Source organism: Actinacidiphila oryziradicis, assembly GCF_005047355.1.
Lineage (GTDB): Bacteria > Actinomycetota > Actinomycetes > Streptomycetales > Streptomycetaceae > Actinacidiphila > Actinacidiphila oryziradicis.
Genome location: NZ_SUMC01000002.1, coordinates 113,226 through 168,797 on the forward strand (window position 1 = coordinate 113,226; position 55,572 = coordinate 168,797).

Below are 55,572 nucleotides of genomic sequence, written 5' to 3' on the forward strand. Positions count from 1 at the left end.
CTTGCTACCGATGTAGGACTTCGTCTGCGTGACCTTGAGGCGAGCCATTACGCACCCACCCCGGCACGAGCACGCAGCAGAGCTGCGGGCGCGACGTCCTCCAGCGGCAGGCCGCGGCGGGCAGCGATCTCCTCGGGCCGCTGAAGGCCCTGGAGCGCGGCCACCGTGGCGTGCACGATGTTGATCGCGTTCGACGACCCGAGCGACTTCGACAGGATGTCGTGAACGCCGGCGCACTCCAGAACGGCGCGCACCGGGCCACCCGCGATCACGCCGGTACCGGGGGAAGCCGGCTTCAGCATGACCACGCCCGCGGCCTTCTCACCCTGGATCGGGTGCGGGATGGTGCCCTGGATACGGGGGACCTTGAAGAAGTGCTTCTTGGCCTCCTCAACACCCTTGGCGATGGCGGCCGGCACCTCCTTGGCCTTGCCGTAACCGACGCCGACGGTGCCGTCACCATCGCCCACCACGACCAGCGCGGTGAAGCTGAAGCGACGACCACCCTTCACAACCTTGGCGACGCGGTTGATCGCGACAACGCGCTCGACGTAGGCGGTCTTCTCGGCCTGCTGGCCACCGTCCCGCCGGTCCTTGCGTTCCCGCCGCTCGCCGCCACCGGCACCGCTTCCGCGGCGCTGGGGTCCAGGCATTGTAATTACCTCTCTTCGTTGCTTCCGCTAGCTACGAGCGGACTCAGAACTTGAGCCCGGCTTCGCGGGCGGCGTCCGCCAGGGCGGCAATGCGCCCGGCGTACTGGTTGCCGCCACGGTCGAATACGACAACCTCGACGCCTGCAGCCTTGGCACGCTCGGCCACGAGCTGGCCGACCTGCTTCGACAGCGCCGTCTTGTCGCCTTCGCCGCCGCGGATGGACGTGTCGAGAGTCGACGCCGACGCGAGCGTGTGGCCCGCGATGTCGTCGATGACCTGCGCCACGATGTTCCGGTTGGACCGGGTCACGACCAGACGCGGACGCTCGGGGGTACCCGAGATGCGCTTCCGGACGCGGATGTGGCGGCGCTTGAGAGCGGCGCCCTTGTAGGCCTTGCCCTTGGCAATCTTTACACCGTATGCCATGGCTACTTACCAGCCTTTCCGACCTTGCGGCGGATGACTTCGCCCGCGTACTTAACGCCCTTGGCCTTGTACGGGTCGGGCTTCCGCAGCTTGCGGATGTTCGCGGCGACCTCGCCGACCTTCTGCTTGTCGATGCCCTCGACGCTGAACTTCGTCGGGTTCTCGACCTTGAAGGAGATGCCCTCAGGGGCCTCGACGAGAACAGGGTGGCTGAAGCCCAGCGCGAACTCCAGGTTGGAACCCTTCGCCTGGACGCGGTAGCCGACACCGCTGATCTCGAGCGCCTTGCTGTAACCCGCGGTCACGCCGGTGATCATGTTCGCCACCAGAGTGCGCGACAGGCCGTGCAGGGCCTTCGAAACACGCTCGTCGTTCGGGCGGGTGACCAGCAGCGTGCCGTCCTCGCCCTTAGCGATGTCGATGGGTGCGGCAATGGTGTGGGAAAGGGAGCCCTTGGGACCCTTCACCGCGACCGTGCGGCCATCGATGGTGACGTCCACGCCGGCGGGAACCGGGATGGGCAGCTTGCCGATGCGCGACATTGCTTTACCTCCGTTTCCCGATTACCAGACGTAAGCGAGGACTTCCCCGCCTACACCCTTCTTGGCAGCCTGCTGGCCGGTGAGCAGCCCATGGGACGTGGAGATGATCGCCACGCCCAGGCCGCCGAGCACCTTCGGCAGGTTGGTGGACTTTGCGTAGACCCGCAGGCCCGGCTTGCTGATGCGCTTGATGCCGGCGATCGAACGCTCACGGTTCGGGCCGAACTTCAGCTCGAGGATGAGGTTCTTGCCGACCTCGGCGTCCTCGACCTTCCAGCCGGTGATGTAGCCCTCCTGCTGGAGGATCTCCGCGATGTGGGACTTGATCTTGCTGAACGGCATCGCGACATCGTCGTGGTACGCCGAGTTCGCGTTACGCAGACGGGTCAGCATGTCTGCGATGGGGTCTGTCATGGTCATGAGTTGGCCCTAGGCCTCTCTCGCCGGGGTTTCCTATCTGCGCCATCCCTCTCCCCGAACACCAATGGTGTCGGGACGGGTGCGGCACGGGGACCTACGGCGTAGTAAGCGACTTCTGGCGGGCTGTGTGTTGGACAGCCCGCGTGCGGTCATGGGCGACAGGCGCCCAACCCTTCCACCTTACGGGATGAAGAGCTGGGCCCCTGCCACCCAGATGCTTACCGAGAGCCCTGATAATCCCTGAAAAGAGATTTACCAGGAGCTCTTGGTCACGCCCGGCAGCTCGCCGCGGTGGGCCATCTCGCGAAGGCACACACGGCAGAGGCCGAACTTGCGGTAGACGGAGTGGGGACGACCGCAGCGCTGGCAGCGGTTGTAGGCACGGACCGCAAACTTGGGCTTGCGGGCGGCCTTGGCAATGAGAGCCTTCTTCGCCACGGCTCACGCCTCCTTGAACGGGAAGCCGAGGTGACGAAGGAGCGCACGGCCCTCAGCGTCATTGGTCGCCGTGGTAACCACGGTGATGTCCATACCCCGGACGCGGTCGATCTTGTCCTGGTCGATCTCGTGGAACATGACCTGCTCCGTGAGACCGAAGGTGTAGTTGCCACGGCCGTCGAACTGCTTCGGCGACAGACCGCGGAAGTCGCGGATGCGCGGAAGCGCCAGCGACAGCGTGCGGTCCAGGAACTCCCACATGCGGTCCCCGCGAAGGGTGACGTGGGCGCCGATCGGCTGGCCCTCGCGCAGCTTGAACTGCGCGATGGACTTACGGGCCTTGGTGACGGACGGCTTCTGACCGGTGATCGTGGAGAGGTCCTTGATGGCGCCCTCGATCAGCTTGGAGTCGCGGGCGGCGTCGCCCACACCCATGTTGACCACGATCTTGACGAGGCCGGGGATCTGCATGACGTTCTCGTAGGAGAACTCCTCACGCAGCTTGCCCGCGATTTCCTCGCGGTAGCGCTGCTTGAGGCGCGGCTGGGTGGTGGTAGTCATCAGATGTCCTCACCAGTCCGCTTGGCAACGCGGACCTTTTTGCCCTCGTCGTCGAAACGGAACCCGACGCGAGTGACGACCTTCTTGCCGTCCTTCTCCACCACCAGCTGAACGTTGCTGACGTGGATCGGGGCCTCGGTCGTGATGATGCCGCCGGTCTGGGAACCACGAGCCGTCTGACCGGCCTTGGTGTGCTTCTTGACCCGGTTGACACCCTCGACCAGGACGCGGTCGTCAGTGGGGTAGGCCACGATGACCTTGCCCTGCTTGCCCTTGTCCTTACCGGTGATGACCTGGACCAGGTCGCCCTTCTTGATCTTCATCGGTTACAGCACCTCCGGCGCGAGAGAAACGATCTTCATAAACTTCTTCTCGCGCAGCTCGCGGCCCACCGGGCCGAAGATGCGGGTACCGCGGGGGTCGCCGTCGTTCTTGAGGATCACGGCGGCGTTCTCGTCGAAGCGGATGTACGAGCCATCCGCGCGGCGGCGCTCCTTGACGGTCCGGACGATGACCGCCTTGACGACCTCGCCCTTCTTCACGTTGCCACCGGGGATCGCGTCCTTGACGGTGGCGACGATGACGTCACCGATTCCCGCGTAGCGGCGGCCCGAGCCACCGAGAACACGGATGCAAAGAATTTCCTTCGCACCGGTGTTGTCGGCGATCCGAAGCCGCGACTCCTGCTGGATCACGTCTATCTCCTGATTGTCGCGTCGGTTCCCGGCGGGGGTTCGGACCTAGATACGAACCCCACGCCGAGCCTGACGGAACGGTCCTGAGGGGAAAGCCCCTCAGGGATTACTTGGCCTTCTCGAGGATCTCGACGACGCGCCAGCGCTTCGTCGCGGACAGCGGCCGGGTCTCCATGAGGAGGACACGGTCGCCGATGCCCGCAGCGTTCTGCTCGTCGTGCGCCTTGAGCTTGTTGGTGCGGCGGATGACCTTGCCATAGAGGGCGTGCTTCACACGGTCCTCGACGGCGACCACTACGGTCTTGTCCATCTTGTCGCTGACGACAAGGCCCTCGCGGGTCTTGCGGTCGCCGCGCTGCTCGCTGGTCTCAGTCACAGTCTTCTCGCTCATCAGACGCTCTCGCTCTCCACCGTCTCGATGCCGAGCTCACGCTCACGCATCAGGGTGTAGATCCGGGCGATGTCCTTGCGGACGATCTTGAGCCGGGTGTTGTTCTCGAGCTGGCCGGTGGCCGCCTGGAAACGGAGGTTGAACAGCTCCTCCTTGGCCTCGCGCAGCTTGCCGAGGAGACCCTCGTCATCCAGCTCGCGCAGCTCTGCCGTCTTGGTGCCGGCCGCCATTACGACTCACCTGCCTCGCGCCGGATGATCCGGCACTTCATCGGAAGCTTGTGGGCGGCGCGGGTCAGCGCCTCCTTGGCTACCTTTTCGTTCGGGAAGGACAGCTCGAACATCACCCGGCCGGGGTGGACGTTCGCGATCCACCACTCCGGAGAACCTTTACCGGAACCCATGCGGGTTTCGGCCGGCTTCTTCGTCAGCGGACGGTCCGGGTAGATGTTGATCCAGACCTTGCCGCCACGGCGGATGTGACGGGTGATGGCGATACGAGCGGACTCGATCTGCCGGTTCGTCACATACGCCGGGGTGACGGCCTGAATGCCGTACTCGCCGAACGCCAGCTCGGTGCCACCCTTGGCCATACCGCGACGGCTCGGGTGGTGCTGCTTACGGTGCTTGACCCGACGGGGGATCAGCATGACTGTCAGGCCTCCGTTCCAGGGGTCTCCGGGCTCGCGGCCTCAGCGGTCACGGCCTCGGCCTTGGGGGCCTGAGGAGCGTCACCCTGGGGACGACGGGCACGGCCGCCGCGCTCGCCACCGCGGCGCTGCGGACGGTCGTTGCCGCCGCCGCCACCGCCGCCGCCACGGGCCGGGCGGTTGCCGGCGCGGGCAGCGGCGTTGTCGGCGCGGACCTCGGCGATGTTCTTGACATCGCCCTTGTAGATCCAGACCTTCACGCCGATCCGGCCGAAGGTGGTCTTGGCCTCGAAGAAGCCGTAGTCCACGTTGGCACGGAGCGTGTGCAGGGGCACACGGCCCTCGCGGTAGAACTCCGAGCGGGACATCTCCGCGCCGCCGAGACGGCCACCACACTGGATCTTGATGCCCTTGGCGCCGGCCTTCATGGTGCTCTGCATGCTCTTGCGCATCGCACGACGGAAGGAGACGCGGGAGGAGAGCTGCTCGGCGACGGCCTGGGCCACCAGCTGAGCGTCGACCTCGGGGTTCTTGACCTCGAGGATGTTCAGCTGCACCTGCTTGCCGGTGAGCTTCTCCAGCTCGCCGCGGATACGGTCGGCCTCCGCGCCGCGACGGCCGATGACGATGCCCGGCCGGGCGGTGTGGATGTCGACGCGGACGCGGTCACGGGTGCGCTCGATCTCAACCTTCGAGATGCCGGCCCGCTCCATGCCCTTCGTCATCATCCTGCGGATGGCGACGTCTTCCTTGACGTAGTCCTTGTACAGCTTGTCGGCGTACCACCGGGACTTGAAGTCCGTGGTGATGCCGAGCCGGAACCCATGCGGGTTAACCTTCTGGCCCATTACCGGGTCCCTTCCTTGCTGGAGACGACCACGGTGATGTGGCTGGTCCGCTTGCGGATCCGGTAGGCGCGGCCCTGGGCGCGCGGCCGGAACCGCTTCAGGGTCGGGCCCTCGTCCACGAACGCCTCGCTGATGAACAGCGACTGGGCGTCCGTGTGGTCGTAGTTGTGCGCGGCGTTGGCAATGGCGCTGTCCAGCACCTTGCCCACCGGCACGCTCGCGGCCTGCGGGGCGAAACGCAGGACCGCCTGAGCCTCCGTGGCGTCGAGGCCACGGATGAGGTCCACCACGCGGCGGGCCTTCATGGGCGTGACGCGGATGTACCGCGCCTGGGCCCTGGCTTCCATGGTTGTCCCTTCGGTGTCAGTCATAGTCTTCGCACTCCGCCGATCAGCGACGCCGCGTCTTGCGGTCGTCCTTCTCGTGGCCGCGGAAGGTGCGGGTCGGCGCGAACTCGCCGAGCTTGTGGCCGACCATCGACTCGGTGACAAACACCGGGACGTGCTTACGGCCGTCATGCACCGCGATCGTGTGGCCCAGCATCGCCGGGATGATCATCGAGCGGCGGGACCAGGTCTTGATGACGTTGTGGGTGCCTGCATCGTTCTGTACGTCCACCTTTTTGACCAGGTGGTCGTCGACGAAGGGCCCTTTCTTCAGACTGCGCGGCATCTAAACCTGCTCCTAGCGCTTCTTGTTCGTCTTGCGGCGGCGGACGATGTACTTGTTGCTGGCCTTCTTCGGCGAGCGAGTACGACCCTCCTTCTGGCCCCACGGGCTGACCGGGTGGCGGCCACCGGAGGTCTTGCCCTCACCACCACCGTGCGGGTGGTCAACAGGGTTCATCGCGACACCGCGGACGGTCGGGCGGACGCCCTTCCAGCGCATACGGCCGGCCTTACCCCAGTTGATGTTCGACTGCTCGGCGTTGCCGACCTCGCCAACAGTGGCGCGGCAGCGGACGTCGACCATGCGGACTTCACCGGACGGCATACGCAGGCTCGCGAACGAGCCCTCCTTCGCCAGCAGCTGGACGGAAGAACCCGCACTGCGGGCGATCTTCGCGCCGCCGCCGGGGCGCAGCTCGATGGCGTGGACGGTCGTACCCACCGGGATGTTGCGCAGCGGGAGGTTGTTGCCCGGCTTGATGTCGGCGCCAGGGCCGTTCTCAATCCGGTCGCCCTGGCCGAGCTTGGCCGGGGCAAGGATGTAGCGCTTCTCGCCGTCCGCGTAATGCAGCAGCGCGATGCGAGCGGTGCGGTTGGGGTCGTACTCGATGTGCGCGACCTTGGCCGGCACGCCGTCCTTGTCGTGACGACGGAAGTCGATCACTCGGAAGGCGCGCTTGTGGCCACCGCCCTGGTGACGAACGGTCACACGACCGGCGTTGTTACGGCCGCCCTTGCTGTGCAGAGGGCGGACCAGCGACTTCTCCGGCGTGGACCGCGTGATCTCGACGAAGTCGGCGACGCTGGAGCCACGACGGCCCGGCGTCGTCGGCTTGTACTTGCGGATACCCATTTCTCAGTCCTCGGAAAGTTCCGGACTTCTGAACGACTCCGGCCTCCGTTAGGAGACCGGGCCGCCGAAGATGTCGATGCGGTCGCCCTCGGCGAGGGTCACGATGGCGCGCTTGGTGTCCTTGCGCTTGCCGAAACCAGACTTGGTCCGCTTGCGCTTACCCTGCCGGTTGATCGTGTTGACCCCGGTGACCTTGACCGAGAAGACCGCCTCGACGGCCTGCTTGATCTGGGTCTTGTTGCTACCCGGCGCGACGATGAACGTGTACTTGTTCTCGTCGAGCAGCGCGTAGCTCTTCTCGGAAACCACCGGCTTGACCAGGATGTCACGGTGGTCCGTGTAGGTCTTGCTGGTGACGACCGCTGCAGTGGTCTCGCTCATCAGGCGTCGCTCCCTTCGAGCTCGGCCTCGGCGGCGGCACCGGTGAAGCGGTCGAAGGCGTCCTTCGTGAAGACCACGTCGTCGGAGACGAGCACGTCGTACGTGTTCAGCTGGCCGGCCTCCAGGATGTGCACCTGGGGCAGGTTGCGGGCGGACAGCCACGCGGCCTCGTCAGCACGCTCGACGACCAGGAGCACGTGCTTGCGCTCGCTGATCTTGCCGAGGAGGCTCTTGGCGGCCTTCGTCGACGGGGCATCGCCCTCGATGACGCCGGTCACGACGTGGATGCGGTTGTGACGCGCCCGGTCGGTCAGAGCGCCCTTGAGGGCGGCCTTGACCATCTTCTTCGGCGTCCGCTGCGAGTAGTCACGCGGCTTGGGACCGTGGACGACGCCACCGCCGACGAACTGCGGAGCGCGGGTCGAACCCTGACGGGCGCGGCCGGTGCCCTTCTGACGGTACGGCTTCTTGCCACCACCACGGACTTCGCCACGGCGCTTGGTGCTGTGCGTGCCCTGACGGGCCGCGGCAAGCTGCGCCACGACGACCTGGTGGATCAGCGGGATGCTGACCTTGGCGTCGAAGATCTCAGCCGGGAGCTCAAGGCTGCCGGTCGTGTCGCCGGCGGGCGACAGAATGTCAATGGTGCTCATATCCTCAGGCCCCCTTGGCCGCGGTGCGGACCAGGACGAGGCCGCCGTTCGGACCGGGGATGGCTCCCTTGATCAGGAGCAGTCCCTTCTCCGCGTCAACGGCGTGGACGGTCAGGTTCTGGGTGGTGACCCGCTCGTTGCCCATACGGCCCGCCATGCGCATGCCCTTGAACACACGACCCGGGGTGGCACAGCCACCGATGGAGCCGGGCGAACGGTGCTTGCGCTGGGTGCCGTGACCGGCGCCGAGGCCCTTGAAGTTGTGACGCTTCATGACACCGGCGAAGCCCTTGCCCTTGCTCTTGCCCGTGACGTCGACCTTGACGCCGGACTCGAACACCTCGGCAGTGATCTCCTGGCCGAGCGTGTACTCGCTGGCGTCGGAGGTGCGGAGCTCCACCAGGTGGCGGCGCGGGGTCACATCGGCCTTGGCGAAGTGGCCCTTGAGGGGCTTGTTCACCTTGCGGGGATCGATCTCGCCGAAGGCGATCTGGACCGCTTCGTAGCCGTCGACAACGTTCGTACGAACCTGGGTCACGACATTCGGGCCGGCCTTGACGACGGTCACCGGGACGACACGGTTGTTCTCGTCCCAGACCTGGGTCATGCCGAGCTTCTCGCCCAGGATGCCCTTGATCTGCTTTGCCATCTTGTCCGCGCCTCTCAGAGCTTGATCTCGATGTCAACGCCGGCCGGAAGGTCCAGGCGCATCAACGAGTCAACGGTCTTGGGCGTCGGGTCGAGGATGTCGATCAAGCGCTTGTGAGTGCGCATCTCGAAGTGCTCGCGCGAGTCCTTGTACTTGTGCGGCGACTTGATGACGCAGTACACGTTCTTCTCAGTGGGCAGCGGCACCGGGCCCGCGACCTGCGCACCAGTACGAGTCACCGTCTCGACGATCTTCTTCGCCGAAGAGTCGATGACCTCGTGGTCGTAGGCCTTGAGCCGGATGCGGATCTTCTGTCCCGCCATGGCTACTCCGTAGTCCTGTCTCTTCTTACGCTCTGGAACCCGGCGGACGACCGTCTTCTCCGACCCACGCGGTCGGGCGTGTCGCGCCCCTTCCCGTAATTCTCCGCATGCGGAAAATCCCTCGGGAGGGGGTTTGTGGGAGATGACACCCACCGGGTGCCTGGTCTGCACCGCGTTCACGCTTCCCGGAAGATTCCCGTACGTCCGTCCACAAGGGACGACGAGTACTGTGGGACTCGCTTCCGGTCCTCCCGACGGGAGGCGCGCAACATCGGCGCTCGACCGAGCAACTTGGCTAGTCTGCCATACGCGGGGCACCCCGCGCCAATCGAGCCGGGAAGCCTACCCCTGCGGGGGTGAGGGTCAAACCCGGGGCCCGCCGGAGGCGGCGGATCAGCCCTTTGCCGCGTACGAGACGAACTCGGCCCACGCCTGCGATGTGAACGCGAACTGCGGACCCTGGGGGTCCTTGGAGTCGCGGACGTGGACGGCGCCGGGGGCGGTTGCGATCTCGACGCAGGAAGGACCGTCGTCGGTGCTGTAACTGCTCTTGAACCACTCCAGCGCGGAACCGGCTCTGGCAGAGGGCTTGAGGGTCATGTCTCTCCCAGCACTTTCTGGATGACGGCCAGCGATTCACGCGGCGTATGAGCCTGCGCCCGGATCATGCCATACCGCATCTCAAGGATCTGGACCTCCCGGGGATCGGCGATCAGGCGACTGGTGAGCTGCACTTCATTCAGCCCGACCGCTGTGCCGTCCTTGAGTTTCAGGACGCGCAACGAGCCGCCGAGCCCGGAGTGCTCCTCGACCGCCGTGGGCATCACCTGGATCTCGACGTACCGCAACTGGCTGGCCTCCAGCAGGTGTTCGAGTTGGCGTCGCAACACCATTCTGCCCCCGATCGGCCGCCGGAGCGTCGCCTCTTCCTGGACGAAGGTCAGCAGTGGGGCGGGCCGCCGCTCGTAGATCTCCTGGCGAGCCATGCGAGCAGCCACCAGCCGCTCAAGTTCGTCCTCTCCGTACGCCGGGCGCCGCAGGCCAAGGAGCGCCCGTGCGTACTCCTCCGTCTGCAAGAGGCCATCCACGACGGTGCTTGCATAGGAGCCCAGCTCTCCCGCCTCATACTCCAGCTTCGCGACGTCCCGCACCTTCTTCGGGTACCGGGCCTCGGCCACGTCATCCTTCATCGCGGCGAGCTTGCCGCCGGCCCCCAGCACCTCGTCCGCCTTGTCCAGGAACTCCGGCTTGGGGACCCGCCGCCCCCGCTCGACGGACGAGACCATCTCCTCGCCATACCCGATGGCCGCCCCGAACTCGATCCGCCGCAGCCCCGCCGCTTCCCGCCAGAGCTTGATCTGCCGCCCGACCGCCTTCATCACGGCCCCGGAATCGTCGTCCTCCAGCCCGGCGTCCCAGTGAGAGCCGTCCGCCCCGTCCGCTCCGTCTGCCGTGTAGTCCATACCGCCCCCGCTCATTTGGCACCCGCGTACGGCAATCACTGTCCGCACTCGGCTAGTTACCCCGAAGCGTAAACACGGCGGGGCGCGTTGATGACATTGGCCCAGAAAATCACCCGCCCCGGGCCTCGGTGGGGTTATTTCGGCATGGGTGGCGTGCGGGAGCGCTGGCTCCCTTCGGTCGCGAAGAAAAAGGCGCTCCTACGGGAAGGGGGAGGGGCGCTGCCGCTTGTCACCGGGCCGCCGGGCCGGTGGGTTGCGGAGGTCAAGGCGGCTTGTGCGGCATCGGTTCGGTGGGTGTCTGGGGTCTCGTTGCCGGATCCTGGTAGAGATGGTCGGTGGCGACGCCTGTTGTCCGTGGGGGGTTGCGCTGCCGTAACCGGCGGCTGTCGGGTGCTTGGTGGCTTGGCCCCGTTGTCGACGGGGCGGGCGGGGGCCCGGCGGCTTCCCTCTCGGCCGGTGGGCGGATGGGCGGGGGCCCGGGCCCGGCGGGGGCGCAGAAACGTTCCGGCGGGGGGCGAGTGGTTGCTCTCCCGACCAGTGGGCGGCCGGCGTTCATGCGGGGGGATGCAGAAACGTTCCGGCGGAGCGCCATACCGGGTTCACCACCCCCGGGGCAGCATTTACCCCACTTTGGGCATACCTTTTGGGCCCATCTGGATTGTCAGTGCTGAAAGTGAAGAGATATGCCCGAATTGCCAATTTCTGGACTTCACTAACTGCACTCAAATCCGTCCCAGGGGTCGCCGGTGGCCCGCCAGCGACCCCACAGCCCGCCCGCCTGCGTGCACTACAGCCCATGCCTGCGTACACCCCGGCGTGGCGGGGGTGTACGCAGGCATGGGCTGTAGTGCACGCAGGCGCGAGAGGAATTGACCGATATGCCGGATGCGGGGAAGCCTCCTCGCTCCCGCTGAAACGATTCTGCGGCGGAGCGGATCCATGAGGTGCCCCGATGAGACAGCGACACTACGAGCGGGGCCCGTGAGAGTGTCCCATTCGGGCACCTAATGTCCCGATCCCCGGCAAAAACGTTCCTGCCCCGAACCCGGAGGAGAGCCACCCGCCCTCCGCCGGAACGTTTCTGCACCCCCGCGCCTGGACCCCCACCCACCGGCCGGGAGGGCAGCCACCGGGCCCCCGCTCACTTCCCCCGCCCCGGGGCCAAGCCACCAAGCACCCGACAGCCGCCGGTTACGGCAGCGCAACCCCCCACGGACAACAGGCGTCGCCACCGACCATCTCTACCAGGATCCGGCAACGAGACCCCAGACACCCACCGAACCGATGCCGCACAAGCCGCCTTGACCTCCGCAACCCACCGGCCCGGGAGCCAACCGACGAGACGAGCCCCCCTCCTCCCCCTCCGCAGTTGCGTCTTTGATCTTTGCGACCAAAGGGAGCAAAACGCACCCGCACCCGGCCAATCAGAAATGGCGAGACCGGCAACCCCGACCACCCCAACCACCCCAACCACGGCGTACCGGCCGGACAGGTCCAGGCCACGGACGGACAGTCACGCTCCGTACAAGCCCCACGCCTATCCAGTTGTCACACGCCCGATCACGCTAAGTCGCGTGAACCAGGAAATCACCAGCCCCGAAACAGCCCCCGCCACCCGCCAGTTCCATGTCCAGCTCTCCGCCACCCGCAGGGGCGCCCGGCTTGCCCGGCTGCTCGCGACCGAGCAGCTGCGCAGCTGGGGGCTGTCGATCGAGGCGGCGGCACACGTTGTCGCTGAGCTGGCCGCGAACGCGGCGCTCCATGGCCGCGTACCGGGCCGCGACTTCCGGCTGACGCTCACCGTCACGAACGCCGGCACACTCCGCATCGAGGTGACGGACGCCCGCGCGGAGCGCCTTCCGTCTGTCCACCGCGAGGCGCTCCCGGAGGACGAGTCGGGGCGCGGCCTCATGCTCGTGGACGCGCTGGCCGACCGCTGGGGTGTCGCGCCGGGCCCGGCGCCCTGCAAGACGGTGTGGGCCGAGCTGGGCTGAAGAGAGGCAGCGAGGCCCCGACCTCCTGGGGGGCGGGGGGTGTGAGCTGTTGATCGTTGCGTACGAAGGAGTGTGTATGAGTTCGCTTGAGTGAGTGTGCTGGTGTGAGGGTGGTGATCGTGTCGCCCGGTCTGTTGGCGCCGTGCTGGGGAACTCGTTCGGGTGAACGGGGGGCGGTTTCGTCGTGGTGTGCGGGGTGGGTACACCAGTCTGGATCCCCTCGGGTGAGGGGGTGGTCGGGGTGGGGGCGTTGCGGTCGATGGCTGCCCCGTTCGTGGCGCCGGGGTCTTCTGGGGTGTCGGTCCGTACCTGGCTGCGGCTGACCGCTGATGAGGAGCGGGTGCTGCGTGCGGTGGGCGGGCACCTGGGCGCTTTGGCGTCGGGTGATGTCGCCCGGCGCTGCCGGGACGGATTGGAGCATGACAAGGACACGTGGGCGGCGCGGAAGCGCGCGCTGACGTCCGGGTCGTCGTCGCGGTGGGCCGGGAGTATCACCAAGGCCAGCCATGACCAGTGGGCGCTGGCGCGGCGCGGGCAGGCCGCGCACCTGAAGGGTCTGGACGCGGGTATCGCCACCCTCACCCACCGCCTGGGAAACCGGGCCGGGAAACCGGGCCGGGAAACCGGGCCGGGAAACCGGGCCGGGAAAACAGCAGGGCCCCGGTCCGCCGCCGAAGCGGTGGACCGGGGCCCTGGAAGCCCGGTGTCAGAGAACCGGACCGGAGGTCACTTGGTGATGCTGGTGACCTGGCCGGCGCCGACCGTCCGGCCACCCTCGCGGATGGCGAACTTGAGGCCCTCCTCCATGGCGATCGGCTGGATCAGCGCGACCGTCATGGCGGTGTTGTCGCCCGGCATGACCATCTCGGTGCCCTCGGGGAGGGTAACGACGCCAGTCACGTCAGTCGTACGGAAGTAGAACTGCGGGCGGTAGTTGTTGAAGAACGGGGTGTGACGACCACCCTCGTCCTTCGACAGGATGTAGGCCTGGGCCTCGAACTCGGTGTGCGGCGTGACCGAACCCGGCTTGATGATGACCTGGCCGCGCTCGACGTCCTCGCGCTTGATGCCACGGAGGAGCAGACCGACGTTCTCACCGGCCTGGCCTTCGTCGAGCAGCTTGCGGAACATCTCGATGCCGGTGACCGTGGTGGTGGTCTTGTTTTCCTTGATGCCGATGATGTCCACGGTCTCGTTGACCTTGAGGACACCACGCTCGATGCGGCCGGTGACGACGGTGCCACGACCGGTGATCGTGAAGACGTCCTCGATCGGCATCAGGAACGGCTTCTCGACATCACGCGCCGGAGTCGGGATCGACTCGTCCACGGCCGCCATGAGGCCGAGGAGCTTCTCGCCCCACTCCTTGTCGCCCTCGAGCGCCTTGAGCGCCGAGACGCGGACGACCGGCAGGTCGTCGCCCGGGTACTCGTAGTCCGAGAGGAGCTCACGGACCTCGAGCTCGACGAGCTCCAGGATCTCCTCGTCGTCCACCATGTCGGCCTTGTTCAGGGCGACGACGATGGAGGGGACGCCGACCTGACGGGCCAGGAGCACGTGCTCCTTGGTCTGCGGCATCGGGCCGTCGGTGGCGGCGACCACGAGGATGGCGCCGTCCATCTGCGCGGCACCGGTGATCATGTTCTTGATGTAGTCAGCGTGACCGGGGCAGTCAACGTGCGCGTAGTGACGCGACTCCGTCTGGTACTCGACGTGCGCGATCGAGATGGTGATACCGCGCTGGCGCTCCTCGGGAGCCTTGTCGATCTGGTCGAAGGCCGAGGCCTCGTTCAGGTCCGGGTACGCATCATGCAGCACCTTGGTAATCGCCGCGGTCAGCGTCGTCTTACCGTGGTCGATGTGACCGATGGTGCCGATGTTGACGTGCGGCTTAGTCCGCTCGAACTTCGCCTTCGCCACTGGGGTCCTCCTGTGGAGTGGATCTGTACGCCTTGCTTCATCGGCGCCAGGTGATCTTTGCTGGGGATGCGGGGCGACCGGGCATTCCGTCTTGCGGCGGAATGCCCCGCGTTGCCTCTGTCAAGCCTAAGGCTTGAGCGGCTCTCCAAATACGGAGCTACTCGCCCTTGGCCTTCGCGATGATCTCCTCGGCGACGTTCCGCGGAACTTCGGCGTAGGAGTCGAACTGCATCGAGTAGCTCGCGCGACCCGAGGTCTTGCTGCGGAGGTCGCCGACGTAGCCGAACATCTCCGACAGCGGAACCAGGCCCTTGACGACCCGAGCACCGCTACGTTCCTCCATGGCCTGGATCTGGCCACGGCGGGAGTTGAGGTCGCCGATGACGTCACCCATGTAGTCCTCGGGCGTGGTGACCTCAACGGCCATCATCGGCTCGAGCAGCACGGGGCTCGCCTTGCGGGCGGCCTCCTTGAAGGCCTGCGAACCGGCGATCTTGAATGCCAGTTCGGAGGAGTCGACCTCGTGGTAGCCACCGTCGAGAAGGGTGACGCGGACGCCCACCATCTCGTAGCCGGCCAAAATGCCGAACTTCATGGCCTCCTGCGCACCGGCGTCCACCGAGGGGATGTACTCCCGCGGGATACGGCCACCGGTGACCTTGTTGACGAACTCGTAGGACGCGTCTCCGTCCACGAGCGGCTCGATCGCGATCTGCACCTTCGCGAACTGACCGGTACCACCGGTCTGCTTCTTGTGGGTGTAGTCATGCCGCTCGACCGTCTTGCGGATGGTCTCGCGGTACGCGACCTGCGGCTTGCCGACGTTGGCCTCGACCTTGAACTCGCGCTTCATACGGTCGACCAGCACCTCGAGGTGCAGTTCGCCCATGCCGCCGATGATGGTCTGGCCGGTCTCCTCGTCCGAGTGGACCTGGAAGGAGGGGTCCTCCTCGCCGAGACGCTGGATCGCGACACCCAGCTTCTCCTGGTCGCCCTTGGACTTGGGCTCGATGGCGACCTGAATGACCGGCGCCGGGAAGTCCATGGACTCCAGGATCACCGGGTTCTTGTCGTCACACAGCGTCTCACCGGTGGTGGTCTGCTTCAGGCCCATGACGGCGACGATGTCGCCGGCGCCCACGCCCGCAATCTCTTCCCGCTTGTTCGCGTGCATGCGGTAGATCTTGCCGATGCGCTCCTTCTTGCCCTTCACCGAGTTCAGCACAGCGGTGCCGGTCTCGAGACGGCCGGAGTACACACGGACGTAGGTGAGCTTGCCGAGGTGCGGGTCGCTCATGATCTTGAAAGCAAGACCGGCGAACGGCTCGTCCTCGGACGGCTTGCGCTTGACGATCTGCTCCGGGTCGCCGACCGCGTGGCCTTCGATCGCCTCGATGTCGAGCGGCGAGGGCAGGTAGCGCACGACCGCGTCGAGCAGGGGCTGGACGCCCTTGTTCTTGAACGCGGTACCGCAGAACACCGGGGTGAAGGTCGGCTTGCCCTTGTGCTCGGAGTCGGTCGACGCGATGGTGGCGCGGCGGATCGCCGCGATCAGCTGCTCCTCGGTGGGCTCCTCGCCCTCCAGGTACAGCTCCATCATCTCGTCGTCGTGCTCCGAAATGGTCTCAAGGAGCTTGCCGCGCCATTCCAGGGCAGCCTCGGTGTGGGTCTCCGGGATGTCGACAACGTCGTACATCTCGCCCTTGGTCGCCTCGGCGGACCACACCAGGGCCTTCATGCCGACGAGGTCGACGACGCCCTTGAAGTCCATCTCGGTGCCGATGGGCAGCTGCATGACCAGCGGAACCGCGCCGAGGCGGTCCACGATCATGTCGACGCAGCGGTGGAACTCGGCGCCGGTGCGGTCGAGCTTGTTGACGAAGCAGATACGCGGCACGCCGTAGCGGTCCGCCTGACGCCACACGGTCTCGGACTGCGGCTCAACACCGGCGACACCGTCGAACACCGTGACGGCACCGTCGAGCACGCGGAGCGAACGCTCCACCTCGACGGTGAAGTCGACGTGGCCCGGGGTGTCGATGATGTTGATGGTGTGGTCGACGTCGTCCAACGACCAGTGACAGGTGGTCGCGGCGGACGTGATGGTGATGCCGCGCTCCTGCTCCTGCTCCATCCAGTCCATCGTGGCAGCGCCGTCGTGGACCTCACCGATCTTGTAGCTCACGCCGGTGTAGAACAGGATCCGCTCGGTGGTCGTCGTCTTGCCCGCGTCGATGTGGGCCATGATCCCAATGTTGCGGACCCTGGCCAGGTCAAGCGAAGTGGTGGCCATGAGGCTCTGTCTTCTCTCGGTCTCGATGTGGGTGCTGACTACCAGCGGTAGTGCGCGAAGGCCTTGTTGGACTCGGCCATCTTGTGGGTGTCCTCGCGACGCTTGACGGAGGCGCCGAGACCGTTGCTGGCGTCCAGCAGCTCGTTCATCAGGCGCTCGGTCATGGTCTTCTCGCGGCGGGCGCGGGAGTAACCCACGAGCCAGCGCAGCGCGAGCGTGGAGGAACGGCCCGGACGGACCTCGACGGGCACCTGGTAAGTCGCGCCACCGACACGGCGGGACTTGACCTCGATGGCCGGCTTGACGTTCTCAAGTGCGCGCTTGAGCGTGATGACCGGGTCGGCACCGGACTTCTCACGCACGCCCTCGAGGGCGCCGTACACGATGCGCTCAGCGGTGGAACGCTTGCCGTGCAGGAGGATCTTGTTGACCAGCGAGGTCACCAGAGGAGAACCATAGACCGGGTCGATGATGACCGGGCGCTTCGGGGCGGGGCCCTTACGAGGCATTCTTACTTCTCCTTCTTGGCGCCGTAGCGGCTGCGGGCCTGCTTGCGGTTCTTGACACCCTGGGTGTCCAGGGAGCCGCGGATGATCTTGTAACGAACACCCGGCAGGTCCTTCACGCGGCCGCCGCGCACGAGCACGATGGAGTGCTCCTGCAGGTTGTGGCCCTCGCCCGGAATGTAGGCGGTGACCTCAATCCCACTGGTCAGGCGCACACGGGCCACCTTGCGAAGCGCCGAGTTCGGCTTCTTCGGGGTGGTCGTGTACACACGCGTGCAGACACCACGACGCTGAGGGGAGCCCTTTAGCGCAGGCGTCTTGTTCTTCTCGACCTTGTCCTGCCGGCCCTTCCGGACCAGCTGCTGGATCGTAGGCACCGTTTCTCCGGTTTCTGTGTGCCGATCTCGATACATCTAACCTGGGGAGGTTTCCCCGACCCACGCGGTCGGGTGTGTCGCGATCCTTGTACGCCCCCGCAATGCGGGTAAGGTGCGTATTTCGGGTGTCGCGGCCTCGGTGGTCCCTGAATGGACGAGTGCACACACAGGAACCCGGGCACACCCCAGGCACAAGGTCAGAGCCTACCTATCGCATCGGCTGCGGTCAAAACAAATAGGCAGCGCCGGGCCCGACCCCTTCGAAACCTGTACCCTGCCCGGCCAGCACAGTCGTCAATCATCGGACTGGCTTGATTTTACGGCCATGTGGTCGACGACACACCGTTGGCGGCCCATACCGCCACAACGATCAGCGCGACCAGCGCGACCATGATGAGGGTCACCACATAGCCCAGCACCATCCCGCCGACGGCCATGCTGTCGCCCCGCTCGCCCGTCCGGCGTATCTCGCGCCGGGCCATATGACCCAGCACAATCGCCGGGATCGCGGTGATCCCCACGAAGATGCCGCCCACCCCGCAGATGAGCGCGGCCACCGCCTTGCTGTTGGTGCGCGGCAGCAGAGCCGGGCGGAAGACGGGAGGCAGCGGCTGCGGCTGCGGTATGTCGCCGATGACGGCGTCCAGTTCTCCGTAGGTACGGGCCTGGTAGGCGCGGCCGACCCGGTCGTCGTACTCCTCCATGAGGAGCCGGCCCTCGGCGTAGGCGCCCTTGAGTATCTCCACCGCGCCCTCGCGGGCCGCGTCGGATGCCAGCATGCTGTGCTGGGCCGCCTGCGCGGGCTGCCACTGCTGGTACGACACTCGGACCACTCCCCCTGGAGCCGGATATTCCGTCCATTGTCCCGTAGAACGCCGCAGGGCGGCACCCCGGTTCCCCGGGGTGCCGCCCTGCGGTCCAGCAGGATCGCTGCGAATCAGCCGTTGTACGGGCCGTAGTCGTAGTCCTCCAGGGGTACGGCCTGGCCGGAGCCGGTGCCGAACGGCGAGTAGTCGATGTCGTCGTAGCCGACGGCCGAGTACATCGCGGCCTTGGCTTCCTCGGTCGGCTCGACCCGGATGTTGCGGTAGCGGGCGAGGCCCGTACCGGCCGGGATGAGCTTACCGATGATGACGTTCTCCTTGAGGCCCAGCAGGGAGTCCGACTTGGCGTGGATCGCCGCGTCGGTGAGCACCCGGGTCGTCTCCTGGAAGGAGGCGGCCGACAGCCAGGACTCGGTCGCCAGCGAGGCCTTGGTGATACCCATCAGCTGCGGACGGCCGGAGGCGGGGTGTCCGCCCTCGGAGACCACACGACGGTTCTCGGTCTCGAAGCGGCCGCGCTCGACCAGCTCGCCCGGCAGCAGTTCCGCGTCGCCGGACTCGATGATCGTCACTCGGCGGAGCATCTGCCGGATGATGATCTCGATGTGCTTGTCGTGGATCGACACACCCTGGGAGTTGTAGACCTTCTGCACCTCGCCGACCAGGTGGATCTGGACCTGGCGCTGGCCGAGGATACGCAGCACGTCGTGCGGGTTGGTGGCACCCACGGTCAGCTTCTGGCCGACCTCGACGTGGTCGCCCTCGCTCACCAGGAGACGGGCCCGCTTGGAGATCGGGTAGGCGATCTCGTCGGAACCGTCGTCCGGGGTGATGACGAGCTTCTTGGTCTTCTCGGTCTCCTCGATACGGACCCGGCCGACGGCCTCCGAGATCGGGGCCACGCCCTTGGGGACGCGGGCCTCGAAGAGCTCGACGACACGCGGCAGACCCTGAGTGATGTCGTCACCGGCCACACCACCGGTGTGGAAGGTACGCATCGTCAGCTGGGTGCCGGGCTCACCGATCGACTGGGCCGCGATGATGCCGACGGCCTCACCGATGTCCACCAGCTTGCCGGTGGCCAGCGAGCGGCCGTAGCAGAAGGCACAGGTGCCGACTGCCGACTCGCAGGTCAGGATCGAGCGGACCTTGACCTCCTCGACACCGCGCCGCAGCAGCTGGTCGATGAGCACATCGCCCAGGTCGACATTGGCCGGGGCGACCACCTTGCCGTCGATGACGACATCCTCGGCGAGCATCCGGGCGTAGATGCTGGTCTCGACATCGTCCGTCTTGCGCAGGCTGCCGTCGGCGCCGCGCTCGGCGATCCGCAGCTTCAGACCGCGCTCGGTGCCGCAGTCCTCCTCGCGAATGATGACGTCCTGCGAGACGTCCACCAGACGACGGGTGAGGTAACCCGAGTCGGCGGTACGCAGGGCCGTGTCGGCCAGACCCTTACGGGCACCGTGGGTGGAGATGAAGTACTCCAGCACGGACAGGCCCTCACGGAACGAGGCCTTGATCGGACGCGCGATGGTCTCGTTCTTGGCGTTGGACACCAGGCCTCGCATACCCGCGATCTGACGCATCTGCATCATGTTTCCGCGGGCACCCGAGTCGACCATCATGAAGATCGGGTTGGTCTTCGGGAAGTTCGCGTTCATCGCCTCGGCAACCTCGTTGGTCGCCTTGGTCCAGATCGCGATGAGCTCCTGGGTGCGCTCGTCCTTGGTGATCAGACCACGCTCGTACTGCTTCTGGACCTTCTCGTCCTGGGCCTCGTAGCCCTGGACGATGGCCTTCTTGGCCTCCGGGACGACGATGTCCGAGACGGCGACGGTGACGCCGGAACGGGTCGCCCAGTGGAAACCGGCCGCCTTCAGGTTGTCGAGCGTCGCCGCCACGATGACCTTGGGGTAGCGCTCGGCCAGGTCGTTGACGATCTCGGAGAGCTGCTTCTTGCCCACCGAGTAGTCGACGAACGGGTAGTCCTCGGGCAGCAGCTCGTTGAAGAGCGCACGGCCCAGCGAGGTGGTCAGCCGGAAGGAGTCGCCGAGCTGCCACGGCTCCTCGCCTTCCGCCTGCTCCGGCGGGGTCCAGCCACGCGGCGGGACGGTGCCGATCGGGAAGCGGATCTGGACCGGCGACTGCAGCGACAGCTCGCGGTTGTCGAAGGCCATGATCGCTTCGGCGGTCGAGCCGAACGCCCGCCCCTCGCCGATGAGCACGCGCTCCTCGGGGTCGGTGGTCAGGAAGAACAGCCCGAGCACCATGTCCTGGGTCGGCATGGTGACCGGCCGGCCGTCGGCTGGCTTGAGGATGTTGTTCGAGGACAGCATCAGGATGCGGGCCTCGGCCTGCGCCTCCGCGGAGAGCGGCAGGTGGACGGCCATCTGGTCACCGTCGAAGTCCGCGTTGAACGCGGTGCAGACGAGCGGGTGGATCTGGATGGCCTTGCCCTCGACCAGCTGCGGCTCGAAGGCCTGGATGCCGAGGCGGTGCAGGGTCGGCGCACGGTTCAGCAGCACCGGGTGCTCGGCGATGACCTCTTCCAGCACGTCGTACACGACCGTGCGGCCGCGCTCGACCATGCGCTTGGCCGACTTGATGTTCTGCGCGTGGTTGAGGTCCACCAGGCGCTTCATGACGAACGGCTTGAAGAGCTCCAGCGCCATGGCCTTCGGCAGACCGCACTGGTGCAGCTTGAGCTGCGGGCCGACGACGATCACGGAACGGGCCGAGTAGTCGACACGCTTGCCGAGCAGGTTCTGACGGAACCGGCCCTGCTTGCCCTTGAGCATGTCGGACAGCGACTTCAGCGGACGGTTGCCGGGGCCCGTGACCGGGCGGCCGCGGCGGCCGTTGTCGAAGAGCGCGTCGACGGCCTCCTGAAGCATGCGCTTCTCGTTGTTCACGATGATCTCGGGGGCGCCGAGGTCAAGGAGCCGCTTGAGGCGGTTGTTGCGGTTGATGACGCGGCGGTACAGGTCGTTCAGGTCGGAGGTCGCGAAGCGGCCACCGTCCAGCTGCACCATCGGACGAAGGTCCGGCGGGATCACCGGGACGCAGTCCAGCACCATGCCATTGGGCTTGTTGGTGGTCTGCAGGAACGCCGAGACGACCTTGAGGCGCTTGAGCGCACGGGTCTTCTTCTGGCCCTTGCCGGTACGGATGATCTCGCGGAGGCGCTCGGCCTCCTCCTCCAGGTCGAAGGACTCCAGGCGCTTCTGCAGCGCCGCGGCACCCATCGAGCCCTGGAAGTACGTCCCGAAGCGCTCGCGCAGCTCGCGGTAGAGCAGCTCGTCGCCCTCCAGGTCCTGGACCTTGAGGTTCTTGAAGCGGGCCCACACCTCGTCGAGGCGGTCGATCTCGCGCTGGGCGCGGTCACGCAGCTGCTTCATCTCGCGCTCGGCACCTTCGCGCACCTTGCGGCGTACGTCGGCCTTGGCACCCTCGGCCTCAAGCTCGGCGAGGTCCGTCTCCAGCTTCTTCTGCCGGCCCTCGACATCCGCGTCACGGCGGTTCTCGATGTGCTGGCGCTCGACGGAGACCTGGGCCTCCAGCGAGGGAAGGTCGCGGGTACGGCGCTCGTCGTCCACCCACGTGATCATGTAGGCGGCGAAGTAGATGACCTTTTCGAGGTCCTTCGGGGCGAGGTCGAGCAGGTAGCCCAGCCGTGACGGGACACCCTTGAAGTACCAGATGTGAGTGACCGGGGCGGCGAGCTCGATGTGGCCCATCCGCTCACGGCGCACCTTGGCGCGAGTGACCTCGACGCCGCAGCGCTCACAGATGATGCCCTTGAAGCGGACCCGCTTGTACTTGCCGCAGTAGCACTCCCAGTCCCGGGTCGGGCCGAAGATCTTCTCGCAGAAGAGTCCGTCCTTCTCGGGCTTGAGCGTACGGTAGTTGATGGTCTCCGGCTTCTTCACTTCGCCGTGCGACCAGGTACGAATGTCGTCCGCGGTGGCCAGGCCGATCCGCAGCTCGTCGAAGAAGTTGACGTCGAGCACTTGTCGTCAATCCCACCTTCGTGGTGTCCCGGCCAAGCGTTACAGCCGGGGTCGAATGTCAAACATGGTCTGAACGGTCCGGGGAAGGTGGGGGCTCTTCGGGAAGAGCCCCCACCGGCCCGTCAGACCTCTTCGACGCTGCTCGGCTCGCGCCGGGACAGGTCGATACCGAGCTCCTCCGCCGCGCGGAAGACGTCCTCGTCGGTGTCGCGCATCTCGATGGACATGCCGTCCGAGGACAGCACCTCCACATTGAGGCAGAGCGACTGCATTTCCTTGATGAGCACCTTGAAGGACTCGGGAATGCCCGGCTCGGGGATGTTCTCGCCCTTGACGATGGCCTCGTAGACCTTCACGCGGCCGAGCACGTCGTCGGACTTGATTGTCAGGAGCTCCTGAAGTGCGTAAGCGGCGCCGTAAGCCTCAAGGGCCCACACCTCCATCTCACCGAAGCGCTGACCGCCGAACTGCGCCTTACCACCCAGCGGCTGCTGGGTGATCATCGAGTACGGACCGGTGGAGCGGGCGTGCAGCTTGTCGTCCACCAGGTGGTGCAGCTTGAGGATGTACATGTAGCCGATGGAGATCGGCTCCGGGAACGGCTCGCCGGAGCGGCCGTCGTACATCCGGGCCTTGCCGGAGGGCAGGACCACACGCTCGCCGTCGCGGTTGAGGGTCGTCGACTCGAAGAGACCGGTGATCTCGTCCTCACGGGCACCGTCGAAGACCGGGGTCGCGACATTGGTGCCGGCCGCGACCACGTCCGCGCCGATGTCCTGCAGGCGGCGGGCCCAGTCCGCATCGACGCCTGAGACGTCCCAGCCCTGGCTGGCGAGCCAGCCGAGGTGGATCTCCAGGACCTGTCCCGGGTTCATCCGGGACGGGACGCCGAGCGGGTTGAGGATGATGTCGACCGGAGTGCCGTCCTCGGTGAAAGGCATGTCCTCGACCGGCAGGATCTTCGAGATGACACCCTTGTTGCCGTGACGGCCGGCGAGCTTGTCACCGTCGGTGATCTTGCGCTTCTGGGCGACATAGACGCGGACCAGCTGGTTCACGCCCGGGGGAAGCTCGTCGCCCTCCTCGCGGTCGAAGACGCGGACACCGATGACCTTGCCGATCTCGCCGTGCGGCACCTTCAGCGAGGTGTCACGGACCTCACGGGCCTTCTCACCGAAGATCGCACGGAGCAGGCGCTCCTCCGGGGTCAGCTCGGTCTCGCCCTTGGGCGTGACCTTGCCGACCAGGATGTCGCCGGCGACGACCTCGGCACCGATACGGATGATGCCGCGCTCGTCGAGGTCGGCGAGGACCTCTTCGGAGACGTTCGGGATGTCCCGGGTGATCTCCTCGGGGCCGAGCTTGGTGTCACGGGCGTCGACCTCGTGTTCCTCGATGTGGATCGAGGAGAGGACGTCGTCCTGCACCAGACGCTGGCTGAGGATGATCGCGTCTTCGTAGTTGTGGCCCTCCCACGGCATGAACGCCACGAGGAGGTTCTTGCCGAGCGCCATCTCGCCCTCGTCCGTGGACGGGCCGTCGGCCAGCACCTGGCCGGCCACCACACGGGCGCCCTCGTCGACGACGACCTTCTGGTTGAAGGAGGTGCCCTGGTTGGAGCGGGCGAACTTGGCGACGCGGTACGTGTTGTACGTGCCGTCGTCGTTGGCCACGGTGACGTAGTCGGCGGAGACCTCCTGGACCACACCGTCCTTGTCGGCCTTGATGACGTCACCGGCGTCGACCGCACAGCGGTACTCCATGCCGGTGCCGACCAGCGGGGCCTCCGCCTTGAGCAGCGGCACGGCCTGGCGCATCATGTTGGATCCCATGAGCGCGCGGTTGGCGTCGTCGTGCTCCAGGAAGGGGATCATGGCGGTCGCGACCGACACCATCTGGCGCGGCGAGACGTCCATGTAGTCGATCTCGGTGCCCGGGACGTAGTCGATCTCACCGCCGCGGCGGCGGACCAGGACCCGGGACTCCTCGAAGGTGTTCTCGTCCGACAGCGGGGCGTTCGCCTGCGCGATGACGAAGCGGTCCTCCTCGTCGGCGGTGAGGAAGTCCACCTGCTCGGTGACGACACCCTCCACGACCTTGCGGTACGGGGTCTCGACGAAGCCGAACGCGTTGATCCGGCCGTAGGAGGCGAGCGAGCCGATCAGGCCGATGTTCGGGCCTTCGGGGGTCTCGATCGGGCACATCCGGCCGTAGTGCGACGGGTGCACGTCCCGGACCTCGAAGCCGGCCCGCTCACGGGACAGACCGCCGGGGCCCAGCGCGTTCAGCCGGCGCTTGTGGGTCAGGCCGGACAGCGGGTTCGTCTGGTCCATGAACTGGGACAGCTGGCTGGTGCCGAAGAACTCCTTGATGGAGGCGACGACCGGCCGGATGTTGATCAGGGTCTGCGGCGTGATCGCCTCGACGTCCTGGGTGGTCATCCGCTCGCGGACGACGCGCTCCATCCGGGCCAGGCCGGTACGGACCTGGTTCTGGATGAGCTCGCCGACGTTGCGCAGGCGGCGGTTGCCGAAGTGGTCGATGTCGTCGGTCTCCACGACGATCGAGGCGCCGTTCTCACCGACCGTCTCGGTCTCTCCGGCGTGCAGCTTGACCAGGTACTTGATGGTCGCGAGAACGTCGTCGGTGGTGAGCACACGGGCGTCCAGCGGCGCGTCGCTGCCGAGCTTCTTGTTCACCTTGTAGCGGCCGACATTGGCGAGGTCGTAGCGCTTGGGGTTGAAGTAGAGGTTCTCCAGCAGGGTCTGTGCGGCCTCGCGGGTCGGCGGCTCGCCCGGACGCAGCTTGCGGTAGATGTCGAGGAGCGCATCGTCCTGGCCCTGGGTGTGGTCCTTCTCCAGGGTGGCGCGCATGGACTCGTACTCGCCGAACTCCTCGATGATCTGCTCGGTGGTCCAGCCGAGAGCCTTCAGGAGGACGGTGACGGACTGCTTGCGCTTGCGGTCGATGCGGACACCGACCATGTCGCGCTTGTCGATCTCCAGCTCCAGCCAGGCACCGCGGGACGGGATGACCTTGGCGGAGTAGATGTCCTTGTCGGACGTCTTGTCGATCTGGCTGTCGAAGTAGACACCCGGCGAGCGGACCAGCTGGGTCACCACGACACGCTCGGTGCCGTTGATGCAGAAGGTGCCCTTGTTGGTCATGAGCGGGAAGTCGCCCATGAAGACCGTCTGGGACTTGATCTCGCCGGTCTCGTTGTTGGTGAACTCGGCCGTGACGAAGAGCGGGGCCGCGTACGTGAAGTCGCGCTCCTTGCACTCGTCGATCGAGTTCTTCGGTGGCTCGAAACGGTGATCACGGAAGGTCAGGGACATCGACCCGGAGAAGTCCTCGATCGGCGAGATCTCCTCGAAGATCTCTTCCAGACCGGACTTAGTGGGGACATCCTGACCGTTGTCCAGGGCCGCCTCGACACGAGCCTTCCAGGCGGCGTTGCCGAGGAGCCAGTCAAAGCTTTCGGTCTGCAGCGCGAGGAGGTTCGGTACCTCTAGGGGCTCCTTGATCTTCGCAAAGGAGATACGGAGCGGGGCGGTGCTGGCACCATTATTCGAATTGGCAGTCGAGGCGTTGCGCGAGGCGGCCAAGAGGGGGTCCTTCCGAGGGCTCGGACTCACTACGCGCGTACCGGTTCCGCCCCTGAGCCCATGAGGGGACGCCCTGGTCCAGGGCATCTTCGGCAAGCTCAGGCTTGGGGTTGTTCCTGGTGACGGGCCAGGCAACAGCTAACAGGCAGCGCAAAGGGTCAGTGTAGCCATTCGGCACACTGATGTCCAGTGCAGAGTTCTGGAGACCGGCAGAGCCAATCTCTCCCTCCGGGAGGGTCGCCCCTCGTTGTCCTTCTCGACTGTGCTTCGTGCTTGCCACGCTAGGCATTCCCGCATCGCCGCCGATCCATGCCTCGGTGCTGGACCGATCTGGCGGTGCGTCCTGAGAATTGCGCGCTACGTGCGGTTCGTCAAGGCCTCCGCCCAGCGGGGATCATCACAGGGCAGCTCGCCAACCAGCGATGATCACGATACCCGCAGGGCTCGGCAGCACGGGAGAGCCGCCACTCAAACAACGCAGGGCGACCACCCGAAAGGGTGGCCGCCCTGCGGCTGATCAGCCCCCCGAAGGGGGACTGATCCCGAGCCGGAGGCCCGTTTGGTGCGCTGATACTTACTTGACCTCGACGGAGGCGCCAGCGGCCTTGAGGGACTCGGCAGCCTTCTCGGCGGCCTCCTTGGGGGCCTTCTCCAGGACGGCCTTCGGAGCGCCGTCCACGAGGTCCTTGGCTTCCTTCAGGCCCAGCGAGGTGAGCTCACGCACGACCTTGATGACCTGGATCTTCTTCTCACCGGCGCCGGTGAGGATGACGTCGAACTCGTCCTGCTCCTCCGGGGCCTCGGCGACGGCGGCAGCGCCACCACCGGCGGCAACGGCGACCGGAGCGGCAGCCTTGACGTCGAACTTCTCCTCGAACGCCTTCACGAACTCGGAGAGCTCGATGAGGGTCAGGGTCTCGAACTGCGAGAGCAGCTCGTCCTGGGACAGCTTCGCCATGATGGCGTCCTTCCACTAATTCGGCAGGTGCCGGGTGTATATGAAGGCGGGCGTACGGGCCCGCTGCGACCGAACGCGAGGAGTGACTACTCCGCGCTCTCGGCCTCGGCGGGAGCCGGCGTACCGGCACCGCCCTGCTCTGCCTCGCGCTTCTCGCGCAGCGCGTCCACCGTGCGGACGAACTCCGTGAGGGGGGCCTGGAAAGTCGCCGCGGCCTTCGCCATGGACGCCTTCAGGCCACCCGCCAGCTTGGCGAGCAGCACCTCGCGCGACTCGAGGTCCGCGAGCTTCTTGATCTCATCCGCGGACAGCGCCTTACCGTCAAGGACACCGCCCTTGATGATGAGGTTCGGGTTGTCCTTGGCGAAGTCACGAAGACCCTTCGCCGACTCCACCGGGTCACCGGTGACGAAGGCAACAGCCGTCGGACCTGCGAACAGGTCGTCCAGCACATTGATCCCGGCCTCGTTGGCCGCGATCTTGGTCAGCGTGTTCTTCACCACGGCGTACTGGGCGTTCTCACCGAGCGAACGGCGCAGCTGCTTCAGCTGCGCCACGGTGAGACCGCGGTACTCGGTCAGCACGGCGGCATTCGAGCTGCGGAACTTGTCCGTCAGCTCGGCAACCGCGGCAGCCTTATCGGGCCTCGCCATGAGCCTCGGCCTCCTTCCGGGTGATTGCGGACCGCAAGGATCCGAAGGAGGGGGCTGAACAAAACGAAACGCCCCGGCGCAAGCGCACGGGGCGTGACTCGACCGGGATAAATCCCGGGAGTCCATCCACGAACACCTACGCGGGTCGTCCGCAGCTAGCGGATCCTTCGGCCACCGCGCCCCTTTGTATGGGCACAGCAACGACCAGCGGTCTTTGGCTTCGCTCGGAGAATACGGGACAGGCTGCCGCCCGGGCAAATCGGTGCCGGCCGCCCGGCCCGGCCCGAGCCCTGGGCCTTACGCGGACGGGGCCGCGCTCTGCGCCGCGAGCAGCTTCGTGACGTCGAGGGTGTCGGCGGCCGGCGGCGCGGTCACGGACACCTTGGTGCCGTAGCCCGAGTAGTACGTCGTCGAGCGCATCGTGCCGTTCGCGGTGCTGCCCTGCTCGGTCTTCTTCACCAGCAGGTTGTCGCCGTTGACCCACAGGTCGATCTGCTCGGTCTTGATTCCGGCCGCTTCGAGCTGCTTCTTGAGCGCCTTCAGCTCCTTGGCGCTCAGGCCGTTGTCGGACTTCGCGGCCAAGGCGGCGACATCGACCGTCCCGGAGTAGTGGGTGGCCCGGACGCCCCGGACCGTCTGCGAACCGGCCTTCTTCACATCCCCGGAGGCGATGATCATCTGTACGGATTGTGCCGGGTTGCTGTTCTGGAGCTGGTCCGAGACGAACGCCGTGGACGCCCCGCCGAGCTTGGCGTAGGCGTCGTAGTCGTATTTCAGCCAGTGTTTGCCGCCCATGGCCTTGATGAATGAGCCGGCCATCTTCACATACATGGCGTTCGCCAGGAACCGCGTCTGGCTCGTGCCACTGCTGCCGAGCTTCTTCAGCTGCTCGCCGGTCGCCCCGCCCTGCGTCATGGCCAGCTGCCCGGTGGTGCCGCCGCCGGACCACTCGAGGGCACCCTGCTGGCTGATGGCCACCGTGGTACCGATCGTGGTCTGCCCGTCGACCTTGACCGAATGCGCCTTCTCCGTCTTGCTGACGGCCTCCCGGAGGGCCTTCAGCGCCGCCGTGCTGACGGCCTCGGGCTGCTTCGCGCCACTGCTCTGCGAGGCCTTGCCGGAGCCGGACGAGTCACAGGCCGTCGCACCGGCCGCCAGCGCGGCGAACGCCACGAGCGAGGCACAGGCGCGGCGTGTGGTGCGGGTGTTCATATCTCCCCCTGGGCAGATCGAAGTACCAGCACACTAACGGCCGGTCCTGTCAGCCGTCTTCCACGCACTAAGAGGCCGCGCGAATAGGTGGGGCGGGTTAAGGAGCGGGTCGAGGGCCGAGTCTGGCAAGGCGGAGGTGGGGGCACCTCCTGGGGGCACCTCCCGGCCGAAGGCTGGGGGAGGTAGCTGGGGGAGAAGGCGACGCGGAGCGTCGTCGACCGACACCGACGACAACACTTCCAGGCGAGAGCCATCGGCCCGCGACGCCGCCCCACCTATTCGCGCGACCTCTGAGGGCCGGGCCCCGCCCCTCCGAAGCGGAGGAGCGGGGCCCGGCCCTCAGAGCCCGCGGGCGGTGACCGTCAGACGGTCCCCTCCTCCTCGACCAGGAGGTTACGGGTGCGGTTCTGGTCGACCAGGATGCCGGGGCCCATCGTGGTGCTGATGGCGGCCTTCCTGATGTAGCGGCCCTTGGCGGCCGACGGCTTCAGACGCAGGATCTCGTCCAGCGCGGCGCCGTAGTTCTCGACCAGCTGCTGCTCACCGAAGGACGTCTTGCCGATGATGAAGTGCAGGTTCGAGTGCTTGTCGACCCGGAACTCGATCTTGCCGCCCTTGATCTCGGTAACCGCCTTGGCGGTGTCCGGGGTCACGGTGCCGGTCTTCGGGTTCGGCATCAGGCCACGGGGACCGAGCACCCGGCCCAGACGGCCGACCTTGCCCATGAGGTCCGGGGTGGCGACGACGGCGTCGAAGTCCAGCCGGCCCTTCGCGACCTCGTCGATCAGCTCGTCGGAGCCGACGATGTCGGCGCCCGCGGCACGCGCGGCCTCGGCACGGTCGCCGGTCGCGAAGACCAGGACCCGGGCGGTCTTGCCGGTGCCGTGCGGAAGGTTCACGGTGCCGCGGACCATCTGGTCGGCCTTGCGCGGGTCGACACCCAGGCGGAAGGCGACCTCGACGGTCGAGTCGAACTTGGTGGTGGAGGTGTCCTTCGCGAGACGGACGGCCTCGAGCGGGGCGTACAGGTGCTCCCGGTCGACCTTGGCGTCCGCAGCGCGGAGGGCCTTGCTGCGCTTGCTCATTGTGCTTCTCCTGAATGCTGTCTACGGAGTCGTGGTGCGGGCCGAGCCGGCCCTTCCACGGGGATGTGCGGCTGTCAGCCCTCGACCGTGATGCCCATGGAACGGGCGGTGCCGGCGATGATCTTCTCGGCGGCGTCCAGGTCGTTGGCGTTCAGGTCCGGGAGCTTCGTGGTGGCGATGTCACGAACCTGGGCACGGGTGAGCTTGGCGACCTTCTTGACGTGCGGCTCGCCGGAGCCCTTGTCCACACCTGCGGCCTTGAGGATCAGCTTGGCAGCCGGCGGAGTCTTCGTGATGAAGGTGAAGGAGCGGTCGTCGTAGACCGTGATCTCCACCGGCACGACCATGCCACGCTGCGACTCGGTCGCGGCGTTGTAGGCCTTGCAGAACTCCATGATGTTGACGCCGTGCTGGCCCAGCGCAGGGCCGACCGGCGGAGCCGGGTTGGCCGCGCCGGCGTTGATCTGGAGCTTGATAAGCCCCGTGACCTTCTTCTTCTTGGGAGGCATTGCTCTCTCCGGGTCCTAGTGAGAGTGTTCTCTGCCTGCGAGCAGGCATACCGCACCACGATAGCGGGTATCATGGCGCGGCCTGAAACCGAGCAGGTCAGACAGCCTGTGAGAGCCTGCCTGACCTGGACGGAAGTACGGGTTGACCGCTGCGGTCAGTTCTTCTGGATCTGGTCGAAGCTGAGCTCGACCGGGGTCTCCCGGCCGAAGATCTCGACCAGGCCCTTGACCTTCTTCGAGTCGGCGTTGATCTCGTTGATCGTCGCTTGGAGCGTCGCGAACGGGCCATCGGTGACGGTGACCGAGTCGCCGACCTCGAAGTCCAGCACCTGGACCTCGACCTTGCGCCTCGGCGCGCCGCCCTCGCTGGCCGCGGCGGCCGCCTCCTCGATCTCCGGGGCGAGCATCTTGACGATCTCGTCCAGGGTCAGCGGATACGGGTCGTAGGCGTTGCCGACGAAGCCGGTGACGCCCGGGGTGTTGCGGACGACACCCCAGGACTCGTTCGTCAGGTCCATGCGCACCAGCACGTAGCCGGGCAGCTTGTTCTGGCGGACGGTGCGGCGGTCGCCGTTCTTGATCTGGACGACCTCTTCCTGGGGCACCTCGGCCTGGTAGATGTAGTCCTCGACGTTGAGCGAGACGGCGCGCTGTTCCAGGTTGGACTTCACACGGTTCTCGTAGCCGGCGTAGGTGTGGATCACATACCACTCGCCCGGCAGCGTGCGGAGCTCCTCGCGGAAGGCGGCCACCGGGTCGACCGGCGGCTCTACTTCCGCGGCGGCTTCCGCTTCTTCTGCCTCTTCTGCCTCTTCTTCGTCGGCCTCTCCGGCCACGTCAGCCTCTTCGGCCGCTACGACTTCGTCCTCGTCGACGAGGTTGACCGCGGCCTGCTCGGCGGACTCACCCGCCGCCACGTCAGCAGCCTCGGCCTGGTCGACGTCCGCGTCGGCGGCCTCAATGATGTCGAGCGCGGTGTCGTCGCCCTCGGCGGTCGCGTCGGCGTCGTACACGTTCGGGTCAGACACGGTCGCTGCTTCTTCCTGACTTCAAGGGGTGGAACGTGCGGGCGGGCGCCACGGACGCCTTCCGCGGGGTATCAAGCTCAGCCGAAGACGTACGAAACGGCCTTGTTGAATCCCCAGTCAATCACGGTAACGAGCGCGATGATGACGACAACGAACACAATCACGACGGAGGTGTACGTCATCAACTCGTTGCGCGTGGGCCAGACGACCTTGCGGAGCTCCGCAACAATCTGGCGGTAGAAGAGCCCCAAGCGTGCCAGCGGGCCCTTCTTGCCGCGCTTGCCGCCCTTGCGGGTCTTTGTGCTGATGCTCTCAGCGGCCTCGGTGGTGTCACCGTCGGGACGACCACTTTCAGGCGTCGCGGTGGAGCCCAGGGCTTCCGTCACTCGTCCTCACCTGAATCCGGGTCGTGGCCATGACGCGCCCGGTTGAGCCGCACAGCCGTGCATTTCATTGACGTACGCAAGCACACACCCTTTTAAAAGCGTGTGTAGCAGGGTCGGAGGGACTCGAACCCACAACCGCTGGTTTTGGAGACCAGTGCTCTACCAATTGAGCTACGACCCTTTGGAACGCCCCCAACTTACCGCATCCAACCGGCTGCGTGAGGTACGCAGGCAAGATCGGCTCGCGGGAGGCCACCGCCGCATGAGTGTACGTGCTCCATGACCGCGCGTCGAATGCGTGACACCGCCGGCGCCATGGCCCGGGCCCCGGCAGGCGAGCCCCCGCACCAGGGAGTAACCAGAGAGTAGGGGAACTCGTGTGACCGAGCGCCGGTGAGGGTGCGACGATGCAAGCATGACCGACGCAACCGCTGCCGCACTGTCCTCCACTGGCCCCGACCGCCGGGTATCGGCAAGGATCGGGGCGATCTCCGAGTCCGCGACCTTGGCCGTGGACGCCAAGGCCAAGGCGCTCAAGGCCGCCGGGCGCCCGGTCATCGGCTTTGGCGCCGGTGAGCCGGACTTCCCGACGCCGGACTACATCGTCGAGGCCGCGGTGGCGGCGTGCCGCAATCCGAAGTACCACCGTTACACCCCGGCCGGGGGCCTGCCGGAGCTGAAGGCCGCGATCGCCGCGAAGACGCTGCGGGACTCGGGCTACGAGGTGGACGCCTCGCAGGTGCTGGTCACCAACGGCGGCAAGCAGGCCATCTACCAGGCGTTCGCGGCCATCCTGGACCCGGGCGACGAGGTCATCGTCCCGGCGCCGTACTGGACCACGTACCCGGAGTCGATCCGGCTGGCCGGCGGGGTGCCGGTGGATGTGGTCGCCGACGAGAGCACGGGCTACCGGGTCTCCGTGGAGCAGCTGGAAGCGGCCCGCACCGAGAAGACGAAGGTCGTGCTCTTCGTCTCACCGTCCAACCCCACCGGCGCGGTGTACAGCGAGGCCGACACCGAGGCGATCGGCCGCTGGGCCGTGGAGCACGGCCTGTGGGTGCTCACCGACGAGATCTACGAGCACCTCGTGTACGGCGACGCGACCTCCACCTCGCTCCCGGCGCTCCTCCCGGAGCTGCGCGACAAGTGCATCGTCGTCAATGGCGTCGCCAAGACGTACGCCATGACGGGCTGGCGTGTCGGGTGGCTCATCGGCCCCAAGGACGTCGTGAAGGCGGCGACCAACCTGCAGTCGCACGCCACGTCGAACGTGAGCAATGTCGCCCAGGTCGCGGCGCTGGCCGCCGTCTCCGGGGACCTGGACGCGGTCGCCGACATGCGCGCCGCGTTCGACCGCCGCCGCCGCACGATCGTGCGGATGCTGAACGAGATCGACGGCGTCGTCTGCCCCGAGCCCGAGGGCGCCTTCTACGCGTACCCGTCGGTGAAGGCCCTGCTCGGCAAGGAGATCCGCGGCAGGCGCCCCGCCACCAGCGCCGAGCTCGCCGCGCTGATCCTGGACGAGGCCGAAGTCGCGGTCGTCCCCGGTGAGGCCTTCGGCACACCGGGCTACCTGCGGCTGTCGTACGCCCTGGGAGACGATGATCTGATCGAGGGCGTCTCGCGTCTGCAGAAGCTGCTCGGCGAGGCCCAGGGCTGACCGCGTGCATTCGTGTAAGCGGGCTACCGGCTGCGGCCGGGAGCCCGCTTACGCGTTCGAGCAAGCGCTCGTTCGGGGAACTCGACTGCCTGATGGCAGATCTCTGCGGCAGGATCTGTGAGTGACTCCTTCCCCTCGGTTACGAGGGGACTTCTCACTTGGCCGCCGTGGCGGTCTCATGACGGACAAGCCCGGCCCGGCGCCTCATGGCACGGAGCGGATTTTACCAGTAACGGAGGGTTAATGCAGAGCGCGCGAGATGTCCGTCTGCTACCGAAGGCACATCTGCACCTGCATTTCACCGGGTCCATGCGGCCGAGCACCCTGCTGGAGCTCGCCGACAAGTACGGCGTACACCTTCCGGAAGCTCTCAGCTCCGGGGAACCACCGAAACTGCGCGCGACCGACGAGCGCGGCTGGTTCCGCTTCCAGCGGCTCTACGACATCGCCCGCTCCTGCTTGCGCTCCGAGGAGGACCTCCGGCGACTCGTCCGCGAAGCCGCCGAGGAGGACGCCCGGGACGGTTCCGGCTGGCTGGAGATCCAGGTCGACCCGACCTCGTACGCCCCCCGGCTGGGCGGCCTGATCCCGACGATGGAGATCATCCTGGACGCCGTGCACGACGCTTCACGGGAAACCGGGGTCGGCATGGCGGTCCTGGTCGCCGCGAACCGTATGAAACACCCGCTCGACGCCCGCACCCTGGCCCGGCTCGCCGTCCGCTACGCCGACCGGGGCGTCGTCGGCTTCGGGCTCTCCAACGACGAGCGGCGCGGCCTCGCCCGTGACTTCGACCGCGCCTTCGCCATCGCCCGCGAGGGCGGCCTGCTGGCCGCTCCGCACGGCGGCGAACTCGCGGGCGCGAGCAGTGTCCGTGACTGCCTGGACGACCTGCACGCCGGCCGGATCGGGCATGGAGTGCGGGCGGCGGAGGACCCGCGGCTGATGGCCAAGCTCGCCGAGCGGCAGATCACCTGCGAGGTGTGCCCCACCTCGAACGTCGCCCTCGGGGTCTACGAGAAGCCGGAGGACGTGCCGCTGCGCACCCTCTGGGACGCGGGGGTCCCGATGGCCCTGGGCGCCGACGATCCCCTGCTGTTCGGCTCGCGCCTGGCCGCCCAGTACGAGCTCGCGCGCGACGCGCACGCCTTCACCGACGCCGAGCTCGCCGAGCTGGCCCGGCAGTCGGTACGCGGATCGGCCGCACCCGCCGACGTACGGGACCGGTTGCTCACCGGGATCGACGACTGGCTGTCGGCGGACCCGGAGTAGCCCGCCGGCTCATTTCCTGCTCAGCCGGCGGCGGCCCCGCATCGGCCGCATCGGCCACAGCAGTACGTAGCCGGCCGACCCCGCCACAAAAGCCAGCCGGATCAGCCCGCGGGCGCCGTCGGAGGGGACCAGCAGCGTACTGCCGTAGAGGGAAAGCAGCGCGATCCAGCTCCACCACGGCACCAGGCGGCGCTGGCCGATCGCGTCCCACACCAGGGTGCCCAGCAGGATCGAGGCGCTGTAGTAGGTATAGACGCTGGGGTCGAGCGCGATCCGGGCATCGGCGCCGAGCAGTACGACCGCGGGCCAGCGCCCCCTGAGCACCGCCACCGTGCCCAGCCCGAAGCCGAGCAGCGCCTGCGCCGGGCGGTCCCACCACGGCGTGGCCGGGGCGTGCACCCCGAGCCAGCGCAACGCCGAGGCGGGCTGGTTCGCGATGGCGAAGTGGGCGGCGGCCACGGAACCGAGATGGGTGAGGTAGAACGGCAGCCAGGCCGCGGCAACCAGCCCCACCAGCCAGCAGGCGGCCCGACGCCGGTCCGGCCGCTCCACGGCCAGCAGCAACGGGAGAAACGCCAGCGCCCACGGCTTGGAGTCCACCGCCAGGGCGAGCATGATCCCCACGGCGACCGGGCGGCCGCGTACCAGCGCCCGGATCGCCAGGGTGGTGAAAAACAGCGCCAGCACATCGTCGAGATGCGCGAAGCGCACCGACACCTCCACCCACATCGGGATGAACGCCAGCCCGGCTATCAGCACCCGCTGCTGGAGACGGCGGTGGTTGAGCCCGGTCCCCAGATTGAACTCCGCGGCGGTACGCCCCACCAGGACGAGCATGTACAGGCCCAGGCCCGACATGACCGCCTCGGCCGTCCGCACCCCCACCGCGGCCGGGAACGGGTCGAAGAGAGCAGCGCCCAGAAAACTGACCGGCCCGATCTGCAACTCCGGGTGATTCGCGTAGATCCCCAGACCGCCGCCGGGCTGTCCCTCGACCAGCAACTCACCGCCGGTCCGCAGATAGTGCCAGGAGATGCCGCCGTGCCGCTCCGCGATCAGGAACCAGACCACGGTCCAGACGGCCAGTACGACGATGTGCGAGCGAAACGGCCAACGTCTGGGGCGACCACTCTCGCTGTGGTCCGCCTCGCTGTCGTCTGCCGCGCTCTGCGCTGCTGCCGTTTCCAGGTGCCGCACTCCGGACTTTCCACCTTCATCTCGGGAAGGGTTGGTCAGCCCTCCTTCAGAGACGTACGCCTACCGTCACAGGTTCATTCACCAGCGTGACGCCGAATGTGGCGTGCACCCCCTCCCGTACCTCGCGGGCGAGTGCCAGCAGGTCGGCGGTCCTGGCGTGGCCCCGATTTGTCAGCGCCAGGGTGTGCTTGGTCGAAATGCGGGCCGGTCCGCTGCCGTAGCCCTTCGCGAAGCCCGCCCTGTCGATCAGCCAGGCGGCCGAGGTCTTCACGCGGCCCTCCCCGGCAGGGTAGGCCGGTGGGTTCGCCCCGGGGACGAGCCGCTCGCGGACCCGGGTCAGGAACGCCTCGTACTCCGCTTCCGTCAGGATCGGGTTGGTGAAGAACGAACCCGCCGACCACGTGTCATGGTCCTCCGGGTCCAGCACCATCCCCTTGCCCGCCCGCAGCTTCAGCACCGTCTCGCGCGCCATCGCCAGCGCGACCCGCTCACCGGGTTCCGCCCCCAGGGCGCTCGCCATCTCCGCGTATCTCACCGGCATCGACAGGCCGCCCGCCTCCTCCAGCCCGAAGCGCACCCGGAGGACGACAAAACGTTCCGGCTCCGCCTTGAAGCGACTGTGCCGGTACGAGAACCCGCACTCGGCGCCGGGAATGGTGACCCTTTCGCGGCTCACGCGGTCGTACGCCACCACCTCGGTGATCGTCGACGACACCTCCTGCCCGTACGCCCCCACGTTCTGGATCGGCGTCGCCCCCGCCGATCCAGGGATGCCGGCCAGACATTCGACGCCGGCCAGCCCCGCCTCCACCGTGCGGGCGACCGCGTCCGCCCAGACCTCCCCGGCGGCGAGTTCGAGGCGGGCGCCGTCCAGGGCGAACCCGGCCGTCGCGATGCGCAGGGCCGTGCCGTCGAAGCCGTCGTCCCCGATGACGAGATTGCTGCCGCCCCCGATGACCAGCAGCGGCGTCCCGGTCCGGTCGGCCTCCCGCACGACGCCGACAACCTCGGCGTCCGTAGTCGCCGTCACGAGGCGGGCGGCCGGGCCGCCCAGTCGGAATGTGGTCAACGGGGCGAGGGGGGCGTCTTCGAGTACTTGCACGGGCTCCACCCTACGGTGCCCTCGCCGGGCCGGCCGGGGCGGCGCCGGGTGCCCCCGGCATGCTCGCAGCCAAGACAACCTGCCGCGCCGGTCCGGCCGGACGAACCCAGCCCGTCCGGCGGGTCAGCCGGACAACGCCGAGGGGACGGAACCCGCGCCGGAGGCGCCCCGCGTCGCACCGGCCTGCCCGGTGAGGGAGACGGAGAGGATGGCCGCCGCGGCCAGGGCTACCGCGCCCGCGCCGACCCACAGGGCCGGGGTCAAGCCGTCCACGAACCGCGAAGCGGACTCGTAGCCGCCGTGGGCGGAGAAGACCGCCGCAAGGGACGCCACCCCGAGCGCGCCGCCTATCTCGCGGAAGGCGTTGTTCGCACCGGAGGCGATGCCCTGCTCCTCCGGGCGGACGCTGCTCATGACGAGGCTCGCACTGGGCGCGAAGTAGAGGGCCATGCCGACGCCGCTGATGACCAGCGCCGGCACCTGGGCGGCGTACGAGACGTCGGGCGCGATGACCAGCGCGAACAGCCCGAGGCCGACCGCCTGGAGGGCCAGGCCGGCAGCGACGACCGGACGGCCGCCGATACGGTCGCTGAGGATCCCGGCGATCGGCGCGACGAGCATCGGCATACCGGTCCAGGGCAGCATGCGGACCCCGGCCTGCATCGGCGAGTAGCCGACCACGCCCTGGAGGAACTGGCTGAGCAGGAAGATTGATCCGAACATGCCGAGGAACATCAGCAGGCTCGCGGCGTTGATGGCGCTGAAGGCACGGCTGCGGAACAGCCGCATCGGCAGCATGGGGTTCGTGGCGCGCAGTTCGTACGAGACGAACGCGGCGAGCAGGACCGTGCCGCCGATGAGGCCGCCCAGGACGGAGGCGCTGGTCCAGCCGTCGACATTGCCGCGCACGAGGGCGTAGACGATGCCGAACAGGCCGCCGCTGGCGAGCGCGGTGCCGGGGAGGTCGAGCCGCGGGTTCGGGCCGCGGCTCTCGTCGAGCCGCAGCCGGGCGAGCGGGATGAGCAGCAGGCCCAGCGGGACGTTCAGCCAGAAGATCCACTGCCAGGTGAAGTGTTCCGTGAGCGTGCCGCCGATGAGCGGGCCGGTGGCGACGGCGAGGCCGTTGGCCGCGCCCCAGATGCCGAAGGCCGTGCCGCGCCGTTCCGCCGGGACCGCGGCCGACAGCAGGGTCAGGGTCAGCGGCATGAGGATCGCGGCGCCGACACCCTGAATGGCGCGGGCCGCGATCAGTTCGCCCATGCCGGGGGCGAGCGCGGCCCCGGCGGAGGCGGCGGAGAAGATGCCGAGCCCGATGATGAACAACCGGCGGCGGCCGAAGCGGTCACCCAGCGCGGCACCGAACATGAGCAGCACCGCGAAGGTGAGGGTGTAGGCGCTCACCGTCCATTCGAGGTCTTGGAGCGCGCCGCCCAGGTCCTTGCGGATGGAGGGGAGGGCGGTGGTGACGACGAGGTTGTCGAGCGCGGCCATGAAGCCGGCCACGCTGGTGATGATCAGGGCCCATACGGCGGTGCCGCGGCGGGCTGCTGTTCCGTGCTCCATGCCTGTCTGCATGACTCCCCCAGCAGGTTAGTTATTGATCAATAACTTCGATGGACAGCTGGACACACCTCAATGGTGTGGTGTGCGATCAGCCGGTGGAGCGCTCGGCGTAGAGCTCCTCGACTCCGGTCCAGCAGCGCTCCCCCTCGGGGACACCGAGGGCTACCAGGACATTGACGAGCATGCCGGTGCCGAAGAACTCGGCGGCGGTGCGATCGTCGACCCCCGTACGGGCTCGTACGTATTCCCACAGGCCCATCCAGCCACGCCGGCAGGCTTCGCTGATCTCCTGGTCGTCGACCGAGGCGACGTACATCTGGAGCTGCATCCGGAGGGCTTCGCCGTCCCGGATCAGGTCCTGGTACGAGCCGCACATCGCCTCGAACGCGGCCTGCCCCTCCAGCCCCTCGGACGCCTTGTCGAAGTGCCGTTCGATGTTGCGTACACAGCGCTCGGCGACGGCGATGAAGAGCGCCTTCTTGTTCGGGAAGAGACGGAAGAGATACGGCTGCGAAACGCCCACGCGCTTGGCGATCACACCGGTGGACGTGCCGTTGTAGCCGCCCATGGCGAACTCCGTCATCGCCGCACGGACGGCTGCCTCGCGCCGCTCGTCCGCGCTCATCCGGATTCCGTCACTCGCCATGAAAGTAAGTTATCGGTCAATAACCAAGGGCGTCAACCCCCGCTGCCCTCAGGCCAGTCGGACCACCGCGCGGGACATTCCCAGGACCTTCTGACCGCCGCTGGTCGCGACGAGGTCGACCCGGACGGTGCGGTCCTCCTCGCTCAGCTTGGCCGCGACCTTGGCGCCGACCTCGATCACCGCACCGGCCTCGTCATTCGGCACGACGACCGGCCGGGTGAAGCGGACCCCGTACTCCGTCACCGCGCCCGGGTCACCGGCCCAGTCGGTGACGACCCGGATCGCCGAGGCCATCGTGAACATGCCGTGCGCGATCACGTCCGGCAGCCCGACCTCCTTGGCGAACTTCTCGTTCCAGTGGATCGGGTTGAAGTCGCCGGAGGCACCCGCGTACCGGACCAGCGTGGCGCGGCTCACGGGGAAGGTCTGCGCCGGCAGCTCGGTGCCGACCTCGACGTCGTCGTAGGAGATCTTGGCGGTCACTTCAGGCCCCTTCCGGGTCTTCCGGCTCCGGAGCGCGGGCCACGAGCATTGTGTACGCGGTCACCACATGCTCACCGCTCTCGTCGCTCACCTCGCCGCGGACCGACAGCACATCGTTCCCCGCGAGTGACTTGATCGAATCGATGTACGTCACAACCGAGAGCCGGTCACCGGCCCGGACCGGGCGGGAGTACGTGAACTTCTGGTCGCCATGGACCACCCGGCTGTAGTCGAGCCCCAGCTCCGGGTCGTCGACCACCTGGCCGGCCGCCTTGTACGTGATCGCGAAGGCGAAGGTCGGCGGCGCGATCACATCGGGGTGGCCGACGGCCTTCGCCGCCTCCGGGTCCGTGTACGCGGGATTCGGGTCGCCGATCGCCTCGGCGAACTCGCGGATCTTCTCGCGGCCCACCTCATAGGGCGGGGTGGGCGGATAGCTCCGCCCGACGAACGACTGATCCAGTGCCATCAGCACCTCCTGGCTCTCTGACTCTCCGGCTGGACGCATTCAATGCCACGAGGCCGCCCCCGGGTGGTAGGGGCGGCCTCGCGGTCGTAACAGCCTGAAGTCAGCGCGTTTCGCGGTGCGCGGTGTGCACGTTGCAGCGCGGGCAGTACTTCTTCATCTCAAGACGATCCGGGTCGTTACGCCGGTTCTTCTTGGTGATGTAGTTCCGCTCCTTGCACTCCACGCAGGCCAGCGTGATCTTCGGGCGGACGTCGGTAGCGGCCACGTGAGTGCTCCTTGACGAACGACTAATAGAACTTGAACACAGCAAGAGTAGCCGATTGAAGGACCGATCCCTCAATCGGCTGCACAGGGTAGCGGTGACCGGACTTGAACCGGTGACACAGCGATTATGAGCCGCTTGCTCTACCGACTGAGCTACACCGCTGCGATGAAGAGGATCACCACCGGGTGGTGGTTCACCAGATCATCCGAGCCCCAATGCGGAATCGAACCGCAGACCTTCTCCTTACCATGGAGACGCTCTACCGACTGAGCTATTGGGGCGAGCGAGGAAGACATTACACGGTCCGCCGCCGAAGGTGAAATCCGTATCCCACGTGCACAGAACGGGCCACCGCCCGGACCTCGCACAGACCCCGACCAGCCCTGCACCGGTGTAACACAAGTCACTTGACACCACTCCGGACAATCCCGGGGCGGTCCCAAACGGCGACCCCGCCAGTATGACTAATCGCCTCTTCCCGGACGCATCCGACACCGCCCCCTAGGCTCGTGTTGCGCGATCTTGCCTCCGGCCCCGAGGAACGCGATGACCGATCCCACCGACACGACCGCCACCACCCTCCTGCTGTACGGCGCCCGTCTCTCCGACGGCCGCTGCGTCGACGTACGCCTCGCCGGCTCCCGCATCGAAGCCGTCGGAACCGTCGGCAGCCTGGGCCCCGCCGTAGGCATGAACATCGACCTCAGCGGCCACCTGCTGCTCCCCGCTCCCGCCGAACCCCACGCCCACCTCGACACAGCCCTCACCGCCAACAGCACCGGGCCGCCTTCCTGCGAGCCCGAGGACATCCAGCGCCGCGTCACCGAGGCCGCCCTCCTCCAGCTCGGCCACGGCGTCACCGCTCTGCGCACCCACGTACGCATCGGCGACGTCCAGGGGCTCAGCTCCCTGGAAGCCGTCCTCCAGGCCCGGCGCGCCCTGCGCGGCCTCATCGAGCTCCAGACCGTCGCCGTCCCCCGGCTCCTCACCGGCGCCGCCGGGGCCGACGGGCTCGCCATCCTGCGGGACGCCCTCAAAATGGGCGGCTGCGTCGTCGGCGGCTGCCCCGACCTCGACCCCGACCCCGGCGGCTACGCCGAAGCCGTACTCGGCGTCGCCGCCGAATTCGGCCTCCCCGTCGACCTGCACACCGAGGGTGACGACCCCGCGCGCCTCGCCCGCCTCGCCGCCATGGCCGGCGGCCTCCGCCCCGGCGTCACCATCGGCCCCTGCGGCGGCCTCGCCCGCCTCCCCCGCGACACCGCCGCCCGCGCCGCCGACCAGCTGGCCGCCGCCGGCGTCTCCGTCGCCGCCCTCCCCCAGGGCAACTGCGGCGCCCTGGAGACCGCACAACGCGGGAGCACCGCGCAGGTTCGGATCCTGCGCACCGCCGGCGTCCGGGTCACCGCCGGCAGCGGCGCCCTCCGCGACCTCGCCAACCCCGTCGGGCGCGGCGACCCGCTCGAAGCCGCCTTCCTCCTCGCCTCCCACGGCGCGTGCACCGCCACGGAGGCCTACGAAGCCGTCAGCAACCGGGCCCGTGCCGTCCTCGGGCTGCCCGAAGTCCGGATCGAGGCCGGCTTCCCTGCCGAGCTGCTGGCGGTGCGCGCCGAGGGCCTCGAGGCGATGCTGTCGCTCGCGTACAGCCGCATCGTCATCCACCGCGGCCGGGTCGTCTCCCGTACCAGCGCCGTACGCGAATACACCGATACCCTCGCCCTCGACCTGCCCCGCCAGTCCCGGAGCCGCACAGATCCCGCCTAAGGCGTAGCGTCGTATACATGCGCATTGTGATCGCTGGTGGACACGGAAAGATCGCCCTGCGACTGGAACGGCTCCTCGCCGGCCGTGGCGACGAAGTCGCGGGCATCATCCGCAATCCCGCCCAAGCCGACGACCTCCGCACCATCGGTGCCGAGCCCATCGTCCTCGACCTCGAATCCGCCACCGCCGCCGAAGTGGCCGAAGCCCTCCGAGGCGCCGACGCCGCCGTCTTCGCCGCAGGTGCCGGGCCCGGCAGCGGCCCCGCCCGCAAGGAGACCGTCGACCGCGCCGCCGCCGTCCTCTTCGCCGACGCCGCCGAAAGCGCCGGCGCACGCCGCTTCCTCATCGTCTCCTCCATGGGCGCCACCTTGGAGCCACCACCCGGCACCGACCCCGTCTTCGCCGTCTACCTGCGCGCCAAGGCCGCCGCCGACGCCGCCATCAGCTCCCGCACCGGCCTCGACTGGACCATCCTGCGCCCCGGTACCCTCACCAACGACCCCGGCACCGGCCGAGTCCACCTCGCCGCCCGCACCGGCCCCGGCTCAGTCCCCCGCGACGACGTCGCTGCCGTCCTCGCCGAGCTGCTGGACACCCCCTCCACCGCCGGGCTCACCCTGGAACTGATCTCCGGTAACACCCCGATCCCCGTCGCGGTCAAGAACGTCGCCGGGAACTGACGCCCACGACGATCCGGGCCAGCGGCTATGCGGCTAGCGACGGGGCGGGGGCGATGGGGCGCCGCTTGAGGGCTTGGCGCGCTAGTGCCCCACGCCTGCCACAGGAAGGCTCACTGGTCGCCATATGGCGCTCCCGTTTCCTTGATGGCACAAGGCGTTTCGGTACCTCCGACCAGCCGAGCCCATGCCCTTCCTTTGGGAACCATTCATCCCGATATCAATTGCCCAGGCATACGGGGAAATTCAGCCAAGAAATGGCTAACTTTCCGTCATGCGAGCGAAAAAACCCCTGGATTCCACACAGGATGAGAAAGCTCATCGAGAGCTCACCGGCATCTCAGGGAATTCGGGTGCGGTGCGAGTTAATCTCTCGCGGCAGGCCCAATCCAGGGCCGTCTCAGGGGAGTCACCTTGAATACTCGTATCGCCGCTGTTGCCGCGCTGTCCGCCGTACTCGTCGCAGGAGGCGCCACAGCCGCCAACGCCGCCGCTCCGGCGAAGAAGCACGCGCCGAAGTCGAGCATCAGCATCTCGGCGAGCGCCACCCACGTGCAGGTGGGGGCTTCGATCACCTTCTCCGGCAGCACCACTGGCCTGTCCAAGGGCAGCACTGTGACGCTTCAGGAGCAGAACACGCACGGCAAGTGGGTGTCGCTGCACGCCAGCACCACCGTCGACCGCCACAGCAGCTACTCGATCAACGGCACCCTTGGCAAGGGCAAGCAGACGCTGCGCGTCGTGGACGGGACCACCACCTCCTCGTCGGTGACCGTCGTCGTGAAGTGATCTGACCACGGCCATTGCCTTTTGGGGCCAGGAAACTCCCAAAAATGGCAGCGCCTGGAAACCGGTTCGCGGTATCGGGCGAGCTCGAGGATAAGCGGGCGTGGCGGTGCCCGGGTCCGGGCCCTTTCTGAGAAATTCACACACATTTGCCTGAGGCACATTTAGATGAAGTAGGAGGAACGCCATCATGAACGATTACGACCCAATAAGCCCCCACAAGACGGGCGCGACGTCAGGGCCGTCGGTTGCTGGAAGTTCAGGCGGCGCCGTACGGCGATCGCTGTCGAACACAAGAAGTGGATGGATCGGGGCCGCTGCGCTGATGTGTGCGGTGATCGGGCTTTCCGCCGGTTGGACCACGTCCTCCTCGGCAACAGCCACGTCCCTCTCGGCAACAGCAGCGCACCAGGCGCCGCCCAGCGGGGGATCCGGGGCTCGGTCTGGACCGGCCCCAGGGGGAGTGTGGGGCACGGTCGGCAGCGTGTCCAAGTCGAGCTTCACAGTGACGACATTGGGTCAGAAGGTGACCATCGACGAGGCGTCCGCCACGACATACCAGAAGGGGAAGAGCTCGACCTTGGCGAGTGCCGTTACAAAAGGCAAACCCGTCCTCGTACTTGGGACGGTCAACAGCACGACCATCGCGGCCACGCTGGTCATCGTGCAACCGACTGGCGGCACGACTTCCTCGAAGGCAGGGGTGATCCCCTTCAAGCGCGGTGCACCGGCCGTGTCAAAGAAGGTCGGTCAGATCCCGGCGAACTACACCGAGGGGTCGGGGACGATCGTCACCGGAACGACAGCGAACAAGGCGACGGAAGCTTCGCTGCGCGCCTACCCGGGGGGCGTCGTCGACCGTGTTGTGAAGCTGAGCAACGGCGAGTACGAGGCCCACAACATCGGCGTGGCATGGCCGCACCACGTCTTCGTCAACCAGGCCTTCAAGGTCGTCGGCGCCTTTTAGCCGCCGCGGTAGAGCGCCGGTACGGGGACCGTGAAGTGCTGGAAGCCGTCCATGCGCCCGTCCACGCGTGGGGAGCGCGTGGACGGACTGGGGGCTGGCCCATGACAACCGCGGACCGAAGTGGCGACCGCGAAAGGACGTGCGGCACGTCCCGATCTCCCGCGGTTCGTCACGATGCTCCGGTCGCACATCGAGAGGTACCGCACCGCGCCGGAGGGCTGGCTGTTCCAGACCTCGCGCGGCGGGCTGGACAGGAAAGCGGCTACGACGAGGTCTGGCGACGGGTCCGCAAGCAGTCGCTCACACCCGGCCGTATGACCTACGTCACGCCTGTGTGTCGATCTGGCCGAATTCCGGGGTGGTCTGGACGGCGCGGCGAGCATGGCGAACGCCAGGATCGAGAAGGCGCTGAAGCAGTGGGAGTGAGCCGATTCCCTGCGCCACGCCTGCCCCCACAAGCAGCGGTCAGGAGGGGTCATCGAGTGAGACACGGTGGGACTTAGCCCGCAATTCGGGCCATCTGTCGACCGGCAACAGAGAAGGGCCCGTGCTCTGCGTTTCCGCAGGTCACGGGCCCCTTTTCCCTGTGGCGGCGCGTGGGTTCGAACCACGGTAGGCTGAGCCGGCAGATTTACAGTCTGCTCCCTTTGGCCACTCGGGCACACCGCCTAGGGTTGACGCACGGTGACCGCTTTGTGGCGGCCCTCGGTGGCGACGACGTAAACGATACCCGATTCCCGGGGGTGGTCCGCCACCTGATTGATCAGCGCCGCCCATGGGCGTGGTGGCTAGGCTTGCCACAGCGGGCCGGGCATCGGGCCGCCCCGACGGATCAGAGCCAAGGAGCCAACTGAAGATGGCCGACTCCAGTTTCGACATCGTTTCGAAGGTCGAGCGGCAGGAGGTCGACAACGCCCTCAACCAGGCCGCCAAGGAGATCTCGCAGCGCTACGACTTCAAGAACGTCGGCGCCTCGATCGAGTGGTCCGGCGACGAGAAGATCCTCATGCAGGCGAATTCGGAGGAGCGCGTCAAGGCGATCCTCGACGTTTTCGAGACCAAGCTGATCAAGCGCGGGATCTCGCTGAAGGCGCTGGACGCGGGCGAGCCGCAGCTCTCCGGCAAGGAGTACAAGATCTTCGCGTCCATTGAGGAGGGCATCTCCCAGGACAACGCCAAGAAGGTCGCCAAGATCATCCGCGATGAGGGACCCAAGGGCGTCAAGGCCCAGGTCCAGGGCGACGAGCTCCGCGTCAGCTCCAAGAGCCGCGACGACCTGCAGGCCGTCCAGACCCTCATCAAGGGCAAGGATCTGGACTTCGCCGTGCAGTTCGTCAACTACCGGTGAGCAGCTGAGCAGCTGGAACGGCCCCCCGGGCGGTTCGGGGGGCCCGGGTCAGCCGGCCAGGCGGCTCACGGCCTGCTTCAGGGTCTCCGCCGCGGTGGCCAGGACCGTGACGCCGCGGGCCTGGGCGGCGCGGTCGGCGTCGGGGAGGGCCCTGCCGTGTTCGGCCAGCAGGTGGCGCAGGGCGGCCAGAGCGCTCGGCCGGGACGGGCGGCGTGGGGCCCACCGCCTTGGAGTAGAAGCGGCGCGTCACCTCCACGGAAACACCGGGCGGGTACCCGCGTCCTTACTTGCTTACCCCTGCCGGGCCCGGTTCGCAGTGCGGGGGCGCCCGGCGGGGCGCGTATGTTCGCGTGCTGACAGGTGCCCGCTGCCGCGCGGGCCTCAGCTCTTTCCGGCTGTGCTTTCGGTGGGTCGGGGGGTTCGGCGGCACTGGCGGGGGTAGTCGGGGGCGGTCTCGCCGGCGTTCAGGCGGAGGCGGGCGGGGCCGGCGAAGCGGACGCGCCCGCCGCCCGGTCACTTCTTGCCGAAGACGGCCTTCTCGACGTCCTGCGGGCCGTCGAACCGCTCCCGGCTGTGCCCCTTCAGCTCCTGGACGACCTCTTTGCCGGCCTTGTTGCGCTGGGCCAGATCTGCCAGCGACTTGCCGTCGGCCGGATAGTCGGCGTCCTTGAGGGCCTTCTGCAGCTCAATGGGGCTGACGTTCGTCATCGCTTCCTCCTGTGCGGCTGTACGGATGTGCGGACCATCCGCGGTACCCCGCCTTCGCCAGGGCAATCACGCTTGCGCGCGGCGGCCTCCGGTCATCCGGCTCGGCTGTTTCTCCCGGCGCGGGGCGGGCACGCGCCGGACACGGATCAGTCGCACGCACCGGTGCTGGAAGCGCTGGCGCGGCGCTGGGGGACGCGGGTTCTGCCCGGACGTCCCGGCGGTGGACGGACCGGACGACCGCACCTTCTTCTCCGAGCTGCGGCTCATCGACCCCGAGGTCGTCGTCGTGCTCGGCGCGACCGCCGGCAGGGCCCTCCTCGGGCTGTCCTTCCGGGTGACGAAGGACCGACCAGCGAATCCAATATGTCAGGTTTGATGGGGTATTGACGGGTAACTCGGCGCTGCAGGACCGGTTGCCGGCAACTCCAGCTCGCGGCAAAGCCCTTGCCCAGCGCCTGCGTCCCGCAGTGACCCCTGACCCGAAAACCCCGCCGCCGGGTGGTCTGGGGGCAACCGGAAGGAGAGCATATGGACACCGCCACCGCGACCGCCACCGTCTCCCGACCCCCGTGGGAACACGCCGTCGTCACCGGCGGAGCCGGATTCGTCGGCTCGCATCTCTGCACCGCGCTGCTCGACCAGGGCGCCTCGGTGACCTGCGTGGACGACTTCTGCACCGGATCCGCCGAGAACGTAGCCCATCTGACAGGACGGCCCGGTTTCACGCTGCTGCAGGCCGATGTGACAAAGCCGTTCGAGGTGGGCAGGGCCGCCGGCCTCGTGCTGCACTTCGCCTCCCCGGCCTCGCCCTCCGACTATCTGCGGCTCCCGCTGCACACGCTGGAGACCGGCAGTCTCGGCACCCGCAACGCGCTGGCCCTCGCCCATCGGGACGGGGCCCGGTTCATTCTCGCCTCCACCTCCGAGGTGTACGGCGACCCCCAGCAGCACCCGCAGAACGAGCGGTACTGGGGCAATGTCAACCCCGTCGGTCCGCGCAGCGTCTACGACGAGGCCAAGCGGTTCGGCGAGGCCCTCACCGTCGCCGTGGCCGCCGAGCGCGGCACCGACACCGGCATCGTGCGGCTGTTCAACACGTACGGGCCGCGCATGCGTGGCTACGACGGCCGTGCGGTGCCCACCTTCGTCCGGCAGGCGCTGGCCGGCGAGCCGCTCACTGTCACCGGCGACGGCCTGCAGACCCGTTCCCTGGCGTACGTCGACGACACCGTGCGCGGCATTCTCGCCATGGCCGCCTCCGACCTGCGCGGCCCGGTCAACCTGGGCAACCCGGCCGAGATCACCATGCTCGAACTCGCCCGCACCGTCATTTCACTCGCCGGCTCCAGGTCCGCCGTCGGTTTCATCGACCGGCCCACCGACGATCCGGCAGTGCGCTGCCCCGACATCACCCTCGCCCGCGGCAAGCTCCAGTGGGAGCCGCGGGTCGACGCGGTGGAGGGGCTCGCCCGCACCATCGCCTGGTTCCGCGAACGGCAGAACGGCTGAACGAGGGGCCTCTGTCCCCCCGGGCCGGCCGGGGGTCTCAACGGCCGCCGTTGGCCACCTCGCCCAAGGCCAACTGTCCCAAGGCCCCTGCCGAAAGGCAGCCTGCGAAAGGCCACCGCATCATGCGCATCCTCGGAATCAACGCGCTCTTCCACGACCCGGCCGCCGCCCTGATCGTCGACGGGCACACGCTCGCGGCCGCCGAGGAGGAGCGGTTCTCGCGACGCAAGCACGGCAAGCGGCCCGTGCCCTTCTCCGCCTGGGAGGTCCCGGAGCGGGCCGCTGCCTGGTGCCTGGCCGAGGCGGGGCTGCGGCCGCAGGACCTGGATGCCGTCGCGTACTCCTTCGATCCCGGCCTCGCCCGGCCCGCCGACGAGATGGGCCTCGACGACCCCTGGGACCATCTGCGGGTCGCCTACGCCCGCGAGGCTCCGGGGTTTCTGAGCACCGCGCTTCCCGGGCTCGACCCGGACATCGTGCGGTTCGTTCCGCACCACATGGCGCACGCCGCGTCCGGCGCGTTCGCGGCGCCCGACGCGGAGCCGTGCTCGGTACTCGTCCTCGACGGCCGGGGCGAGGCCACCTCGCACCTGGCCGCGCGGCGGGTCGGCGACCGGCTGGAGCCGTTGTGCGGGCAGGAGTTGCCGCACTCGCTCGGGCTGGTCTACGAGGAGCTCACCGAGCACCTCGGCTTTCTGCGGTCCTCCGACGAGTACAAGGTGATGGCGCTCGCCTCGCACGGCACTCCGCGCATGCTCGCCGAACTCCGCCGCCATGTACACGCCACCGGCGACGGCGGGTTCCGGGCCGCCGGAGTGCCGTGGGACGAGCTGTGCGCCCCTTGCCGGCCCGGCCAGGCGTGGACGCAGGAACATGCCGATGTCGCCGCGAGCGCGCAGGCGTGCCTGGAGGAGACCCTGCTCGACCTGGTGCGCTGGCTGCACGGCCGGACCCACGACGATGTGCTGACCATGGCCGGAGGCGTGGCGCTCAACTGCGTGGCCAACTCCCGCATCGCCCGCGAGGGGCCGTATCCCCGGGTGTGGGTGCAGCCCGCCGCCGGCGACGCCGGCACCGCCCTGGGCGGGGCGCTGCTGCTCGCCGCGCACGGCGGCGACGCCCCCGGGCCGATGGCCGGGGCCGACCTCGGGCGGGGCTGGTCCGACGCGGAGCTGGAGGCGTGGCTGAAGTCGGCCGCCGTGCCGTTCGACCGCCCGGCGGACATCGCCGGAACGGTCGCCCGGGCGCTGGCCGACGACGCGATCGTCGCCTGGTTCCAGGGCCGGTCCGAGTACGGGCCCCGGGCGCTTGGGCACCGTTCGCTGCTGGCCCATCCGGGCCGGGCGGGAAACCTGGAACGGCTCAACGATGTCAAGGGCCGTGAACAGTTCCGGCCGGTGGCGCCGATGGTCCTCGCGGACCGCGCCGCCCCGATCTTCGACGGGCCGCTGCCCAGCCCGTACATGCTCTTCGTGCACGATGTCGCGCCGGACTGGCGCGACCGTATCCCGGCCGTCGTGCATGTCGACGGCACGGCGCGGGTGCAGACCGTCGACCCGGCCGCCGAGCCGCTGGTCGCCCGGATGCTTGCCTCCTTCGAGCGGCTGACCGGCCTGCCGGTCGTCATCAACACCAGTCTCAACACCGCCGGACGCCCCATGGTCGACGACCCGCGCGACGCCCTGGAGTGCTTCGGCTCCGCCCCCGTGGACCTTCTGGCCATCGGCCCCTTCGCTGTCCGGCGCAGCGCCTTCTTCGCGAGCGGCCGCCCGGACACGGCAACCGCCTCCGGCCGCGCCTCCAGCGGTGCGCACGGCCCCGGGCCGGCGCCGGTGGACGGCACGCACGCGCCGGCCTCGGGCGAGGCGTTCGGCCTGAACCCGCGGTCCGCTGCCCGGGAGCACCCGGCGCCACCCGACGTGCCGGACCCCGGGCCGGTGCGCGGCACACACGACGGTGTGCCGGACACGGCGGACGGTGCCGCAACCGCCGAACACGGGAACGGGGACGGAGCGGGTACCGGACAACCGGTCATCGACGGCCACGGGCCGGGGGGCGGCACGTGCGGCGGGCGGGATGCCATGGCCAGGGCGGGGGAGCTGCCGGGTGCGCCGGGTGGGCGGGACGACGGGGTGGGCGTATGAGCGTCCTCGCGACGGCTCCCGACCCCGGGTACGCGGTCGTCATTCCCACTCTGGGGCGCCCGAGTCTGGATGTGTGCCTGCGTGCCCTGGCCGATTGCCATGGGCCGCGGCCCCGGCGGATCGTCCTCGTCGACGACCGCCGGCTGGACGACTGTGCTCCGCTGCCCGCTCGGATCCCCGAGGTGCTGCGCGGCCTGGTCGAGGTCGTCCCCGGCTGCGCCCGTGGGCCCGCCGCGGCGCGGAACGCCGGGTGGCGGGCCTGTCCGGAGCCCTGGATCGCGTTCCTGGACGACGACGTCGTACCTGGCCCGTCCTGGGCGGCGGACCTCGCCGCCGATGTCGCGGCGGCCGGCCCCGGGACGGCCGGGGTCCAGGCCTGCATCACCGTCCCGCTGCCGCAGGGCCGCAGGCCCACCGACTGGGAGCGGGCCACCGCGGGGCTGGCCAGGGCCCGGTGGATCACGGCGGACATGGCGTACCGGCGCGCCGCCCTGGAGCAGGTCGGCGGCTTCGACGAACGCTTCCCGCGCGCCTTCCGGGAGGACGCCGACCTCGCTCTGCGGGTGCTGGACGCCGGTTGGGAGCTGACCCGGGGCACCCGCCGCACCACCCATCCGGTGCGGCCCGCCGACCGCTGGGTCTCGGTCCGTGTCCAGGCGGGCAACGCCGACGACGTCCTTATGAACCGGGTGCACGGCCGATCCTGGTGGGGCCGGGCCGGAGCCCCGCGCGGCCGTCTGCCGTGCCACCTGGCGGTGACGGCCGCCGCCGCGGCGGCGCTGGGCTGTGCGGCGGCGCTCCGGCCACGGACCGCCGCGGCCTGCGCGGGGCTGTGGCTGGCGGGGACCGCGGAATTCGCCTACGCCCGTGTCGCCCCGGGACCGCGCACGGCTCCCGAGATCACCGCGATGGCGATGACCAGTGTCCTCATCCCGCCCGCCGCCGCCTACCACTGGCTGCGCGGTGTGGTCCGGCACCGTGCCGTCGCCCCGCGCGGCGCCCCCACCGGGAAAAAGGTCTAGGCGCCGCCATGCGGATCTCCACCCTGCGGCACCGCAGCGGACCCGCGAAACCCTCGGTAGTCATTTGTTCCAGGTTTGTTATGTTTTCTTCGGGCTACTCGTACACCATGCGTATCTCTACGTCACCGGAGCACCAGGCAGCAGTCGACGGCGGTCCGTGGCTGTTCAGCCCGGACCGGCCTACCGCTGTGCGGACTTCGTCGCTCTTCCTGCCGGAGGCGGTCCTCTTCGACCGCGACGGCACGCTCGTCGAGGACATCCCGTACAACGGCGACCCCGAATTGCTCCGGCCGATGCCCGGAGCCCGCGCGGCCGTGGCGGCCGCGCGCTCGTTCGGGCTGGCGGTGGGGGTGGTGAGCAACCAGTCCGGGGTCGCACGGGGGCTGCTGAGCCGCGAGCACGTGGAGGCGGTACGGCGGCGGGTGGACTCGATGTTCGGACTGTTCGATGTGTGGGCGGTGTGCCCCCACGGCCCGGCGGACGGGTGCGGCTGCCGTAAGCCGGCGCCGGGGCTGGTTCTCGCCGCCTGCGAGCGGCTGGGGGCGGACCCGGTCCGGACCGTGGTCATCGGCGACATCGGCTCCGACATGGCGGCCGCCGCGGCGGCCGGTGCCCGGGGGGTGCTGGTACCGACCCCGGTGACACTGCGGGCGGAGGTCCGGGGGGCGGCGGAGACGGCTCCGGATCTGCTGGCCGCCGTAAGCGCGGTGCTGCCGGCCGGTGCCCGGGCCGGAGGAGCGCGATGACGGCGGGGCCGCGCACCCTGGTCGTACGGCTGGACAGCGCCGGCGATGTGCTGCTGGCCGGTCCGGCGGTGCGGGCCGTGGCGGCCGGGTCGGCGTATACGGCGATGTTGTGCGGGCCGCTCGGCGAGGGGGCCGCGCGCTTGCTGCCGGGGGTGGACGAGGTACTGGTGTACGAGTCGCCGTGGACGGGTTTCGAGCCGCCGCCGGTGCGGCGGGAGGATCTGGCGGCGCTCATCGCGCCCCTGTCCGCTGGCCGCTTCGACCGTGCGCTGGTGCTCACGTCTTTCCACCAGAGCCCGCTGCCGGCGGCTCTGCTGCTGAAGGCGGCCGGGATCGCGTGGGTCGCCGCCGACAGCGAGCACTATCCGGGGTCGCTGCTGGACCTGCGGCACCAGCGGGCGCCGCACCGGCATGAGGCGCCGGCGTCGCTGGACCTGGCGGAGGCCGCCGGGTTCGCGCTTCCGCCGGGGGACGACGGGGCGCTGCGGATCACCGCCCCGCCGGACGCGACGCCGCTGACCGGGGCGGGTCCCTACCTGGTCGTGCACCCCGGCGCGGCGGTGCCCGCCAGGGCGTGGAGCCCGGAGCGGGCGGAGCAGGCGGTGGCGGCGCTGGGCCAGGCGGGGCATCGGGTGGTGGTGACCGGCGGGCCCGGTGACAAGGAGCTCACCGCGTCCGTGGCGGGCAGCCACGGGCTGGACCTCGGCGGACGGACCAGCCTGCCCGAGCTCGCCGGAGTGCTGGCGGGGGCGCGGGCCGTGGTCGTCGGCAACACCGGCCCCGCCCACCTCGCGGCGGCCGTCGGCACGCCTGTGGTCTGCCTGTTCGCACCGGTCGTTCCGGCCGAGCGCTGGGCCCCGTACCGGGTGCCGCATGTGCTGCTCGGGCAGCGGGACGCGCCGTGCGGCGGCAGCCGGGCCCGGGTCTGCCCGGTGCCGGGGCATCCGTGCCTGGATTCGGTGACCGACGCCGAAGTGCTCGGGGCGGTCGCCTCGCTGCTGACCGCCGACGACGACCGCCCGCACCGGGAGGTGACCGTATGAACATTCTCCTGTGGCATGTGCACGGCTCGTGGACCAACGCGTTCGTCCAGGGCCCGCACACCTACCTCGTGCCCGTCACCCCGGACCGGGGGCCGGACGGGCTGGGCCGGGCCCGCACCTTCTCCTGGCCGGATTCGGTCAAGGAGCTGTCACCGGAGCAATTGCGGGACGCCCCAGCCGACCTCGTCGTACTGCAACGGCCGCACGAGGCCGCGCTCGCCGAGCAGTGGCTCGGCGGCCGTCGTCCCGGGCGGGACGTACCCGCGGTCTACCTGGAGCACAACGCTCCCGACGGCGACGTCCCGCACACCCGCCACCCCTGCGCCGGGCGCGACGACCTCCTCCTGGTGCACGTGACCCACTTCAACCGGCTGTTCTGGGACAACGGCGGCACCCGCACAGCCGTGATCGAACACGGCATCGTCGACCCCGGCCACCGCTACACCGGACGGCTGGCCCGCGCCGCCGTCGTCGTCAACGAGCCGGTCCGGCGCGGCCGCACCACCGGCACCGACCTGCTGCCCGCACTGTCCGACGCGGTCCCGCTCGATGTTTTCGGCATGCGTACGGAGGGGCTCGCCGAGCACCTGGGCGTGGCTCCGGACCGCTGCCGCAGCGCCGACCTGCCACAAAGTGAGCTGCACGGCGCCATGGCCGAGCGCCGCGTGTACATCCATCCGGTGCGCTGGACCTCGCTGGGCCTGTCCCTGCTGGAGGCCATGCACCTGGGCATGCCCGTCGTGGCGCTGGCCACCACCGAGGCCCACGAGGCGCTGCCACCGGGTACGGGGGTGATCTCGACCCGGCCGGAGATCCTGGCCGCCGCCGCCCGCGGCTATCTCCTCGACCCGCGGGCAGCGGCCGAGGACGGGGCCCGGGGCCGCCGCGCGGCCCTCGAACGATACGGGCTCAAGCGCTTCCTGGACGACTGGGAGCACGTAATGGAGGAGGTGACCCGCGGATGACGCGTACCGGTACCGAGCAGACCGGCCGAAGCACCGGTCAGGCCGATGCCCTCGACATCGCGCTCGTCTCGGAACACGCCAGCCCGCTCGCCGTACTGGGCGGAGTCGACGCGGGCGGCCAGAACGTCCATGTGGCGCATCTCGCCGGGGCCCTCGCGGACCGTGGCCACCGAGTCACGGTGTACACCCGGCGGGACACGCCCGGTTTGCCCGGCGGGGTGGAGCTGCGGCCCGGCGTCGAGGTACGGCATGTGCCCGCCGGGCCCGCGCGGCAGATCGCCAAGGACGAGCTCCTGCCGTACATGCCGCAGTTCGGCCGGCTCCTGCTCCGGGACTGGGCGGGCGCTCCGCCCGACCTGGTGCACTCCCACTTCTGGATGTCCGGCCTCGCCTCGCTGCAGGCGGCCGGTGAGCTGGACCTGCCGCTCCTCCAGACGTACCACGCGCTGGGCACCGTCAAGCGGCGTCACCAGAAGGACGCCGACACCAGCCCGCCGGACCGGATACGAATAGAGACCGAGGTCGGACTGGGCTCCGACCGGATCATCGCCACCTGCCGCGACGAGGTCACCGAGCTCGCCGCGATGGGCCTGCCGCCCCGGAAGGTCGCGGTCGTGCCGTGCGGCGTCGACCCGGAGCGCTTCACCCCGCACGGGCCCGCAACGCCCCGCGACCGCGACCTCAGGCGCCATCTGCTGTTGCAGGTCGGCCGGCTCGTGCCGCGCAAGGGGGCCGCCGTCTCCATCGCGGCCCTCGTCCGAATGCCGGACGCCGAGCTCGTCATCGTCGGCGGCCCGCCGGCCGACCGGCTCGACGCCGACCCCGAGGTGCTGCGGCTGCGCGCGATCGCCGCCGAGGCGGGGGTCGGTGACCGGGTGCGCTTCACCGGAGGCGTCCCCTGCGAGGACGTTCCCGCCCTGCTGCGCGGTGCCGACGTGGTGCTGTGCCCGGCGGACTACGAGCCCTTCGGCATCGTGCCGCTGGAGGCCATGGGCTGCGGCACCCCGGTCGTCGCCACCGCTGTCGGCGGCCAACTCGACACCGTGGCCGACCCGGGCACCGGCCGGCTGGTCCCGCCGGGCGACCCGGTCGCACTCGCCGGGGCCGTCGCCGGACTGCTCGCCGACCCCGCCCAGCGTGCCGCCTGCGGGGCTGCGGGCCGCCGCCGTGTCCTCACCCGTTACGGGTGGCAGCGGGTCGCGGCGGCGACCGAGGACGTCTACCGCGAGGCCTTGGCCATGCGGCCCACCGTCCCG

General features: G+C 68.5%; 58 protein-coding genes, 4 tRNA genes and 3 pseudogenes (2 of these 65 running past the window's edge). 17 read left to right on the forward strand and 48 right to left on the reverse strand.

From position 1 onward, the window contains the following. The 22 genes from rpmD to FCI23_RS02900 all read right to left on the reverse strand — a co-directional run. Window positions 1-48, reverse strand: partial view of a 50S ribosomal protein L30 gene (rpmD, locus tag FCI23_RS02790; RefSeq protein WP_136721816.1) — the beginning only. The gene continues 135 nt to the left of window position 1, outside the view; only the first 48 of its 183 coding nucleotides appear in the window; it begins with the start codon at window positions 46-48; the stop codon falls past the left edge of the window. Further along, window positions 48-653, reverse strand: a complete 606-nt coding sequence (gene rpsE, locus FCI23_RS02795) for a 30S ribosomal protein S5 (RefSeq protein WP_136721817.1) — start codon at window positions 651-653, stop codon at window positions 48-50. The genes rpmD and rpsE overlap by 1 nt, the downstream gene beginning before the upstream one ends. Before the next feature lie 43 nt (window positions 654-696). Further along, window positions 697-1,080 carry a 50S ribosomal protein L18 gene (gene rplR / locus FCI23_RS02800; protein ID WP_136721818.1) on the reverse strand — a complete coding sequence of 128 codons (384 nt, stop codon included), beginning with the start codon at window positions 1,078-1,080 and terminating at the stop codon, window positions 697-699. A 2-nt stretch (window positions 1,081-1,082) separates the two neighbouring features. Continuing rightward, window positions 1,083-1,622 (reverse strand): 50S ribosomal protein L6, encoded by a 540-nt coding sequence (rplF, locus tag FCI23_RS02805; protein ID WP_136721819.1) that lies wholly within the window; start codon window positions 1,620-1,622, stop codon window positions 1,083-1,085. A 21-nt stretch (window positions 1,623-1,643) separates the two neighbouring features. Next, window positions 1,644-2,042: a 30S ribosomal protein S8 gene (gene rpsH / locus FCI23_RS02810; protein WP_136721820.1), complete on the reverse strand. Its 399-nt coding sequence runs from the start codon at window positions 2,040-2,042 to the stop codon at window positions 1,644-1,646. 252 nt (window positions 2,043-2,294) lie between these two features. Continuing rightward, entirely contained in the window at window positions 2,295-2,480 is a 186-nt protein-coding gene (locus FCI23_RS02820) for a type Z 30S ribosomal protein S14 (RefSeq protein WP_030890724.1), read from the reverse strand. Between the two features lie 3 nt (window positions 2,481-2,483). Beyond that, window positions 2,484-3,041, reverse strand: coding sequence for a 50S ribosomal protein L5 (gene rplE, locus FCI23_RS02825; RefSeq protein WP_136721822.1), 558 nt, complete (start codon window positions 3,039-3,041; stop codon window positions 2,484-2,486). Beyond that, window positions 3,041-3,364 carry a 50S ribosomal protein L24 gene (gene rplX, locus FCI23_RS02830; protein ID WP_136721823.1) on the reverse strand — a complete coding sequence of 108 codons (324 nt, stop codon included), beginning with the start codon at window positions 3,362-3,364 and terminating at the stop codon, window positions 3,041-3,043. The genes rplE and rplX overlap by 1 nt, the downstream gene beginning before the upstream one ends. Window positions 3,365-3,367: 3 nt before the next feature. Then, window positions 3,368-3,736, reverse strand: coding sequence for a 50S ribosomal protein L14 (rplN, locus tag FCI23_RS02835; protein WP_073492414.1), 369 nt, complete (start codon window positions 3,734-3,736; stop codon window positions 3,368-3,370). 106 nt (window positions 3,737-3,842) lie between these two features. After that, window positions 3,843-4,127, reverse strand: coding sequence for a 30S ribosomal protein S17 (gene rpsQ / locus FCI23_RS02840; protein WP_136721824.1), 285 nt, complete (start codon window positions 4,125-4,127; stop codon window positions 3,843-3,845). Next, complete coding sequence (gene rpmC, locus FCI23_RS02845) at window positions 4,127-4,357, reverse strand: 50S ribosomal protein L29 (RefSeq protein WP_136721825.1); 231 nt, start codon at window positions 4,355-4,357, stop codon at window positions 4,127-4,129. Before rpmC ends, rpsQ begins: the two co-directional genes overlap by 1 nt. Beyond that, a complete protein-coding gene (gene rplP / locus FCI23_RS02850) occupies window positions 4,357-4,776 on the reverse strand; it encodes a 50S ribosomal protein L16 (protein ID WP_136721826.1) in 420 nt (139 codons plus the stop codon). The genes rpmC and rplP overlap by 1 nt, the downstream gene beginning before the upstream one ends. A gap of 5 nt (window positions 4,777-4,781) precedes the next feature. Continuing rightward, window positions 4,782-5,624 carry a 30S ribosomal protein S3 gene (gene rpsC / locus FCI23_RS02855; protein ID WP_136721827.1) on the reverse strand — a complete coding sequence of 281 codons (843 nt, stop codon included), beginning with the start codon at window positions 5,622-5,624 and terminating at the stop codon, window positions 4,782-4,784. Then, on the reverse strand, window positions 5,624-5,971 hold the full coding sequence (gene rplV / locus FCI23_RS02860) for a 50S ribosomal protein L22 (protein WP_136722010.1): 348 nt from the start codon (window positions 5,969-5,971) through the stop codon (window positions 5,624-5,626). The genes rpsC and rplV overlap by 1 nt, the downstream gene beginning before the upstream one ends. Before the next feature lie 43 nt (window positions 5,972-6,014). Continuing rightward, on the reverse strand, window positions 6,015-6,296 hold the full coding sequence (rpsS, locus tag FCI23_RS02865; protein WP_136721828.1) for a 30S ribosomal protein S19: 282 nt from the start codon (window positions 6,294-6,296) through the stop codon (window positions 6,015-6,017). A 12-nt stretch (window positions 6,297-6,308) separates the two neighbouring features. Then, window positions 6,309-7,145 (reverse strand): 50S ribosomal protein L2, encoded by an 837-nt coding sequence (rplB, locus tag FCI23_RS02870; RefSeq protein WP_136721829.1) that lies wholly within the window; start codon window positions 7,143-7,145, stop codon window positions 6,309-6,311. 48 nt (window positions 7,146-7,193) lie between these two features. After that, window positions 7,194-7,526 (reverse strand): 50S ribosomal protein L23, encoded by a 333-nt coding sequence (rplW, locus tag FCI23_RS02875; RefSeq protein WP_136721830.1) that lies wholly within the window; start codon window positions 7,524-7,526, stop codon window positions 7,194-7,196. Further along, window positions 7,526-8,179, reverse strand: a complete 654-nt coding sequence (gene rplD, locus FCI23_RS02880; protein ID WP_136721831.1) for a 50S ribosomal protein L4 — start codon at window positions 8,177-8,179, stop codon at window positions 7,526-7,528. Before rplD ends, rplW begins: the two co-directional genes overlap by 1 nt. Before the next feature lie 4 nt (window positions 8,180-8,183). Next, complete coding sequence (gene rplC, locus FCI23_RS02885; protein WP_136721832.1) at window positions 8,184-8,828, reverse strand: 50S ribosomal protein L3; 645 nt, start codon at window positions 8,826-8,828, stop codon at window positions 8,184-8,186. A gap of 14 nt (window positions 8,829-8,842) precedes the next feature. After that, window positions 8,843-9,151: a 30S ribosomal protein S10 gene (gene rpsJ, locus FCI23_RS02890; RefSeq protein ID WP_014144312.1), complete on the reverse strand. Its 309-nt coding sequence runs from the start codon at window positions 9,149-9,151 to the stop codon at window positions 8,843-8,845. Between the two features lie 393 nt (window positions 9,152-9,544). Continuing rightward, window positions 9,545-9,751: a DUF397 domain-containing protein gene (locus tag FCI23_RS02895; RefSeq protein WP_136721833.1), complete on the reverse strand. Its 207-nt coding sequence runs from the start codon at window positions 9,749-9,751 to the stop codon at window positions 9,545-9,547. Next, window positions 9,748-10,614, reverse strand: coding sequence for a helix-turn-helix domain-containing protein (locus tag FCI23_RS02900; protein ID WP_246143239.1), 867 nt, complete (start codon window positions 10,612-10,614; stop codon window positions 9,748-9,750). The genes FCI23_RS02895 and FCI23_RS02900 overlap by 4 nt, the downstream gene beginning before the upstream one ends. Window positions 10,615-12,188: 1,574 nt before the next feature. On the opposite strand from FCI23_RS02900, the gene FCI23_RS02905 reads away from it, so the two are divergent. Continuing rightward, a complete protein-coding gene (locus FCI23_RS02905; RefSeq protein WP_136721835.1) occupies window positions 12,189-12,608 on the forward strand; it encodes an ATP-binding protein in 420 nt (139 codons plus the stop codon). 241 nt (window positions 12,609-12,849) lie between these two features. Next, window positions 12,850-13,242: pseudogene (locus FCI23_RS59235) on the forward strand (IS200/IS605 family accessory protein TnpB-related protein); the annotation flags it as partial. A 92-nt stretch (window positions 13,243-13,334) separates the two neighbouring features. Here the strand turns inward: FCI23_RS59235 and tuf are convergent. From tuf to FCI23_RS02985, 15 genes are all read right to left on the reverse strand, one after another. Next, window positions 13,335-14,528, reverse strand: coding sequence for an elongation factor Tu (gene tuf, locus FCI23_RS02915; RefSeq protein ID WP_136721836.1), 1,194 nt, complete (start codon window positions 14,526-14,528; stop codon window positions 13,335-13,337). A gap of 157 nt (window positions 14,529-14,685) precedes the next feature. After that, the gene (gene fusA, locus FCI23_RS02920; protein WP_136721837.1) at window positions 14,686-16,821 is read right to left on the reverse strand and encodes an elongation factor G; all 2,136 of its coding nucleotides are present in this window, start codon (window positions 16,819-16,821) and stop codon (window positions 14,686-14,688) included. A 38-nt stretch (window positions 16,822-16,859) separates the two neighbouring features. Then, the gene (rpsG, locus tag FCI23_RS02925; protein WP_136721838.1) at window positions 16,860-17,330 is read right to left on the reverse strand and encodes a 30S ribosomal protein S7; all 471 of its coding nucleotides are present in this window, start codon (window positions 17,328-17,330) and stop codon (window positions 16,860-16,862) included. A gap of 2 nt (window positions 17,331-17,332) precedes the next feature. After that, on the reverse strand, window positions 17,333-17,704 hold the full coding sequence (rpsL, locus tag FCI23_RS02930) for a 30S ribosomal protein S12 (protein ID WP_014144289.1): 372 nt from the start codon (window positions 17,702-17,704) through the stop codon (window positions 17,333-17,335). Between the two features lie 317 nt (window positions 17,705-18,021). Then, window positions 18,022-18,528 carry a DUF1707 and DUF4190 domain-containing protein gene (locus FCI23_RS02935; RefSeq protein ID WP_246143241.1) on the reverse strand — a complete coding sequence of 169 codons (507 nt, stop codon included), beginning with the start codon at window positions 18,526-18,528 and terminating at the stop codon, window positions 18,022-18,024. Between the two features lie 113 nt (window positions 18,529-18,641). Then, window positions 18,642-22,541, reverse strand: a complete 3,900-nt coding sequence (locus FCI23_RS02940; RefSeq protein WP_136721839.1) for a DNA-directed RNA polymerase subunit beta' — start codon at window positions 22,539-22,541, stop codon at window positions 18,642-18,644. Window positions 22,542-22,663: 122 nt separating this feature from the next. Beyond that, entirely contained in the window at window positions 22,664-26,149 is a 3,486-nt protein-coding gene (rpoB, locus tag FCI23_RS02945; RefSeq protein ID WP_136721840.1) for a DNA-directed RNA polymerase subunit beta, read from the reverse strand. Between the two features lie 574 nt (window positions 26,150-26,723). Further along, entirely contained in the window at window positions 26,724-27,107 is a 384-nt protein-coding gene (gene rplL, locus FCI23_RS02950) for a 50S ribosomal protein L7/L12 (protein ID WP_136721841.1), read from the reverse strand. Window positions 27,108-27,193: 86 nt separating this feature from the next. After that, window positions 27,194-27,760, reverse strand: a complete 567-nt coding sequence (rplJ, locus tag FCI23_RS02955; protein WP_136721842.1) for a 50S ribosomal protein L10 — start codon at window positions 27,758-27,760, stop codon at window positions 27,194-27,196. Between the two features lie 297 nt (window positions 27,761-28,057). Continuing rightward, a complete protein-coding gene (locus FCI23_RS02960; protein WP_136721843.1) occupies window positions 28,058-28,972 on the reverse strand; it encodes a hypothetical protein in 915 nt (304 codons plus the stop codon). Window positions 28,973-29,334: 362 nt separating this feature from the next. After that, a complete protein-coding gene (rplA, locus tag FCI23_RS02965; protein ID WP_136721844.1) occupies window positions 29,335-30,057 on the reverse strand; it encodes a 50S ribosomal protein L1 in 723 nt (240 codons plus the stop codon). A 74-nt stretch (window positions 30,058-30,131) separates the two neighbouring features. Further along, complete coding sequence (rplK, locus tag FCI23_RS02970; protein ID WP_136721845.1) at window positions 30,132-30,566, reverse strand: 50S ribosomal protein L11; 435 nt, start codon at window positions 30,564-30,566, stop codon at window positions 30,132-30,134. A 155-nt stretch (window positions 30,567-30,721) separates the two neighbouring features. Next, window positions 30,722-31,594, reverse strand: a complete 873-nt coding sequence (gene nusG, locus FCI23_RS02975; RefSeq protein WP_136721846.1) for a transcription termination/antitermination protein NusG — start codon at window positions 31,592-31,594, stop codon at window positions 30,722-30,724. A gap of 77 nt (window positions 31,595-31,671) precedes the next feature. Next, a complete protein-coding gene (gene secE / locus FCI23_RS02980; RefSeq protein WP_136721847.1) occupies window positions 31,672-31,980 on the reverse strand; it encodes a preprotein translocase subunit SecE in 309 nt (102 codons plus the stop codon). Window positions 31,981-32,088: 108 nt separating this feature from the next. Beyond that, window positions 32,089-32,161 (reverse strand) — tRNA-Trp (locus FCI23_RS02985). A gap of 234 nt (window positions 32,162-32,395) precedes the next feature. Between FCI23_RS02985 and FCI23_RS02990 the strand changes: the two genes are divergently transcribed. Both FCI23_RS02990 and FCI23_RS02995 read left to right on the forward strand, forming a co-directional pair. Continuing rightward, on the forward strand, window positions 32,396-33,640 hold the full coding sequence (locus FCI23_RS02990) for a pyridoxal phosphate-dependent aminotransferase (RefSeq protein ID WP_407645912.1): 1,245 nt from the start codon (window positions 32,396-32,398) through the stop codon (window positions 33,638-33,640). 243 nt (window positions 33,641-33,883) lie between these two features. After that, window positions 33,884-34,912, forward strand: a complete 1,029-nt coding sequence (locus tag FCI23_RS02995; protein ID WP_136721848.1) for an adenosine deaminase — start codon at window positions 33,884-33,886, stop codon at window positions 34,910-34,912. A 9-nt stretch (window positions 34,913-34,921) separates the two neighbouring features. Here the strand turns inward: FCI23_RS02995 and FCI23_RS03000 are convergent, their stop codons facing one another. From FCI23_RS03000 to FCI23_RS03040, 9 genes are all read right to left on the reverse strand, one after another. Next, a complete protein-coding gene (locus tag FCI23_RS03000; RefSeq protein WP_407645914.1) occupies window positions 34,922-36,109 on the reverse strand; it encodes a hypothetical protein in 1,188 nt (395 codons plus the stop codon). 46 nt (window positions 36,110-36,155) lie between these two features. Continuing rightward, complete coding sequence (locus FCI23_RS03005) at window positions 36,156-37,211, reverse strand: UDP-N-acetylmuramate dehydrogenase (RefSeq protein ID WP_136721849.1); 1,056 nt, start codon at window positions 37,209-37,211, stop codon at window positions 36,156-36,158. A 123-nt stretch (window positions 37,212-37,334) separates the two neighbouring features. Next, window positions 37,335-38,774, reverse strand: a complete 1,440-nt coding sequence (locus FCI23_RS03010; protein ID WP_136722014.1) for a DHA2 family efflux MFS transporter permease subunit — start codon at window positions 38,772-38,774, stop codon at window positions 37,335-37,337. An 88-nt stretch (window positions 38,775-38,862) separates the two neighbouring features. Continuing rightward, on the reverse strand, window positions 38,863-39,420 hold the full coding sequence (locus FCI23_RS03015; RefSeq protein ID WP_136721850.1) for a TetR/AcrR family transcriptional regulator: 558 nt from the start codon (window positions 39,418-39,420) through the stop codon (window positions 38,863-38,865). A gap of 48 nt (window positions 39,421-39,468) precedes the next feature. Beyond that, window positions 39,469-39,903, reverse strand: a complete 435-nt coding sequence (locus tag FCI23_RS03020) for a MaoC family dehydratase (RefSeq protein WP_136721851.1) — start codon at window positions 39,901-39,903, stop codon at window positions 39,469-39,471. Window position 39,904: 1 nt separating this feature from the next. Continuing rightward, the gene (locus FCI23_RS03025; RefSeq protein WP_136721852.1) at window positions 39,905-40,372 is read right to left on the reverse strand and encodes a MaoC family dehydratase N-terminal domain-containing protein; all 468 of its coding nucleotides are present in this window, start codon (window positions 40,370-40,372) and stop codon (window positions 39,905-39,907) included. A gap of 100 nt (window positions 40,373-40,472) precedes the next feature. Then, entirely contained in the window at window positions 40,473-40,637 is a 165-nt protein-coding gene (gene rpmG / locus FCI23_RS03030) for a 50S ribosomal protein L33 (RefSeq protein WP_169316665.1), read from the reverse strand. Between the two features lie 89 nt (window positions 40,638-40,726). Then, window positions 40,727-40,799: transfer RNA gene (locus tag FCI23_RS03035), tRNA-Met, on the reverse strand. A gap of 46 nt (window positions 40,800-40,845) precedes the next feature. Then, window positions 40,846-40,918: transfer RNA gene (locus FCI23_RS03040), tRNA-Thr, on the reverse strand. A gap of 265 nt (window positions 40,919-41,183) precedes the next feature. Between FCI23_RS03040 and FCI23_RS03045 the strand changes: the two genes are divergently transcribed. The 4 genes from FCI23_RS03045 (at window position 41,184) to FCI23_RS03060 (ending at window position 44,831) form a co-directional block, all read left to right on the forward strand. Next, the gene (locus tag FCI23_RS03045) at window positions 41,184-42,401 is read left to right on the forward strand and encodes an amidohydrolase family protein (RefSeq protein WP_136721854.1); all 1,218 of its coding nucleotides are present in this window, start codon (window positions 41,184-41,186) and stop codon (window positions 42,399-42,401) included. 17 nt (window positions 42,402-42,418) lie between these two features. Continuing rightward, window positions 42,419-43,081, forward strand: a complete 663-nt coding sequence (locus FCI23_RS03050) for an NAD(P)H-binding protein (RefSeq protein WP_136721855.1) — start codon at window positions 42,419-42,421, stop codon at window positions 43,079-43,081. A gap of 411 nt (window positions 43,082-43,492) precedes the next feature. Further along, window positions 43,493-43,867 carry a hypothetical protein gene (locus FCI23_RS03055; protein WP_136721856.1) on the forward strand — a complete coding sequence of 125 codons (375 nt, stop codon included), beginning with the start codon at window positions 43,493-43,495 and terminating at the stop codon, window positions 43,865-43,867. Window positions 43,868-44,348: 481 nt separating this feature from the next. After that, window positions 44,349-44,831, forward strand: a complete 483-nt coding sequence (locus tag FCI23_RS03060) for a hypothetical protein (protein WP_136721857.1) — start codon at window positions 44,349-44,351, stop codon at window positions 44,829-44,831. 587 nt (window positions 44,832-45,418) lie between these two features. On the opposite strand, the gene FCI23_RS03070 is transcribed toward FCI23_RS03060, so the two are convergent. Then, a tRNA-Tyr gene (locus FCI23_RS03070) sits at window positions 45,419-45,500 on the reverse strand. Between the two features lie 187 nt (window positions 45,501-45,687). Here FCI23_RS03070 and FCI23_RS03075 point away from each other — a divergent pair. After that, window positions 45,688-46,179, forward strand: a complete 492-nt coding sequence (locus FCI23_RS03075) for a YajQ family cyclic di-GMP-binding protein (RefSeq protein ID WP_136721858.1) — start codon at window positions 45,688-45,690, stop codon at window positions 46,177-46,179. A 513-nt stretch (window positions 46,180-46,692) separates the two neighbouring features. On the opposite strand, the gene FCI23_RS03080 is transcribed toward FCI23_RS03075, so the two are convergent. After that, window positions 46,693-46,887: a DUF2795 domain-containing protein gene (locus FCI23_RS03080; protein ID WP_136721859.1), complete on the reverse strand. Its 195-nt coding sequence runs from the start codon at window positions 46,885-46,887 to the stop codon at window positions 46,693-46,695. Window positions 46,888-47,137: 250 nt separating this feature from the next. On the opposite strand from FCI23_RS03080, the pseudogene FCI23_RS03085 reads away from it, so the two are divergent. The 8 genes and pseudogenes from FCI23_RS03085 to FCI23_RS03120 all read left to right on the forward strand — a co-directional run. Further along, window positions 47,138-47,242: pseudogene (locus FCI23_RS03085) on the forward strand (UdgX family uracil-DNA binding protein); the annotation flags it as partial. A 173-nt stretch (window positions 47,243-47,415) separates the two neighbouring features. Then, entirely contained in the window at window positions 47,416-48,396 is a 981-nt protein-coding gene (locus FCI23_RS03090) for an NAD-dependent epimerase/dehydratase family protein (RefSeq protein ID WP_136721860.1), read from the forward strand. Between the two features lie 122 nt (window positions 48,397-48,518). Further along, window positions 48,519-50,162: pseudogene (locus FCI23_RS03095) on the forward strand (carbamoyltransferase family protein); the annotation flags it as partial. Window positions 50,163-50,536: 374 nt separating this feature from the next. Continuing rightward, a complete protein-coding gene (locus FCI23_RS03100) occupies window positions 50,537-51,562 on the forward strand; it encodes a glycosyltransferase family 2 protein (RefSeq protein WP_136721861.1) in 1,026 nt (341 codons plus the stop codon). A 107-nt stretch (window positions 51,563-51,669) separates the two neighbouring features. Then, window positions 51,670-52,308, forward strand: coding sequence for a D-glycero-alpha-D-manno-heptose-1,7-bisphosphate 7-phosphatase (locus tag FCI23_RS03105; RefSeq protein ID WP_246143243.1), 639 nt, complete (start codon window positions 51,670-51,672; stop codon window positions 52,306-52,308). Next, window positions 52,305-53,351 carry a glycosyltransferase family 9 protein gene (locus FCI23_RS03110; protein WP_136721863.1) on the forward strand — a complete coding sequence of 349 codons (1,047 nt, stop codon included), beginning with the start codon at window positions 52,305-52,307 and terminating at the stop codon, window positions 53,349-53,351. Before FCI23_RS03105 ends, FCI23_RS03110 begins: the two co-directional genes overlap by 4 nt. Then, window positions 53,348-54,316 (forward strand): glycosyltransferase, encoded by a 969-nt coding sequence (locus FCI23_RS03115; protein ID WP_136721864.1) that lies wholly within the window; start codon window positions 53,348-53,350, stop codon window positions 54,314-54,316. Before FCI23_RS03110 ends, FCI23_RS03115 begins: the two co-directional genes overlap by 4 nt. Next, window positions 54,313-55,572, forward strand: partial view of a glycosyltransferase gene (locus tag FCI23_RS03120; RefSeq protein ID WP_136721865.1) — the 5' portion only. 12 nt of this gene lie beyond the right edge of the window; only the first 1,260 of its 1,272 coding nucleotides appear in the window; its start codon is at window positions 54,313-54,315; the stop codon falls past the right edge of the window. Before FCI23_RS03115 ends, FCI23_RS03120 begins: the two co-directional genes overlap by 4 nt.

Coding starts and splice junctions, on each gene's coding strand:
- rpsH (WP_136721820.1), bottom strand. CDS start 2,042: ATGACCATGACAGACCCCATCGCAGACATGCTGACCCGTCTGCGTAAC.
- rplK (WP_136721845.1), bottom strand. CDS start 30,566: ATGCCTCCCAAGAAGAAGAAGGTCACGGGGCTTATCAAGCTCCAGATC.
- FCI23_RS03015 (WP_136721850.1), bottom strand. CDS start 39,420: ATGGCGAGTGACGGAATCCGGATGAGCGCGGACGAGCGGCGCGAGGCA.
- FCI23_RS03090 (WP_136721860.1), top strand. CDS start 47,416: ATGGACACCGCCACCGCGACCGCCACCGTCTCCCGACCCCCGTGGGAA.
- FCI23_RS03100 (WP_136721861.1), top strand. CDS start 50,537: ATGAGCGTCCTCGCGACGGCTCCCGACCCCGGGTACGCGGTCGTCATT.
- rpsQ (WP_136721824.1), bottom strand. CDS start 4,127: ATGAGCGAGAAGACTGTGACTGAGACCAGCGAGCAGCGCGGCGACCGC.
- rplE (WP_136721822.1), bottom strand. CDS start 3,041: ATGACTACCACCACCCAGCCGCGCCTCAAGCAGCGCTACCGCGAGGAA.
- rplC (WP_136721832.1), bottom strand. CDS start 8,828: ATGGCAAAGCAGATCAAGGGCATCCTGGGCGAGAAGCTCGGCATGACC.
- rplW (WP_136721830.1), bottom strand. CDS start 7,526: ATGAGCGAGACCACTGCAGCGGTCGTCACCAGCAAGACCTACACGGAC.
- rplA (WP_136721844.1), bottom strand. CDS start 30,057: ATGAGCAAGCGCAGCAAGGCCCTCCGCGCTGCGGACGCCAAGGTCGAC.
- rplV (WP_136722010.1), bottom strand. CDS start 5,971: ATGGAAGCCAGGGCCCAGGCGCGGTACATCCGCGTCACGCCCATGAAG.
- FCI23_RS03110 (WP_136721863.1), top strand. CDS start 52,305: ATGACGGCGGGGCCGCGCACCCTGGTCGTACGGCTGGACAGCGCCGGC.
- rplB (WP_136721829.1), bottom strand. CDS start 7,145: ATGGGTATCCGCAAGTACAAGCCGACGACGCCGGGCCGTCGTGGCTCC.
- FCI23_RS03050 (WP_136721855.1), top strand. CDS start 42,419: ATGCGCATTGTGATCGCTGGTGGACACGGAAAGATCGCCCTGCGACTG.
- FCI23_RS03115 (WP_136721864.1), top strand. CDS start 53,348: ATGAACATTCTCCTGTGGCATGTGCACGGCTCGTGGACCAACGCGTTC.
- rplX (WP_136721823.1), bottom strand. CDS start 3,364: ATGAAGATCAAGAAGGGCGACCTGGTCCAGGTCATCACCGGTAAGGAC.
- rpsE (WP_136721817.1), bottom strand. CDS start 653: ATGCCTGGACCCCAGCGCCGCGGAAGCGGTGCCGGTGGCGGCGAGCGG.
- FCI23_RS03075 (WP_136721858.1), top strand. CDS start 45,688: ATGGCCGACTCCAGTTTCGACATCGTTTCGAAGGTCGAGCGGCAGGAG.
- FCI23_RS02895 (WP_136721833.1), bottom strand. CDS start 9,751: ATGACCCTCAAGCCCTCTGCCAGAGCCGGTTCCGCGCTGGAGTGGTTC.
- rplF (WP_136721819.1), bottom strand. CDS start 1,622: ATGTCGCGCATCGGCAAGCTGCCCATCCCGGTTCCCGCCGGCGTGGAC.
- rplJ (WP_136721842.1), bottom strand. CDS start 27,760: ATGGCGAGGCCCGATAAGGCTGCCGCGGTTGCCGAGCTGACGGACAAG.
- rpmC (WP_136721825.1), bottom strand. CDS start 4,357: ATGGCGGCCGGCACCAAGACGGCAGAGCTGCGCGAGCTGGATGACGAG.
- FCI23_RS02960 (WP_136721843.1), bottom strand. CDS start 28,972: ATGAACACCCGCACCACACGCCGCGCCTGTGCCTCGCTCGTGGCGTTC.
- rplL (WP_136721841.1), bottom strand. CDS start 27,107: ATGGCGAAGCTGTCCCAGGACGAGCTGCTCTCGCAGTTCGAGACCCTG.
- rplP (WP_136721826.1), bottom strand. CDS start 4,776: ATGCTGATCCCCCGTCGGGTCAAGCACCGTAAGCAGCACCACCCGAGC.
- fusA (WP_136721837.1), bottom strand. CDS start 16,821: ATGGCCACCACTTCGCTTGACCTGGCCAGGGTCCGCAACATTGGGATC.
- rplD (WP_136721831.1), bottom strand. CDS start 8,179: ATGAGCACCATTGACATTCTGTCGCCCGCCGGCGACACGACCGGCAGC.
- rpsS (WP_136721828.1), bottom strand. CDS start 6,296: ATGCCGCGCAGTCTGAAGAAAGGGCCCTTCGTCGACGACCACCTGGTC.
- FCI23_RS03025 (WP_136721852.1), bottom strand. CDS start 40,372: ATGGCACTGGATCAGTCGTTCGTCGGGCGGAGCTATCCGCCCACCCCG.
- rpsG (WP_136721838.1), bottom strand. CDS start 17,330: ATGCCTCGTAAGGGCCCCGCCCCGAAGCGCCCGGTCATCATCGACCCG.
- FCI23_RS02995 (WP_136721848.1), top strand. CDS start 33,884: ATGCAGAGCGCGCGAGATGTCCGTCTGCTACCGAAGGCACATCTGCAC.
- rpsC (WP_136721827.1), bottom strand. CDS start 5,624: ATGGGCCAGAAGGTTAACCCGCATGGGTTCCGGCTCGGCATCACCACG.
- FCI23_RS02990 (WP_407645912.1), top strand. CDS start 32,396: ATGACCGACGCAACCGCTGCCGCACTGTCCTCCACTGGCCCCGACCGC.
- FCI23_RS03080 (WP_136721859.1), bottom strand. CDS start 46,887: ATGACGAACGTCAGCCCCATTGAGCTGCAGAAGGCCCTCAAGGACGCC.
- FCI23_RS03010 (WP_136722014.1), bottom strand. CDS start 38,774: ATGGAGCACGGAACAGCAGCCCGCCGCGGCACCGCCGTATGGGCCCTG.
- FCI23_RS02900 (WP_246143239.1), bottom strand. CDS start 10,614: ATGGACTACACGGCAGACGGAGCGGACGGGGCGGACGGCTCTCACTGG.
- FCI23_RS03105 (WP_246143243.1), top strand. CDS start 51,670: ATGCGTATCTCTACGTCACCGGAGCACCAGGCAGCAGTCGACGGCGGT.
- rpsJ (WP_014144312.1), bottom strand. CDS start 9,151: ATGGCGGGACAGAAGATCCGCATCCGGCTCAAGGCCTACGACCACGAG.
- FCI23_RS03045 (WP_136721854.1), top strand. CDS start 41,184: ATGACCGATCCCACCGACACGACCGCCACCACCCTCCTGCTGTACGGC.
- rplR (WP_136721818.1), bottom strand. CDS start 1,080: ATGGCATACGGTGTAAAGATTGCCAAGGGCAAGGCCTACAAGGGCGCC.